The sequence below is a fragment of the Enterobacter sp. UPMP701 genome (assembly GCF_053709515.1).
The window spans coordinates 57,672-115,342 of record NZ_JBSKJN010000007.1 but is presented as its reverse complement, the minus strand read 5'-3'; the positions used below and the strand labels follow the sequence as shown (position 1 = coordinate 115,342).

The window sequence follows — 57,671 nt, the reverse complement described above, 5'->3', positions numbered from 1 at the left end:
TATCTCTTCGAAACGCAACGTCTCTTCTTTTAATATATTGCGTCCTTTATTGGAAAATTTTCTTATTTTCGCATGTAATATGGCTGCTTTGCTACGAAAGTCTTTCTCAGCAATTGAATAATCATCTTTAACAGTAAAATGATCAAGCGCTGAGTATACAGAGTTATTAATCTGCTTTAAAAGACTTTTAGCATCAATCTCTAAATCGCGATACTGACGGTAGTCTTTCTCTATACTCCCTAAATTTCTTGGTACTGAACCTAAAGATAGGTTTTTTAGGGTACCATCCAATACGTCGATGTTTTCTTTGAGCTGTAATAGCTCCTCTAGTTCTTTAAAATTATTCTTGTCGCTTAGAAGCTTTGATATTTCATAAAATTCATTTCTTAAATGTTCTAAAGAAATACGATCTCTTTGAATCGATGTTTTGATTCTTCTTTGCTCTTTACGTAATAATTTTTTTCTATCTTCGTCTGCTTTCAAAGCAGCATGTTTAGCATTTATTTCCTCTAGCTTTTCATCTCGTATATTTGATGCGCGGCCAATAAACCTTTTTGCAATTTCTATTAAAATGTTTTCGACTATCTCTCTAAATAACTTAGATGCTTTATTGTCAATTATACCTTCTCTACCTGCTTTATCTCGTAGGTTGGGGTTATGTTCTTTCGTTATACATACACCACCAAAACATGCCCTATTACTGAACATATATAAACCAGCATTTTTTGAACGTCTTTTCTCGATTTCAAAAAAGTCATTATCTTCACGTCCGTATGGCATAACACGTAAATCATCACGAAAAACCATTACTCCACCAAACTGATCACGGATACGGTCGAAGGTTGCATGCTGTTCATCTGATAATGTACTATTTTTTCTTATAACTTCAAATGTGCCTAATCTTAAAAAGAAAGGGCCAAAGCGAGTATCTTTTCTGGTCTTATATGCAGATTTAGGTTTGACTGTAATATTATCAAACCATTCTCCGAAGGCTTTCACTTTCCCGGAAAATAATCCACTTTCATCAATACTTCCTTCAACTATATGTTCTAGCTGGTCAAAATTTGAAATATCAAAGTTTCTAACTTCATCGATAATAAATCGTTGCAGATTACCATTCCATGCGACAACACTTGTATTGAAATCAGTAATCTGTTCTTCGCCTTCTCTTTTAAATGGATTAACAAAGCTATTTAATGTTTGAAGAAAGCGTTCTTTAGCCCGAACCTCTGCACCTTGAGCTTCTGAACCAGCATCTGTTGATAGCTGAGCTATTAAATCGTCATGAATTCCAGCTATAAACATGGCTGTGCCGTGAGTGGTTTTATTATTCCACACAGGCCAAGATTGAAAATGCCTTTCCTCAAAAAAAGCATTAATTACAGTATTCTCGATAGCTTCTTTTGTAATATAATTATTTTCATTTCTTTCTAATTCAGAATAATTTTCCCAAGCTTGTTCAATACGGTTATCTCGTAATATATCATCACCATCACCCCATAGATTTCCCATCAAAGCATCAAACATTTCCGGTATAACAGTGATTAATTCATTGTTATCACTGCATTCCATAATGGGTATCTTTATATCATTAAGCATCAAATATGGGTTTTCAAATATACGCCAATCGAGCAGGCAAGCTACAAGAGGGCTATCTTTCTTTTTGGAAACTAAAAGCATTAATGAGCCCAAGGCCGCACAAGAAAGACGACCGATGCCTTTCTGACCTTGCTTTGCTCGAATATGATCTATTCCGTTTCTATCTTCATATGGAATATCTTTTTTTGTAGCCTTGGATTCGGTTCCTACTGTAAGCCACTTATTGATAATGTCATCTAACGACATACCATGCCCATCATCAACTAAAGTTGCCACAGGTGTATTGCCGTCAAATATATTTAGAGAAACATTACGAGCATAAGCATCATATGCATTTTTCCAAAGCTCGGAAATTGCGGTTGGACAATCAGCTATTTGCTCACGCCCTAGATGATCAATTGTCCTTGCTCTTGTTTGAAAAGCTGCTGAAATTACCATTTTTCACCTTCTATTATTATAAGGTAAGTAATCATCAAATGATTTTTTGGTCCATTTAAGTTTCTAATTTTGATATTTTTCATACATTACACCTTATCTATTGGGTGCAATTATGTTAAGTAATGCATTTATTAATATTGTGCCTAACATAGGGGGAACTGCATTACCAATCTGTCTTGCTTGCTCTGTCGCATTACCCCAAAAAATATAGTCATCAGGGAACGTTTGCAATCTTGCCGCATGCCTTAAAGTGATGCCGTGATTTTCCCATGGATGAATGAATCTTCCCTTAGATGGATTGTTACACCCAGTTGTAATTGTATTGGCTGGGAGGTGAATCATTATGCGGCCATAAACATCTTTATGGCCTGCGTATCCATTGGAATGACATTTTAGCTCAAATTCTTTTCCTGCATCGCTTCTACTGCCATTGAGTTTTGTGGCTCTGAAACGCTCTTCCATACGCTCAGTTGGTATCATATGTATGTTGCATGGATCTTTTTCGCTTATGGGTGCGTCTTGATATTCTAGGTTTTCAAGTAGCTCTTGTGCTTCATCAATTGAGTAAGAAGTATGTTTAAGAAAGTATTCAGATATATATCTTTGAATTAAGTTATCATTCATCTTCTCAAAAACAGAGGATGCGGTTCTCCACGTATTTTTTGAATTGTTTTTTACTTCATTAGAATTAGGGTTGAAATGAGTAGCTTGAGGTGGAAACTCAATATTATTTCTTTTTTTTAAAATGTCATTTCTGACACCTGCAATGAAAACTCGTTTGCGATTTTGCGGAACACCATAATCACGAGCATTTAATACATCGCAATGAATTAAAGTATAACCATTTTTGGAAGCCAAAAACTTAAAACGTTTCAAATGGGCTTCATGTCTCTTCCATAACAAACCGGAGACATTTTCTACCAAAAAAGCTTTTGGTTTAAATTCACAAACAAAATCGAAATACCTTAAAAGTAATTTATTTCTAGGATCATCAACACCAGCATCATTAATTCGATGACTGGAAAAACCTTGGCACGGAGGTCCACCAAGTATCATATCAAGCTCGCCTTTCTTGAGCTTTATTTTTTTTCTTAACTTTTTTGGGCCTACGAGTAAAATATCTTCCTGTAAAAGTTCGGTCTTATGCTCAAGCCTTTCTAACATATTTTTTCTGTAGGTGTTTGCAGCCGCGCTATCGAATTCTATAGCAGCAACAACATCTATAGCGCCTGTATTGTGGGCGGATAAACTAAACCCTCCAGCCCCCGCAAATAAGTCAATTGCCTTCATATAAGTCCAAAAGTAACTCCTAAATCTTGATATTTTACTCTTTTTTTTTAGAAATGCAACAAGCAAATATTATATATGACGAAAATAGACGTTATTATTATCTTTAGCGTAGTCCTAACAAGGGGTATCTTTCATGTCTTTATAGTATGCAAGTGTAAAAAATAAACGGTTTATTGGTTGTGATAATGAATATAATATTTAATTTTTATTAAAACAATTAATTTTAAAATACCCTCCTTTAAGAGGGTATTTTAAAAAATGGAGTATTAGATTTATCTTTCCTGCTCTAAACTGAAAGTTAAATTTTTTATCATCCATTTCGATGTAGGCTCATGAAGATATTCAATGTTAGCTTCCTGATTTAAAGTTTTTAATTTGAGGATTAAAGATGAAATACTATCTTTTCTTTTCCCCTTATCATCGTCGATAAGTTGAATGGCATAAATAAACTGCGCCCAGTTACAATACGCTGTATCTTCATCTGATAGCTCTTTGAGTGGATAGGCATAATGTTTTGTTATGAATAATTTATATATTGTTAATTTTGGTACATGTTTTGTTATTTGCAACGATTTTCTTAGTTCTATTTCGGTTATGCTGTTTAACCAATTGTTCATCGAAGTAAGCCAATCCGACGCTTGTTTTTTTAATCTAGTGGTTCGAACATGTTTTGCATGTAGATCAGCACCATAAAGTTCTTGATGTTTTAATTGACAAAGAAAAACTATTCCTGTGCTTTTTTCGACAACAACTAAGTCTATATCAGTTAATGTTTTACCATTCTCTTTTATCTTTATATTTTCTTGGTATTGTAAATTACTGAAACTTTCGTTCAAAACACCTTTTATTGCTCTTTGTAATACTTGTTCTCGTGATTGTTGCTGCTTAGCATAATCCTTACTAAAATGAAACCTTAAGGAGTCATGAAGATATTGTAATGGTGAGCTATATCTTGCTGTAATACAGAAGAAGAAACTTTCATCAGAGCTTTGAATCAGCATCGGTAGCTCTGCTCCAGGGTTGTCTAATAACTTTATGTTTCTTCTGCCATAAGAAATTACTTCAAAAATTTTACGTGCATCGTTTAATTCAAGCTGAGTATATCCTTTTAGCGACGATCCAAAGTAATTAATTGCATCACACATGCTTTCTATAAATTCGTCTGTATTTGTTGAAACTGTTAGAATATTCTCTAATTTTATTGTGGTATGTTTTATTGTGAGTTTTTCTGAAAATCTTAAATGTTTTTCAATTACCGACATTATAAATCCGATAGCTAATTTATATTTTTGAAACTCTATCCCTCCAAATTTTACGGAGTAGTGAAAAGTGTCAAATCCATCTTGATTGAAAAGCTCTGAATAGGTGAGCCCAAAAAAGAATTCATCTAGAATAGGTGCGGATTCGTACCCTATAAAATAAGTGTCATATGGATAAACTAAATCAAACAACTTATTGTCAACATCTACTTTGAATTCTTCCATGAATTTTGATTTATAAATTCTGATGAGATTTTCTCTGTATTGATCTTTATAATGATTAGATATGTGCTTTTCATGGCTTTCTTCATCAACAAGTATTGATGGTATGGTTATTTTAAACTCATTTCCCCCTATTTTTTCTATTTTAGTGTGGCCGGAATAAACTGACTGCGAAATTCTCCTTCCATGTTCGATCATTCCTAAGCCTCTTACAATATTATGTGTCTCAGCGCTTATTTCAGAGCTTTGTAGAAACATTATAGCAGGGGCTTCAAACGAGGTTCGTGCTTCAAGGGCTAATTTAATTAATCGAGAGACGCCCAGTTTAAATATATAATAATATTCTTCCTGACTAAATGTCGCGTTGTATTCACTATGATTTTTATAATGCATTAAATTTAGTTCGTTTACAGCTGAACGTAATATCATACCTAGCCGATCATCTTTTAAAAGCTGAGTAAATGGCTTTTCTTGTTCATTTAGAGACTTGAAAAATTCTTTCAATATATTATTATCTGACATTGTAAAACCTCTAAAAATATAATGTGCAGTTCATTATAATTAATTTATTGTCGTTTTAACAATGTCTTTTTATATGTTGAGTCTGAATGTTTTCTGTTTTGATATAGTGAAGCTGTATTTTTTGAAATTATAATTATGTATAGGCTTGAAATGTGTCATTGTATGCGAACTGTAAACCATATTAATACTTTTGGCTGAGGACTGCTTTATGTTATTTTCCCCCATACCTTCCCCCCACTATCCTGCGCCACCTTAACCCCACCCGCCAGTGCCCCATTCACCGCCACGCCAACCCTCACTCCTGCCCAGGTCATAGCGCCTAGCCAGAACGTGGGCAGCACCAGAAACATCGACCCCATCACCAGATTGATAATCACGTCATCCTGCGTATTCTGTATCCCGGCCAGATTCCAGCTACTGTGGGTATCGCTGTTGTAGAGCAAATCCAGAAGCCAGCTATCGAGCCACCGCGCCAGCTCCCACCAGAACGTCAGGAAAAACAGCGCAAACTGCACAAACGTCAGCGTCATCACCGCCTTCACGTCCCACGCCGAACACAACGTTATCAGCGGAATACAAATCACCAGCGCCATTTGCAGCAACGCCTGTACCATTGGTAGAGCCTGACGCACACTGTCAAATGCCGGGAAGGCCACCGCACTACCGATGATGTTCCCAGCAGTGGAGGCTAACCGCGTGGCGGCGTTGGTGAGCGTACCATCGACATTGCCGCCGTAGCCGGGGTAAACGCGTCCATCCTGCGATACCTGCATATTGCGTTCGCTGACCAGTGAGCGCAGTACAGCCTCTTCATACACTGCCTGTGGCTGGCCGATTTTCTTGAATGCTGTCCAGATATCCGGAGCCGGGAGTTGTAGTAGACGGGCTTTCAGCCCAACAGTATCGTCGGCCCACCACTGTTTGCAGGTAGGGTAGCCGCCCGCGCCCGTATCGGCCAGCCCGGCATCGCGTGATGCACCGTACGGCCAGGCACTGTGTGGTGAAAGCGCATGGTCGGTATCGTAGTAACCAGCCGTGTTGAGAAAATACGATGATCCCAGCCAGGCGGTATCATCACTGGTGTCATCGTCCAGCTCTCCGGCGCGGAATTTCAGACGGGCGCGGGAAGGGGCATAACACTCCTCGACGAAATCTCGCAATTCCTGAGCCAGAGACGGATCCTTAATCCGGGTATGCTGCACCTTAAAGCGGATCTGACGCAGGTCAGGCTGGCAGGGCAGGGTAGCAACCGTTGCGCTAGTGATGCCTTTGCTGATCACATGAATAAAGTACCACCAGACCGGGACAGCGGCGGTTTTACCGCCCAGCGAGTTTATAATCGGCTGATAGCCGGTGTCGGCGGGCTGCGGCACCGACATACCGCACTGCTTTGAGCGCGTGGTGTCATATTTGATGGTATCGAGGTCGATGTTCAACATTGGCACGCAGGTGAACATAATCACCAGCAGCGAGGTGTACATCAGGTGCTCGGTCCATACCAGGGACAGCGCGGCTTTGTTGCCCTCATCCGCTCCCTGACTTCTGGCCTGTAGCCACAGCGCCAGCAGCTTAATCAGTAGCGGCAGGGCGAATAATCCGGTGGCGCTAATCGCATTCCACAACCCGTTATTGACCATCCAGCCGAGCAGCGTCAGAAAGTATTCCAGGTAGCTGTTGGTCGTCACCGGAACACCTCCGGCACGATTTCGTTGAGTACAATCAGTACGATAAATATCAGCGCGATACGGCGGATTGCCGGACGATGTGGTGGCAAGCGGTCATACAGATGCCAGCCCACACCACAAATCACACTGTACAGTATTATGCGCCAGGGCAGCAGGTCGCTGCGGTTAATCTGCGGTGTATTGTCAGCAGCCAGATAAAACATCACTGCTATGCAGACCAGAAGCAGGGTGCCGGAGAGCATCAGCCGTTTCATTGCGTCTCTCCACCTGTAGGCTTACTGAGACCGTCCACCCGTTTATCGGTGTCGTCCTCTACGCCGACGGCCTGGCCTTTGGTCTTCACCCGCATGGTCTTGCGTTCAAGGATGGTCAGTGCGGCGTTATCCGCCAGCGCCTGGCGCATGTCCAGTTCCAGTTTAAGCTGCGACAGTTCCTGGTCGAGCTGGGCGGTGGTCTGGGTCAGCGCGGTTTGCGCCTCTTTCTCACCGGAGATATTGGGTTCGCGCATTCCTGCAAGCAGCGTGCGCCGTGCCATCAGTGCCTGTTCCATCACGCGGGAGAGCGCCAGTTCGCCGGAGAGCCGCTGGATAAGTACCGCTGCATCAGGATCGTCGCGTAGCGCCTCGATAACGCCGCGCGTCAGATGCAGTTCGCCACCGCTGGCCTGCGCCAGCGTGTCATCGTTAATGGGCTGGCTGCGGTTCACCATATCGATAATCAGCGGCTGGATCTTATCCTGTTCTTCCTGAATCAGTGGCGTCAGCCCGACGCCGGATTGTGCGCCGCTTTGCTGGCTCGTATCGCCGGATTGATCGTTATCCGGGGCGACGTTAATGGTCTGCTCCCCAACCACCCGCGTCAGCCATTGCGCTGCGTCGTCGGGTTTGCTCCATACCTGGCAAAGTTCACCCTGACAGTCGTTGCTGGATACCGAACTGGTGTTGGTCGCGCTGCGATTGTTGAGGATGTTGTAGCCTGCGACCGTTGTATCGCGTACCAGTTTGATGGGCGGTTGGCCTTTACCGCCGCGATGTTCGCCACCAACCCAGCGTTTGCCTTTCTCTGCCGCTTCGTCGGCAGCTCTCTGGTCGGCGCGAACGGCGTCTTTTTCGCTGGCCGCAATGCCCTGATAGTTCTCCGCCTGGGCGCTCTGCGTCCAAGCCGGACCGAGCGCATAATCGGTCATCTTGCCTGCCATTTTCTGACAGCTTAGCAGTGATTTATCGAAGTCGAGCCGTCCCTGAAGTACGCCGTTGGTTAGCAGATCGTAGAGCTGAGGATTGGCTCGCTGGATCACCATCGCAGGCAAGCTGGCGACCGCACTGGTCGCGCTTTCGATAACCTCGCCCATCAGTTGCTGGAAGCCGTCCGTCACGCCGTTGAGTTGGTTACGCACCGTGGTATCGATATCGAAATTGCCGCACATCATATCGCTGTTCCAGCTTACGCCTGCCGTTAGCGGGAAGGTGTTACGCCGGGTTGGCGGTGGAGAGATGGCCGCACCGCCGCCGATGCGATAATACATCCAGTCGCTGATCGCCCCCTGTTGCTTATATTGATATTTGTCGGCTGCCGGAGCGAGAAAGGCGACGAACAGAAGACACCAGGCTGAGCGCATCGTTAACCTCCGCTGCTGCCGAGAAAGGTCTGCCCACGGCGTGGGCAGCATTTATAGGGCCGCCACAGCGTCCAGACATACGCGCCATCTTCCGCTAGTTTATCGGCGTAAGAATCGGTGGAGGAGCCATCCGGGAAGATGGCGCAGGCGGCGGATTTTTTTGGAACCAGCATCTGCCAATGATGGTTACTGCTGTCGCCTTCCGTAACAGGGTCTGGAGGCCAGTAGCCGTCATGTGAACTGGCAGCCAGCGGAATATAAACATGCGGCTGACCATTGCGCGTTACCAGATCGGCAGTGCGTTGGGCTATGACCGCTCCGGCCTTATAGTCATGCGTCTGGCTGAGCGCCCCGGCTCGCGGGTAGATGTTGCCCCACATATCGCCGTCTTTACTCACCTCACGGAGTCCTGGCGTTAACGCCTCCGGGTAAAACATTTCCGGTACGCCGCTGCGCCAGGCGAGTGCATCCAGGGTGCTGAGAAAGTAGGGGAGAAAAGGTTGTGACGACGGGGCGCAGACGTAGCCGAAATGAGTGAAGAAGTTCGCCAAAGCATCACTGGCAGGGAAGCCAATCGCATCAGCGTTTTTAAACCGGACTTTGCTGTGCTGCCCAACAGAGCGGGGATTAGTATCGCCACCGGCTTCGGCGATACCGGGAAGCGGCGGGCTAAGTAGCGACATCTCGGCCCACGGGTTTTGCCCGGTCTCGCTGTAGGCTGATACCACCAGGTCCGGGCGAAAATGGCGTACTTTCACCGATGTACGTACCGAGCAACCAAATGGCGAACAGAACAACCAGTAGCAGACGCCCACGATCTGGTACTGCACGCATTCCGGTGACAGCACGGAGGCGGCGATTTCTGGTGTGGTGATGGTCTGAGCAGGGCTGTTTCCACACAGCAATAGCAAGAATAAAAATGAACGTCGCCTGAACATACTTCCTCCACCGTACGCTGAATATGTCGTTGTACCGTAGGGAAAGCACCGCATTCAGTAGTTAATTCAATATGCAGAGAAAAAATTTAATATGACCGTCCATATATGGAAAGGGCATGATTCACTGGGTGAATGATTTGTTTTTTGTTTCAACTGTAATAGACGTTAACTGATCGCGTAATAATAGGTATTCATTTGACAGAGTGACATTAGCTGACACGGATGCATACAAATACTGTAGTGATATTATATTGTTTGAGATATTCGTCTCAGATATTCCTGTGTTTTGTATCTACAAGTACCATTGCAAAGTTGTAGAAATTATCTCCTTTTAGTAGCTGCCTCAGGAGGGCACAGCTATGAAAATTTCTACCCTGTTTTTATCAGTATTATTTTCTTTTTACCCGCCGTTGATATGGTGTTCCTATCCGATTAAATATGATCCACCGCATGTGATTGCGACGATGAGAGATGTAACACAATCAACTCCTGTGGTATCTGTTCATCGGGGAAGTTGGGAGCCGTGGTTTCCGGAAAATTCAGAGGTCGCTTTTATTCGGGCTAACATTGATGGAACGGCAGTTATTGAAACCGATGTCCGGTTGACCAAAGATAATATTCCGGTTTTATTTCATGATGCAGGGCTGGGACGCTTAACCAATATCTATGCTTATGCACCATCAGGGCAAAAACGTTTTAACCCATTTACAGGGGAGGGTTACAACCCAAAGATCACTGAAGTCAATTATGATGTTGTCAAAAAATTATATCTTTTAAGTGTTCCCGGAGGTCGATGGACAAGATATCGGATGCTCAGTGTAAAAGATTTCTACGACTTTTATTACAATAATTATCTTAATCTCACCGTTTTTCTGGAGATAAAAGATCCAAAGTCAGTACCGTTACTGATTAAAGCACTCAATGAAGATACCAGAGATTACTATCATGGACAAGGCAATGGCGTACAGCTCCATGCCCGGGATTTTACGATTTTTAAATTTAATGTAAATTATTTCCCGTTCTACAGTGACTGGCAGAAAATATTTCAGGAACAGCAGGTTCCTTGCTGTTACAATTCAATGCCATCTTACAAATCGAATACCTATAAGGATTTCGCTCAGAAAGGTATCGATATGACCCAGTCTGTAAATAGCTGGATGGCGCCGGAAAACACAACCCTGTCAGGTATTGAAATTGGATTGAAAACCAGTGGGGGGATATTGCAGGACCTCTATGAACAGGTATCTGGAAAAGCTGTCACCGGTATCTTTAATGCTGTTCCAGATTTACTTCTGGCAAATCCTTCCATTAAGCCGAAAACAGCGGTAGAAGACATTTATGATGATTCTATCTATGTAAAAGCAAATTACGCGTTTTATGACGGGACAACAGGCCGCTGTTGCTATCGCCTCGGAGATTTACTTTCTACATGGGAAGATAAGAAGGACGGTAAGGATGAACGGGGTAATCCTGCGTATGTGGTTGGCGATAATCCGGCTATGCCGAAATTCCGGATTGTTACGTCGGATAAACCCGATGACATGATTAATGAGTTCAATGCTAAAGGATTTAAAACTGATTCTGAGGATTTCGGTTCGGTTAACTGAATAAATGTTTTGCCTGTCTATCTTAATACATTGTTTGAATGACATGGAGAATGATATGAATAAGTTGAAAATGCTCATGATTATTTCATTGTTTCCTTTTACTGCGTTAGCAAATGTTGGCGCCAGTGATTTATCATCACAATGCAGTGCCACCGGAAAGAAAACAACGATGATTTCTGATGCCGCAATAGATAAGTATGTTTCCAGTGTAATATACAAAGGTAATGTTAAAGCAGAAAATGTTAGTATGAGAATTAATGGGACCTATTATCAGGTTATCATACACGAGCACAGTGATTGGGCAGAATATCCCGGCGATGGGACCGATATCGCGAAAGTTGCCTTCACTGCTTATACTTTAGGTAAGAAAGTCAGTGCCTGTGTCGAAACCAGCACTGGTTTCTTATTTGGCCTGTCTTTTTAGCGTATTAAACCCCGATGCCTGCAACATCGGGGTTTAATCGGCGAATCAGAGATGCGTCAATTGAAGTCGAACTACTAGCGGCAGATGGTCGGATAATTGTCCCCAAAGTATGTTTCCCCTGTTTCCTGCAACACTGCTTTCCACAGTCCACTGCTGAGCAGTAGAGGTTAATATATAATCTATCCGGCGATTTGGGTTCCATGAGGGATAAGTGAAATCACCTTCGGTTGGTAAGGTATCATTCATCTGGTAGCGCAGTTCCCGGTATTCTGGAGATGCCGGGACAAGATTTAAATCGCCCATCAGAACCGGAATGGCATTTTTTCCGGTCTTGTCTACCAGCGCCATCAGCTCACGGATCTGTTTAAGACGCAGCGTGTTATCCCGCTCCTGATCCGGGTGCGTGATGATGACCGCCAGCGGCGCAGGCATACCGGGTACCGTGATGTAATTTACGCAGGCGGTTCGCTGTTCCCTGCCCTCAATGTTGCTGAGTTTAACCTGTTCCGTTTTGTCTATTTTCCAGCGCGAGAGCAGCGCCGTGCCGTACTTGCCGCCGTCGAAGTCAATGGAAGGACATTCGGCGTAATGCATTTTTCCTGCTTTAGCGAGCATTTCCGCCTGGTTTACGGGTTTCACCGTCCCGGCATTTCTGGCGGAACGTTGCGTATTAAAATCCACTTCCTGCAAGGCGATGATATCGCTTTGCAGAGCAGGAATGGCATCCGCCAGACGGGAAGTTTGATTGAGTCGAGACGCCATAATATTCCAGGTGGCAAAGGTCATCTCAGGCGCTGATGCGACCGGTTTTTCAGCCAGATAGTTGTGTGCTCTGGCAGGTACAGACAGGATGGTAAGAAGTGTTAGGAACAGCAGATATATCGGATTTCTTTTTATCATAATCAAGATCCCCTGTGTCAGATACGACAGAATATTAATGCGGCATCGGTATACCTCGGTCATTAAGTGATGCCGCTGTTTTTACCGCATTCGTGTTTCCTGCATTCAAGGTGTTACCATCTCTGATGGTTCTGATTTCATGACTTAACCCGACGATGAGAAATCAGTTCCCGGACAGCAAGGCGTTAATATTTATCCCCCGTCAGAAATACAGAGGCGCAACTGGACATTCCGGGTATGGGTTGTCTTGGCAGACGGAAATCCTCCTGCCCGGCATAACGGGTCGGCCAGATCGTAGCCGGATGAACGTGGAGCGCCTGAGCAATCAGCCACTCGCCTTTCGGCCAGGGACGTGAAAGCGCATTCGCTAGGGTGGAGGACGCCAGCCCCGCTTCCCGCGAGACCGCTGCCATACTGGTGCCGCGCTTATGCAGGGCGGCGATGATGTCGGCTGGGTGCCAGTCTTGTTTAGTCACTCCTGTTACCTCGTATGTGGATTATGAGTCACATCCGTGTATGCTAGCACGCTTTTTATGTGACTTATAGTCCGTGGAATAATAGGCAACAAAGATTGATGCTGGTCCTATGGAAAAGACCGGATCAATCAAAAAAATGCTGGGCAACCGAATCAGGGAACTTCGTCGAGAGACGGGGCTGTCTCAGGAGGACTTTGCCGATAAATGCGGTATTGATCGTTCATACATGAGTGGAATTGAGCGCGGAGTACGAAATCCTACACTTGAAATTTTGTGGGCAATATCGGGTGGTCTGGATTTAGATCTTAGCGATCTGTTTATGTTTGGAACAAGTACCAAAGAAGATATAGAAACCACTACTTGTGACTCATAGTCCGTGGTCTGATAGGCATCTACACGTCATCTTTTCTGGATGAAAAATTCATCCAGTATTCAAGCTCTTTTTGGAGCGCACCTTAAAAAGCTCAGGTTACAATCAGGCTTATCTCAGGAAGCATTTGCTGACAAGTGTGGCCTCGATCGTACGTATGTAAGTGGGATTGAAAGAGGGGTCAGAAATCCTACTCTTGAAGTGATCAGTGTCCTTGCGGCAGGGCTAGAGATTGAAATTAGTAAGCTTTTTGAGTTTAGCTAATTAATATTATAGGTCATTTAATGATTCCTTTTCTTAGGAAACATACTGCCAAAAAGTGACTTAACTCAATCAATTGCCAGTTAGATTCTTTGATAATGTCTCCCGCGAAGGGAGAATGTCATGTCAGAAAGTCTGCAAACTAATGCCACTCAAACGTTACCTGATGACAGGGAAGAGCTGTATCTCCTTGTCTGGCGCGAGCCAGCGGAGAAAATCACATCTCTCTATAGCATCAGCAAAGAGCAATTGGCAAAACGATGCGCTGAATTACGGATACCGAGACCGCTTACTGGTTACTGGAAAGCACTGGCGAAAGGAATAGCACCGGCGGTACCAGCATTGCCTGATTTGAAAAAAGGCAAAACAACAAAAATTCCGAAGGAAGCTGGCGTAACTGCACCGTCACCCACCGTCGCATCACTAAAGCCAGTACCTTCAGCAGCGAGAAAGCAAGCCACTATTACAGGTAACGGCTATGCGTTAATCAATGACCTCAAAACGTATCTCCCGAAATCCAGTGTGACTGAAGATGGTTACTACAAGCCTGCGAAAAAGAAGCTCCTGGATCTCAATGTTTCGGATACGGGGTTTGATAGCGCAATAGATTTCTTGAGCCGGTTCTTTGACGCTCTGGGGAAACAGGGCTATCGAGTAACACTGGATGTTCCTGGAGAACGGTTTCATCGTGCGGATATTGATATCAAGGAAGATCCAAAGGGAGAAGGGTATCGCTGGGACAATTTATGGCGACCTTATACGCCGAGTATCATTTGCATGGGTGGCATGTATTTTGCGTTCAACTTAGCCGAAATGACGGAATATGTTCCGGCGAAGAAAGTCAAAAATCGCTATGTGCGTGACGAGCAAATGGGGCGGTGGATGCGCGGAAAAAACAGTATTCCTTTTCATCATATTTCGAAGCATACGTTGCCTACCGGACGCTTCCTTTTGCAGCTCTATTCGCCTTATGAGTCAGCTGACTGGCGAGTGCAGTTCCGGCAGACAAAACAATGTGGCCTGATTAGCCAGATCCCAAAGATGATTGCAGTGATGCAGGAAACAATACCTGTCATTACCAGACAGCTAGAAGAAGCTCGAATCAAAGCCGAGGAACGGCGAATTAAATACGAGCGGGAACATGCTATCTGGCTCGAAAAGGAGCGTATCCGTCGAGAAGAAGAAGCACACAAAGCCAGTATTAATGAGCTGAAAGCGATTATGACCCAGTGGGCTGAAGACAAACGTATGGAACAGTTCTTCCGCGAAGCAGAACTAGATGCAGCTGGTCTTGATGAGCAGCAGAGGGTACAGATTATGGAACGCCTACGACTGGCCCGCCAGTTCTTGTCAGAGGATACAGCGGTTGAGCGATTGCTGAAGTGGGAAACGCCACAGGAGCTGTTGAGTATAAGGTAGCAACATTTGGTTGTTGGGGATGTTCTTCTCGATATTTACGGAGGTTATAGGTGGAGCTAAGTAAAGAGGGCTATCCGAAAAGACTATTGGTAAGGGCTGTTTGGGATTGTTGACATGAGTTAGCTGAGCAGCTTGGAAGAGCTCCTGCTCGATAGGAGTTTATGGTGGAGATTTGCGCCGCGAGCCGAACAGAAAAGGTATTAGCAAGCACTCGCACCAGTGGGGGGAATGGATGCGCCACCATGGTTTTAATAATGATGCATCTTTGAATAGTAACAACATACCTGATGAATATCTGGAGCCACAGCGCCTTCGGGTGGTATATGCTGTAGAAGTCCTCGGGGAGTCTCCCGTTGCTGAAATAGTCAAAGGGATAATGGCGAGCAATGCCCCACTTAAAAATCCGAAATAGAATAACAACTCCAGGCATTGACCGTAAATCATAATCAGCGGTGGTTTCATCGTGGTGTGAGAAAAACATGCTGAGCAATAGAAACCATCCGATGGACAGACTCTACCGCTCAGGTTTTGGTAGGAATACGCGCTATGTTATATACATACCTGAAATATACGGTGTCAGGGATATATCTGAAGATGGAAAAACGCCGGTTCTAATTTCTGAGCCTAGGTCCGCTGACCTGTTGATATTGAAACTGAGAAATGAATACGAGCTTGCAAATAATATTCCTAATGATGAAACTTATCGTGATGCTAGAGTTAGGATGATGTGTAAAACTATTGTACGCGAGGGACAACCTGCTTTCAGACGGCATCTTTTACGTGTATATGAAGGTCAATATGCTGTCACAGAGTGTGCTATTCCTGAATTGTTGGAAGCTGCGTACCTTCGACCTTATGCAGGTTCCTGGCATTCCCGGGCGTGCTATGATTGTTACTGAGAACTGAAATCCATACTCTGTTCGACAAAGGCCTATTATGTATAGATAATAATTATGGAGTATGCCTTGCTCCAGTAATTATGCATTCGGAATATAATGCTTTGCAAGACAAGTCTCTTCGTCTACCAGTTTCGTTTACAGATTGACTGCTGAGGGAAAATATTATTTGGCATTGAAAGCTCTATATGGAAAGGATTGAATCTCTCAACCGAGATAATATATTTTGAATGTAACATTGTCCACCTTTGAACGATCTGGTAGGTGGTTTTATAAATGTTAACCATAGTGCTTTGCATTATATATTAATAGGTTCTATCCTTAGTGTTTATGGATGATATCATAACTGTTTCTCATGGGGCATTTTTGTTGCGATGAATAATATAATCCTGCAACGCATTACCTTGTAATTTCTTTTTACAACCATTTAAACGAACCCAAGTATCTCCTGAAGTGTTAAAATATAGTTTTCGGGAGTTGGATTTAGGTATGCTAACCTCTAATACAAAGCCCTCCTTGACATTTGATACTGTATGGAAAAATACACCTATTTGCGTTGGGTCTATCGGTGGTTCGATTGTGTTTATTTTTGAATTAATGGTTTTTCTAATTTTGTCTTTTAACTCAAGTGATAATGATAAACTTTTCACAATTCCATTGTCGCAAATACCCCAGAATATGCTACCTCCTTCGCTGTTTAAAAATGCCAGAATATATTCGTCTACATGTCTTTGAATTGAATTAAGGGGGTTTTTTTCTTTTATTTCTTTAAATTCAGTGTGTAAGTCTTCTTCAAGGGAACATTTTTCGTCGTTAACAAAGTTATATTCTCTATGAGGTGAGTGGATAAGAAGTGATTTATCCTTTAGCAAGGTGTTGTTGGCAGTTTTATGTGCGCTAGAGAAATCATCTATACATTGTGAAATTTTTTCCGTGATGTCTCCAGAGCTTATAAAAAAATCCAAACTAAAAACAGTAAGGGTATTAGCGTCAGAATAGCTGGGTTTGTAAAATTTTTTTATGGGAGGAATCAAACCATAGATGGATGATTCTAATAGTTGTATATATTCGTCGAAAGAAAAAGGATTATTCCAAGAATTGAGGTCAACATAGTCACTCATCAGTCGGATATTTATTCCATTTTTTGAATTATCTAACGAAATGGCTGATAAAGAAGGATAGACACATTGGAGATTACCAATATAAAAACTTATATCAGTAGGGATATCTTCCACTTTTGTGCCAGTAAACATAGGTATGAAATCTTTACCTGTAAATTGCAATTTCCGCCCTCTCGGGCTTTCTTCTATCTTATTACCATCATAGAAAAGAGTAACTTTTTCTTTAGAGCATTCAAAAACTATAGTCAATCTCAGCTCCTTGTGAATCCATCGACTGATAAATATTAAAGTCAGTAAAATAATACTAAAATTGCAATACTTCAATGTGAATTTGGGGTTGTGAATTGTGCTAGACAAATATCTAGTACTGCTTATCCATTGACAAAACACCTTTCCGCCACCCTCATCGCCGCCTCCAGCTCACTACACCCAAACTCCCGCACAATCCGCATGCGCTCTGCCTTTTCATGCTTCTCCGTCATCCCTAGCGCCAGCCACAATGCTGGGGATACTACGCGGAACAGCGCCTCAAGACGCGGCGAAAGCACTACGCCTTCGGTATATTTCCCCGGCGCTTTAGTCGCGCTGAGCAGGAGCTGGCGCTGTTCCGGCGTCAGGGATTTAAAGCGGCTGACCTGTTCCACCTCCTCAGGCGGCATCACCAGTAGCTCCCACCACTCGATCATATTGAGCAGTTTTTTCGCATCGTCCGGAAAGTCGCTCAAGTTCTGTGTTGCCAGCCAAAGCCAGATCCCCAGCTTGCGCCACATCTTCGAGCCTTTGGTCAGAAACCGCGCCAGCAGCGGGTTGACGGTGATGATATGCGCCTCGTCGGTAATATTGACGATGGGCCGTGCCAGGTGCTGGTCGCGCTCGCCGAGATTGTTGATATGGTTAATCAGCGAGATATAGGCAATCGCCAGTTGTGCTTCGTACCCTTCGCGGGCAAACATCGCCAGATCCACCAGGGTGATATCCGCCTCCGGCCACGCTTCGCCTTCGCGGTTGAACAGTTCGCCTTCAAACCCGGAACAGAACAGATTCATCGCTTCGCCCATCTCCCACAGCCGGTTACGGCGGGATTCCGGTAGCGCTGCATCCTGTGCCAGCGCAAACAGCGCGTCGCGGATATCCTGCGTCAGCGTCTGTCTTTGCTCACGGGCGGTGAGCCGGGCGGCATGGAGAATAGCTTCGCGAATTAATGCCCGATCGGAGCGGGTGAGGCGGGCATCCTCTTTTAGTTCGCCACCGGTGATCATCAGTCGGGCCGTGATTTCCATTTCGCCCAGCAGATCGCGCTGTTCGTTGTCGGCATCCTCGTGATCGTCGTCATCTGGTTCTGCTGAAGGTGCATCGCTTTCTGCAAGCTTCCACGCATCGGCAAACAGCGGCAGCGTGATGCCGGAGCCGGGTTTCAGGCTGATTTTATTCACCGTCAGGCCATGTTCGCGGGCATAGTCAGCCATCAGCCCGAACGAGTTACCCGCCTCAACGATAAACAGTCGTGGGCGGTGCAGTGCCATCAATTGCGCGATTTTGGCGTTCAGGGTCGCGGATTTGCCCGCGCCGGTCGGGCCGAGTAGCAGCAGGTGGCCGTTCTGGGCGCGGTCCTCGCGGTTGAGCGGGTCCCAGCACAGCATCCCGCCTCCCCGGTTGAAGTAGCTGACGCCAGGATGCCCGGTGCCGCTCTCGCGGCCAAACAGCGGCAACAGGTTGGCGAGGTGTTGCACGAAGCTGAAGCGGGTGTAGAGCTGACGCTTATCCCGCGCCGGGTCGAAGCACATCGGCAGCCAGCGCAGCCACGAACTGAGCGGGGCGAGTTCGTCGTTCTCCTGTACCGGAACCATACCCGCGTTCAGTAGCAAGCTGTTCAGGCTGCGCACGCGCCGGGTCAGTTCGCCGTTATCCGGAGCGGAAAGATAAAACGCCAGCGCGCTGCGGTAGAGTTTGTGGCCGTCCTTCAGCCAGTGGCGCACCTCCTGACAGTCTTTTTTGGTGTACTCCGATTCGACGTTCTCGCCGATGGCGCGGTCGCTGAGGCGGCTTAAATGTTCCTCCAGCCGATCCTGCGGCCAGACGACGATGGTCAGCGCCATAATCACCCCTTCCGGCAGCAGGTCGAACAGCGCGTTAATACCGTCGCCGCGTGCGGATTCTCCGGTCATATGGCCGACGGTGGGCGGTTTGCGCAGCCTGTCCAGCACGATGACCTTATGTGGGCGCTGGTCGAACAGCCATGTGCCCTGCGCGGCCTGCGAGCGGGGTTCACTGCACAGCAGGCTCTCGGCAAAGTCGTGCAGATCCGGCTTGTCATCCTGCTGCGCCATCTGTTGCCAGAACTGCCGGGGTGAGTCGGCCATCTGCGGGGCGGGATTAAACCAGCGCAGCAGCCAGTGGCGAATGGCTTCGCATTCCAGCCTGCGGGCGTGAATACCCGCGCCCGCCAGTGCGGAGACCATTCGCTCACAAATGGTGTTCAGCGCCTCTTCCGGGGAATCTTCCAGCGGATCGCGGGATTTATTGGGTAACCAGCGGTAGACCACCATTCGGGTGTGACGCTGCTGAGCACGCCAGCGGGTATGGCTGACGGCATCATCCAGGAAGTAGCCTTCCGGGCGGGAAACCGCGTGCAGATGGCGCTCCATCTCGTTCAGCCAGGCTCGGGTAAAGTCGGAATCCTTCGCCTCTGGTACGGCGTAGTCATGCAGCGCGGCCAGCCAGCTTGCGGTGTCGTCCTCATCCTGACAGTAAAACTGCACCACCCACGGATGGCGGTCGTATTCCGTGAAACTGTCCTGAAGCGCGTCTTTCAGGATATCGCGCAGTTCTTCCAGCCTTGCCGGAGAGCGGCCCTCGGTGCCGAACGGCGTGATGTCATACACCGCGCCGACCGAGCGCCCGTCATCCAGCAGCAGCGTTTTGCTTTCCGGCTGATACTCAACCCACGGCAGAAAATCGACGAACGACGCGCCTTTCTGGTACAGGCTGTCCACCGTCCGTTCGGTTAGCGTGCCGCTACGCATCATCACAGTGGATCGGTCCGCTCGCCGGGTAGGGCGTACTGCACCCGGTTATAGAAGGGGAAGACGGTGGTGTAGCCCGGCACCGGAACGCCTTCACTGCCTGCCAGATGGGGAAAGATATACATCTCCAGATCCGGGTTCGGCAGTCGCCGGAACAACGCCTGTGTGGCATTGCCATCGCTGCGTGCGACCTGCTGCTGTTGCGCGGCCAGCGTGGCGTCATCCAGCGGGTGGCGCAGAACCGATCGTGCGTCGTACAGCGCCTGCGCATCGTTATTCTGTTTGCCCCAGATGTTCAGCATGGTGGTGTTTTCTTCCACCGGCAGCAGTGTTTTCTGGTCGGTGCTACAGGCGCTCAGAAGCAGCGATAACAGCAAAATCAGAATACGCATCAGTCCAGATCTCCAGTACGTTCGCCCGCCGTGCGGTAGTACACCCGCCGTCCGTCAGGCTCGTAGTCGATGGCGAGCTGGCGGGTGATATGGATGGCAACTGCCTGGCCGGGCGGTACGTAGATGGCGTCGAACATCTGGCCGTAGCGCTGCTTAAACCAGTCGGCGCTCTCCTTCAGGCCGCCGCCCAGCGCCTGACCGAGTACGTACTGCCCGCTGTCGCCCGTCAGCGCGGTAGTGATGGAACCATCCTCCACAGTGGAGGTGGTCTGGTTGTTCGCCAGCGCCTGCGCGGCGGCGGACGAGCCGGCCAGCAGGAACTGCGAGCCGATATATTCGGCGGCGTTGGATTTGCGTTCGCCGGGGATGCAGGGCAGGCCGTGAGGGTCGGACAGCCAGCCGATATTGCTTTCCGTGCCGCTTCCGGTTTTGTCGCCTTCGGCGGGGAGCGTGCGTACCGTACCGTCGCGAAAGACAAAGGTGATTGACGTTAAGCTGCCGCGCACGCACGAGAGCGTCCAGTCGCCAGTGGCACTGCCGGAGATCACTGCGCCTTCAATATCGGGCAGTTCGATGCCGTTGGCGGTGAGGTTATCGCGGCCAATCAGCACTTTGAACGGGTAAGGGTCAGTGACGCTGCCGTTAAGCGGAATGCGCCCCAGCAGCGCGGTCATCGCCACTGAGCCGATTAATGTGCTGTTCTGCGGCAGGGTATAGACCGGTTTGACGGCGGCGGGCGGTGGTGTTTCAGGCTGTGGTGAGGTGTTCTGCATCGTGGAAGGAAAGGCCAGCGCTGGTTGCAGCGGACGACCGTTTTTATCCGTTGGCAGGGTATCGGCGGGCGCTATCCAGCGCAGTGGTTCGCCGGAAGCCGTTTCCGGTTCATCAATGCCCAGCCCGGCCAGCGAGTCGTCCGCTGTTCTGTTGCCTTTAAGCTGCTGGATCTGTGTCTGTAATGAACTGAGCAATTCGTTTTGCTGCTGCGAGGTGTTGGTCTGCTGGCGGTTAATAGCCTCGTTGATGCGGCTGTCGGTGTTCTGCTCGCGTTCACGCAGGCGCTGATTTTCCTGCAACAGCGCGGCATTGCTGGCCTTTACCGTTTCCAGTTCCTTGCGCCAGAGTTTCATCTGCCCGACCAGCGTGGCGACGGTATCGGCGGGCGTGTCGCCCTCAATCCCCAGCGCTTTCAACTCGTCGTGACTGAGGGACGTTGCAGGCGCAGAGGATTTTGACGGGGTGGTTTTGCGATCCTGACAGGCATGAAACAGCAGGACGCTGCCCGCCAGCAAGATGAGCGGCGTCAGAACCCGCAGCAGGATATTGGCCTGGAGCTTCATTTCTTCTTCTCCGGCACAGGCTCCGGCAGGATCGCCTGTTCAGGGCGCTGATTGCGGGTGATGAGATAGAGTACGGTGGTGTCTTCGGCGCTGCCCGCAGGCCCTAGCCAGCGATGCTGGAAGGAGGCGGCGTAAAACTGCCCCTGAAGCTGGCGCGGATCGAGTTCCAGTCGGGTGGCACTTTTATTCTGCAGCCGGATCGCCGCCAGGTGGTAAGGATCCAGTTGCCAGCCGCCGATCGGTATGGTGCTGACGGGAAGGGCAGGCAGCAGAGTGGTGATGGTTTTTGCCAGCCGCACGCCTTCGGGCTGAACGCCGGGCAAAGGCTCTACGGTGCGTAACGGGGCATATAGCATCTGCGCGGCATAGCGGGTGAGTGCCACCGGAAGCGGCGTAGACGATGAGGGGCCCGGAGCTGCATTGGGTTTCGCGTCAGTCGTCTTTTTCTCTTCGCGGACAATGCGTATCGGCTCCCGGATGTGCTCACCCTTGCTGGCTGAGACGTCCAGCAAAATCAGCTCGCCGTTCCCTGTGTCCTGAAGCTGTAGCCGGGTGGCGGCAAATGGCTGACTGGCAAGCAGGTACAGCGTGCCGTTGCTGCTCTGAATGCGCAGCTTGCCTTCCAGTGCGGCGGGATAGCCCACGCGGACATTACGATCGACAAAGACGACCCGCTCCTGCCCGATGTTCAGCGCCACTGGCAGTGGGATACGCTCCCACTTCACCAGTTCGACAGCGTGCAGGGGCAGGGCAACCAGCAGGATCAGCAGCGGGCGGACATTCATGGTTTAGCCGCCTCCAGCTTCTGCGGTGGCGATGAGAAGCAGTCCAGCGCCAGCCCCCACGGATTTTTCTGCTGATCGATGTTATAACGCAGTACTTTGATGGGATAACGGACCATCGCCCTTTTGACGGGTTCGGAGTGGAAATACTCATCGACGGTCAGATCCAGCGTCACAATCCAGTTGTCACGGTCGAGGATCTGCACCCGCTTGTCGTTGAACCCCCGACCAGGGATTTCATAAACGCCGCGCACCCGGTCACGTAGTTCGCTGTTTTGCAGGCGCTGGTGAAATTCCCGGTCAATCTGGCTGTAGCAGCCGGGGGTAAGATAGGCCCGTAGGGCGCTGAGGTTGCGGGGATAATCGACCTCGCCGTTGGTCGGCCAGCGGTTGATCTGCTGAAACACCGAAAACGCGAAGGCGTACACCGTGGCAGGCGGCACTTCCCACCACGGACGCTGGCTGGCGGCACGGAGATCCGGTGGCAGGTAAACCGTGAGCTGTCGTGGGGCGCTGTACCAGCCGAATCCCATGCCTGATGCCAGCAGGAATAACGCAAACAGCGCAATATGCAGAGTGCGGATATGCGCATCCCGCGCGGCCAGCGCGTGCTTAAAGGCGCTCATCGTTGGCTCCGGCGAATGGCCCAGACGCCATCGTGCAGGACAAAACGCTGAGTGCCGATACCGAAACGGGCCAGTTTTAGCTCCAGCGCCCGGTACAGCCAGCTCTCCGGGCGTCCGCGCTTCAGCCGCGCCAGCCAGCGTCCGCCGCAGAGGATCGCCAGTGCACCGCCGGGCAGGGCGCTACCGGGGATAAGACTCCAGTTTCGCCATAGTACTGCTGGAATGACTCCAGCAATTGCGCTAGTAGCCAGCCCGACCAGCAGCGCTATCAGCAGCTCACTGACCGTCAGACCGCGAAACACCGCAGGCTCTCGGTTCAGCCGTTCCGGAAGAAAGGGAATGGTGCTCATGGCTTACAGGATGTCCGAAGCTTGGTTGAGCAACCAGATGGTGATCACCAGTAGAACCGCTCCGACGCCTGCCATTGCACCTAAATCCTTCCACTGCTTACGCCCACCCTGGATTTCGGAGTAGGTGGCGATGCAGTTGTTGGCGACCACCAGAAAACCCACGGCGCAGATGCCCAGCGTCATCAGGATCACAATGTCATAGCCGTAGTTCTGCAACGTCTCCATGATGCCATCGCCCTGACCGCGCGAAGGATCTTCCATCTCTGGCAGATCGGCATATGCAGACAGGGCCGGGAACCATAGCAGCCATCTGAAGATGCGTTTATTCATTTTGCCTCCTGAAATCCGCTAGCTCAGTACCAGCCAGAAGCTGACCAGTAGCAGTAAGATGGTTCGCCCACCGATGCTGCCCAGCGCTCGCCAGCTTACCCGCGCAGTTGCTACACCCCGGTAAGCATCATTTAACACCCAGACCACCCACAGCAGTAGAAAGGCGCTGAACAGGCTGAGCATCACCAGGCTGACGGCATCGGGTTTCACCAGACTGGCAGACTGGAAGGCGCTGATTTGTTCGGGGGTCATGGCGTGGTTTTCTCCTCCCGGTATTGTCCGACGAGCGTTGCTGTATCTCGCGGCTGGGCGCGGGCGGGGGTGAGGTAATGTTCAATCCCGCTACGCAGAGTGGTGATATCGCCGTGGATGCGCGGATAGTCGAAGTAGTAGCGCTCGTTGATGCCGGTTCTGGCGCTCTGCTGGGCGCGGTGGAGCGAGGCTTCGATTTGGCTAAGCTGGTTGAGGGACAGGGTTAGCTCTTCGCGCTCGGTGAGAGGGACTGCGAAAACACTTGTCATAGAGCATAGTGCTATGGTGAGAATGAAAAACTTGTGATGGGATTTCATAGCAAAGCTCCTGTGGATTTATTTCTGAGGTAGGATAAGAGCGGATTGGTGGAAAAATCCTCCATGAATTGTTTATTGGGTGTGTAAAAAATACTTTTAGTTAATTTTTTAGGTAAATAGAAAATTTACCATGTGTCATAACTACTTTTGGAAATTTGGTTGTTTTTTCAATCTCAATGTAAATTTTAATTGCTGCATTGTCTTCTTTATTATTTTTTTTGAATTAATCCTGCGATAAGGTTTATTGATTGTGCTGTACTCTGGATGTTTTTCAATGATGGTGCAAGTCGTAATGAATGAAGACAGGCTATGCTATGTTACAGCGCTTCTCTTTACTAATAATCTCGGAGTGCATTTTCAATATTGGTTGATAATGTTTTTGTCATAGCCTTTTTTATGTCGACCTGTTTTTGCAGTAATGATATGCATACTTCTCCAGGTTGTTTGTTCATTGAAAACAAAGAGTCTGTAAAATAGTTAAGTATGATTTAAGATTAAAAAATAGAAGTTCCATAAGTATGTTTTCTAAAATTATAGGGGCGGCTTGTTATATTTGTACATTATATATCCCTAGACTTGTATCATTTAAGTTAAAAATTAAAATTCTCTTAAGTGCTAAGGTTTGTTCGGGGTCTTAAAAAATGCTTGGAACTAAAACGGGTCTATTTACACACCGATATGCAGTTGGACTGACAAAGCAAATCGTTCAGGAAATATTACTGAAGTTGTTGCTTAGTGTGGCCCCATCATGGCAGTCTTGGTACTCATTGCTGGTTATATGTATCGTTTTCTACATCATGTGGTGTTCGGTACGGGTATTTCTTGGTGCCCTGATTAGCACATTCCTTAGTCAGGAAGTGGTTTGCAATGACATCACTTGGACTGAGTTTTCTTCGCATGATTAGCTATCTAAGACATAAATTGTCGATAAGTATAATAGTTATTTGATTGAAACATTGATCATAAAGTACACAAGGTCATATGATGGCATCTCGACAATTTTGCGGAAGGGATGTATCTAGAACAGTAGGTTTTGTAGATGTGTACAATATGCTTTTATCTACACTGATGGTATGAATCCTACTAAGATATGTTGAAAACGCAGTGTCTGCCAAAAATTTAAGTAGTCAATATCAATTAGTAGGACTGAAATTTTAAATGACTAGATCTTTATTAGTTTCTAAGAAATATATAAATGATTATTTAAACTTTGTTTGGCTATCTTTAAAAGAAAAGCATGGAAAATTTGGAACTATGCAATTTATTTATGATGATAGCATAAATTCAGATCTTTATTATTATGATGTAAATTTTTCGTTCCATAGATATGAGTTGGAATTAAGTGTAGTATTTCATATATCAAAAACAAAAGGTGTCTTTGGGATTGATTTTACGCCGAAAAATAGCCAGGTGATTAGTGTCTCAAATAACATTCTTGATATCTTTATGTCAGCTCCAAAAGATGATGGATTAAATCAATATATAAAAGTTGGGCAGTTTAAAGTAATGGTAAGTACAAGGATCACAATCGGTGGTAATTATACATTTCCTAAAAGCGGATTTTCAATAGAAGATCACTCAATCGATGGTTTCTTTTACCTTGTTTTTAATTTGAGTTATATACAACCTGAGGAAATTAGTAAGAAGGCAGCTAAAAAAGCTGATGAAATTCTATCAGCATTATCTATTTTTATTTATGATTATTTTTCAATAAAGCAGGATTGCCCAGTCATTAATGACGCAGTGCAATTATCGACATATGAAGGGTTGTATATAGATAAAAAAAATTTTATGGGATTAGACGAAATTTCCATTGGAAATAAAATTTGCATGCTCTCTAATTCAGATGAGCTACTTTCTACAGTTTTGAATTCACCTGCAAGGTTAAAATCTGCTAGATTATTTAGAGAAGGGCTTTATTTTAGAAGGAAATATACAGAATCAATTCCTAAGTTGGAAATTATAAAGGTGGGGTCTCTTGAGGAGATAATCAAAGAGCCAATAGATTCTGCATATCCAAATATAGCTTATGATGAAATAAATGACTTTGCTAAAAAGTATGAGATAATATCATATGTAGGTTCCATTGAATCACTTCTTTCCAATAAAAGTATTACTACAATAACAAAATGTAAGGCATGTAATGCAGATATTGTTAATAAAATCAGCGGAATAACAAAGAAATTTAATGCATTTGTTGATAGAAACGCAAATGAGAATCACGGATTACGTGATTTATTCAAGAGAATATATAAAGAAAGAAGTCAGTTTCTACATGCTGGATATAATATAACCCCTCCTCCTAATTATAATATAGGATTGCCATTGGATCTTTCTAATAGAGAGCTTGAATTTGGATATCCACAGTATTATCATAATCTGATATATTGGGTGGGGTACTTGTTAAGAAGTGATATAATCAACGAAATTAAATGAGGTAGATGTTTTTTGATTTCAATGTATTTATAAGGATTTTATATGAGTTTACATCCAGAGATATTGTTTCATTTCACTAATATGGAGGGGCTTTTTTCAATATTAGAGCATACATTCACTATTTCTTATGCTAGAGAAAAAATAGTAGGAAAAGGGGTCACAAGAGAGTTTGGAATACCTATGGTTTCTTTTTGTGACATAAAGTTATCTGATTTAAAAGATCATATTGATAAGTACGGAAATTATGGTATTGGTTTGAATAAATCGTGGGCGAATTCTCAAGGATTAAATCCTGTTTGGTATGTAAATAAAGATAGTGACTTTCCAGATAGGTTTAACTCAGCACTAAATGGCTTGTATAAACATCTAAATTCGATAACAGATCCTAGTAAACATAAAAACTTCAATGATAATTATATGAATTTCTTCGAAATCTATAGGTACATTAAGAATTACGAAGGGGAATTGAAAACCGCTAAACTCAATCTGGATAACTATCGTTTTGCCGATGAAAAGGAATGGCGGTATGTTCCGGATATTAAAACCACGAATGTATTACCATTCGTACCTATATCCAGAATTAGGACCAAAAGTGATAAGGCGCGTTATAATAACTCTATCAGTCATCTTCGATTAAATTTCAAGCCAAACGATATAAAGTACATTATTATTAAAGATGATTCTGAAATTTTAACTATCGTCAATCATCTTAAAAATGTTAAAGGGAGATTTTCTCCTGATGAAATTACACAATTGCAAACTAGAATTTTAACTGTTGACCAAATAAAGAAGGATATGTAACTGTATTCAATTATAATTAATCTGGGGCTGTTTTTTTATGTCAGCTCCTAACACTACTATATCCCTACCAAATCATGCTTCTGCAATTGGTAATGGTTTGATATTTTTCATAAAATATCAAACCATTTTGTAAGCTGCAACCGCATTGGGCGATATTGGTGTTTACTAATTATCATATATATGTCCACCTTCTATTGGTATTCAATATAACTAATGCTGATGAGCGCGCCAAGTTGTATGGAATATTGAAGCTCAGGTTCGATTTCAGCTGGTCGCTTTTTAATTCTTAATTTTCCTTAATGGATTTATCTTTTAAGTACTGTAAGTATATCCTTTTAAATGTCATTGGATTGGAATGCATATTACAATTTTTTGTTCAGGCCAAAGGCGGTATTATGATGTTTTTTGGTGGTCCAGTGAATGCAACAATAGTGTAAACGTATCCATGTAAATGATACTCACAAATATTTTTTAAAAGTCCCAATAGCCACTGATACAGTCACACCAATTATCAAAGATCCCAGCATCAATACATACTCCGGTACAAGAAAAATAGGCACCGCCAGCCACATTAGTCCCGTTGCTATCAAGCAGGATGAAATCATACGCCTGGCATGATGATAAACAAACCCGGACTCATGGCCTGTGCCGAATCGCCGTAAGTCGCGTCTTACCAGCCCGTCAATAAGCCCGACGACGATAATCAGCGCAAATAGCGGCAGTGCCTGCAACAGAATCGCCAGCCGCAGCAGAAAGGTGAGAGTGACGTTACCCGCAGATAGTAACGCGCAGCGGATCACTGTAGTGACCGTCTCTGTCCAGAACAACCCGCTTTGCCCGTTGAGCGAATGAACCAGTGCCGCAATCCCTTGCTGCAATGTATCGCTGACAATCGCCAGATCTTCTACTAACCACGCTGGTACGCCAGCGGAACCTCGCCACCACTGCCATGTCGCCTGCAATACCTGTCCACTGTGGCTGGCGCAGGCGTTCTGCCAGAAAAACGCATCGCCCAGCCACTCCAGCGCTATCGCCAGCATCCATGCACCGAGGCAAAAGCCAGCCAGCACGCCGGGCAGCAATGCGAGCCAGCCGAGCAGTCCGGGACGGCGCATGGGGGGGCGCATGTTCGGGCATCAGTGCAGCGGTAGTGTGACGTAGCGGCAGAGGAATCGTGCCTCGTGCGCCTCATCCAGTCGTATCTGAAAAACGTCGTGTTCGCCCTGCGGCGACGTTGCTTCGCGCCATGCCTGAAAGCCCTGCAAATTCATGCGAGCGATGATCTGGTCGGGCGTTTCTCCCTGCGTCAGCGCTTCCACCGCCTGTTGTAGGGGAAGAGGCAGCGTTTGCGCAGGCCACATCACTTCAACGCTCACGAGCTGGCGGTGTGTCCGGGGTATCATCGATAAGTTTCTCCGTGGTTTCGCTGTCGTTCAGCCATAAAATAGGGTCGTTTTTCGCCGTTACAACTGCCTCCAGGCGGTTCCACCATACGGGCGCACTGTTGTACTGTTTTTCCATATAGCGGGCGATTTGCGCGATGTTCTCCGGCATCAGCGGATTGTGCGTGGTATCCGGTAACGGGATGCGTAGCTTCCAGAGCTGGCCGCCTTCCAGCAGGGCGAACGCCTGACCTTTGGGGAGTTGGACCAGCGAGGCGGGTTCCAGTAACGGCACCTGTATGCTGTTCACCCGATCCTGGGTATTGCTGGAAAATCCGATGTTGCCCTGCGCGTCGGCGCTGTCGGTGACGCCAGAACTGACGCTGTTGCTGAGCACATCCACCTGCGGCAGTTGCTTCGTCAACAATTCGGCTGTGGCGGTCTCCCGCACCCGCATCATGATCAGGCTGTTGAAGTTGCCGACTACCTGGCCCGCTTTGGCGCGGTCGCCGATGCGGGCTTCGATATCGGAGAGCGTCTGGGTGTAGGCCGTGACCTGCACGCCCGCGCCGCCGCCTTTGTTGATCAGTGGAATAAATTCATCGCCCATCAGCTCACTGAACTCATCGCAATGCAGGTTGATGGCCGCTTTCTCTTCCGCCTGCGGAAGACCATCCATCACGCCGTGCTTGTAGATATACCCGGCGACGCTGACCAGATCGGCAAACATCGAGTTGCCGACGGCAGCGGCAATCTCCGCATCGGACAGCGCATCCAGCCCGACATAGACAATCGCCCGCTGACGAATCGCCTGCTGCCAGTCGAATACCGGGCGTGGATCGTTGAGGTCGCCGTAGTCCGGGGCCAGCAGTTGGGCGATTTTCCCGGTGGTCAGTTTTTCCAGTAGCGGCAGCAGCGAGGCGACAATCTTGTCGAAATAGGTTTTGTCGTAGCGAACGGCAGAACGCAGGCCGTCGAGGATCGGGTCATGCAGTCGGGTGGTGGAAAGGTACTGCTCCAGTGCGACGACGTAGCTGTCCCGTCCCTGAAGGTTACGGGGCGTATTCTTTTCGGTAATGCCACCGGCAATCCGCACCACGTTGTCCCATGCCTGGCGGTCATGGCCGGGCAGAAAGACGCGGGCGTAGTCGATAAACAGTTCGTCGATGTTGATAACGTGGCGGGCGATACGGGCATAGTCCGGGCGCTGGCCCAGCGCTACCAGGGCACGGGTGATGATGTTGACGAAGCGCCAGGCAAACTCGCGGAAGGCGGCGGAGTTGCCTTCGGTGGAAAGCTGTCCGGCGATACGGCTGGCCACTTCCGAGATGCGACCAAAGCGTCCGACGGCGTTATAGCGGGCGGAAATCTCCGGCCAGCCGAGATGGAACAGCCAGAAGACGCTTTCCCGCCCGGCTCGGTGCGCCTCCACCCACACGCGGCGCAGCAGGTCGGCATCACCCTTGGGGTCAAAAACAATCACCGTGTCGCCACGGCGAATATCCTGGGCAATCAACAGCTCTGCCAGCCGCGTTTTGCCGACGCGGGTGGTGCCGAGTACCAGCGTATGCCCCGGTCGATCGCGCAAGGGTAACGTGACGTGGCCTTCGAGCAGCTCCACGCCGTGCAGCAACGGATCGCCGCCGATGGCGGAAGGGCGGTCTGTCCGCAGCCAGTGCTCACACTGTGGCAGGCGACACAGATACAGCCGCTGGGTATGCGTGGGCAGCCAGCGAAAGCCGCGCCCGAGAAACAATGCGTCGGGTAGTAATGGGATGCGGCTGGCGGAGAGCGTCCAGAGTGGCAGATGGCGCACGCGGCGACGAAAGCGCAGGATGCGCACTCCTTGCTTTAGCCGCAGGGCAGACAGCGCAAGCAAGGCCAGCGCCAGGAGCCATCCGGAATAGGGCGTCAGCAGCAGCGTTTGTGGTGCAGCTACGCACCATACTGCCGCCAGCAGGGCCGCGCTGGCGCTGTAAAGCTCCACCGCCGGGCGCAGGATGAAATCGAGCCTCACTGTTCCAGCCCCTTGTCGGTGATCAGCACCGGATAGGCGGTGATGGGCAGGTGTTTTGCCATATCGTCGGCGCTGACAGGCAGCAGCGTTAACGATGGAGCGATGGTCCGCAGGGCATTCAACCGCGCCAGCGTAACGACGTTCACGACCAGCCCGGTGGCGTGCAGGGTTTTCAATGTATCCCGGTGCTGGCGCAGCCATTCTGTGGACAGCGGATCGTCGCCGATTAAAAACAGCGACGTCATCCCCGGCAGGCTGAGTGCTAGATGGGGTTGCTGACCCGGATGCAGATTGTGGGTAACGACCGGCAATAACCGGGCCTCATCCAGCGCCTGCATGGGAACGGCTGGACCGGCAATCGCGGCGACAGTAAACAGTAGCATGGATGGAATGAGGTGTTTCATGGCGACGTTCCTGATACAGAGAGTAACCGGATTTGCTGGTCGATTTTCTGGCGATAAACGGCGGCGGGTTTGCCTCCGGCAGGATGGTGGTAGCGGGCGGCAGCGTCCAGCCAGCTTCCGGGGGAGGCATTGTAGTGCTGACGCAGCAGCAGGGCGGTGACGGTGAGATTGTCCGCTGGATCGAAGCTGGCGCACAGCGAGGGAAACCAGTGCCCGTTCCAGCCGAGATTAATCTGTCCCAGACCTGCATCGATGTGTTTCAGGCTGCGGGTACGGGCGAAGGCGAGCAATGCCCGGCAGGCTGAAGAACGGCTGGGGTAACGGTAGCCGGTTCCGGCGATATTCAGCGTCCACGGCCACGGATGCAGCCCCTGCGCCAGTTGGGCGCCGCTTTCCGCGCGGGCCACCGCGTAGAGCAGTTCAGCCGGAACCTGCTGTTGATGAGCGATTTGCGCATACAGCGGCGGCACGGCACAGGCGTGAGCGCTGATAAGCAGGCCGACTGTCAGGGCGCAGAGACGGGACGCCATTGCTCCCCCTGTTGCTCCAGCAATAACGGTAGCTTTCCGCCGCCGAGGCGTTGCCAGCGCCCATTATCGTGATTAAGCGTTATCTGCCCGCGCTCGACTTTGCGCATATCAATATGCTGGCGCTGCGCCCAGCGTTGCAGGCTGGCATCGTCGTTACGGCTGTTGACCAGCCAGATATCCAGCGGTCGGTCGTCGTTGATGAGCTTCTGCGCCAGCATCTCGCAGGCCGGGCATTTCTCGCTGACGAACAGCGCCAGACGTGGCTGGACGACGCTGCGGATAGGCGTCAGCGTCGGGTAAAGCCGCTTCCACGCCAGGTCGTAGGCACGCTGGAAAGCCAGCTCTTTCTCCACCCGCTGATGCTCTTTACGGGCCAGCAGTTCGGCATAGCGCTGGCGTTCGGCGTCGCTGTTGGCTTCCACGCCGAGGGTGGTGAGGGGATCGAGTCCCGGCGACCAGATACCGCGCTCGCCCTGCCGCAGTTGCTGGTAGCGCTGCCATTCGCTGTCGGTCAGCCCCCACTGCTGCGCCTGCGTGTGAGTGATGGCCTGTTCTTCAATACGGGTTTGTTGCGGGCTGGCAAACAGCGGCAGTAACAGAAGGCACAGCAACAGATATCTGCGCATTGCGGTTTATCCTCCGGCGTTCAGCGTCAGCCGCTGCCCGCCTTTACGGAAAGTGGCGTGACTGCCGTCCAGTTGCAGCAGTTGCCAGCCCTGCACGCTGTCGCCGGGGGCAACAAGCTGAAGCTGTGAGAGCGAACGATAGCCGGATGGCGCGATGACGGCGAACTGCCGCCCGGCGCGGAACTCGCTGCTGATAAGGGAAAAAGGGGCCTTTGCGGCCCAAAGCGGAGAGGGGACGGGGCTTTTTGCCGTTGCGCGGCTGCGCGTGGCGGTCTGTTGTTGCAGGTGTTGATAACTGGTGTTCAGGGTCTGGATTTTTCCCTCCAGTGCCCTGAGCTGTTCGTTGATGGGGGGTAGTTGTTCGGCCTGAGCGCTGGCGGTATCGTCAAGCCGTCTGGCAAGGGCTTCCGTGCGATCGGTGATGTTTTTTACGGCAACCTCCAGCTCGCGATAATCGCTGTCTGGCTGCTGTTGGTTATGCCATTGCACCATCTGGCGTTGTGCCTGCTGTTGCGCCAGCGTCAGGGCATTCAGGCGGTTGACGCACCAGAGCATCGCAGCCGACAGCAGAATGAGAACACTGCCGGTAATCGGATAAGCCAGACGTTTAAGCATGATGGTCTCCCGTTCCTGGCGTGTTCAGGTGAAAACAGACTTCGCGATTCAGTATATCGGTCTGCATCAGCCAGCCCGGCCCGGCCAGCGTTTTCAGTGCCTCTTCCAGTCTCATCGGGCCGAGCCTGTATTGCGAAAGCGGCAGTGGTTTACCCGCCAGAAACTGTGTTGGATGGTCATCGGCGCACAGGCTGTAGCCGCTCTGTTTCAGCAGCCAGGTGAAGGCGTCGCCAACGGTGAGCTTCAGGTTCAGCGGCAGGTTGATGTTGACGATTTGATGCAGCGGGTTGCGCTGGGCTTCGTCGGGACTGATGTTAATCAGCAGGTAGCGATCATAGCGCACCACTTCAGGCGCGGGCGGCGTTGCTGGGTCTGGTGCAGGCGCAATTGGCTGTCGGGGCGCAGTGCAGCCGCCCAGCATCAGCAATGTGATAACCCATCCTGTTATTCGCGCCATTGTCTCTCTGAATCTTATGAGGAATAGCCAGAGGGTGCGCAATGGTGAGAAGGCAGACAACGCGAAATTGTTTTTCGGTGATGAAAAAAAGACGCCCGGAGTGGGCGTCACGATAAAGATTCAGGCTGCATCAACTTCCGCCTCTGCTTCCTGATTTCCGGCCTGCCAGACGACTTCGCCGTCGATTTTGATAAGGCCAATATAGAGTAGTCGGGCTTTCAGGCTGACGCCCGTTTCGCCTTTACGCTCGCCTTTGCTGTAGGTGAACATATCGACGTATAAGTCGCCCAGGCGGAAGTGGATCAGCACTTTGCGCTTTTCATTGACCGCCTGCTCGCAGCGGGCAATCAGCTTGCGCGCTTCGCTACCAGTGACTTTGCAGTCAAAGCGGACATAGTCCACGTCATCGGCGGACCCGCTTAATGCGGCAATGTCACAGCATAAAAACGGCTCGCCGCGTTTTGGGGTGACGGTGCGGACACGGTTAACGTAACCCAGACCGCTGGTGTACAGATTGAAGTAAGTTTTCTCGTTCATAGGATCCTCCCGCGTGGTTGAACGCGGCGATTAGTGATATGCAGAGTGCATCGGGTGAAAGGGGATGCGCGGGGATGATGCTGCGCATTTAAAAGGCGATGGAACCACGCCTTACGGCGGGTAGCGTGCAGGTTCCGGCTACCAGATAAGCAAGGGGATTTAAACGAGGGGGAAGGGGAATTGCGAGGCGATATTCTGTTTTGCTGCACCTTAAATATCGTGTTCCGCACGGAAGCTGTTAAGGTGCAGCGGGCTGAAGGGGGTCACTGTTCGCGTAGGGTTACGCGCGATTTCTGTCAGCAGTGTAAATCGTCATAGCTGGCGCTTGCGCACAAACGGATCCCGTGGTTATCCGGTGGGCGCCGGAAAAATGCAGGAGGTCCGGGCGGATAGCGAGACGGCTGTCGCCTGGCTATCCGCCCGGAATGATACTGAACAGGAGCGTAAAGGGTGTTTTGCGTGACGGGAGCGTCACGAGCGCGAACCAGCAAAACATGCCGCGCTGTTGGGAGTGCATCGAGAGTAATCGCGCAGCCGCTTAGTGTCGTGCTGCAATTCATGTCCTGCGTCAGCTATTTTGCCGCCCCTGATACAGCATTTCTGCCTGGTTCATCTTTTCCTGACATTCCCGCGCCTGGCGGATGATGAAGGTCAGCACCGACATCTGCATATTGAACACGATGCGATCCCGCTCGATTTCCAGTAAGGCATCTCTGGCGCGTTCCGGGATTTTGGGATCGCCAATCAGGTTGCAGAATGCCGGGGTGCCGGATTTGTTGTTTTGCTGGTTCCGCCAGCGCAGGAAGTTTGCGCCGGACGGGGCTGGTCCGATGGTGAATATCAGTGGAAGCTGGCGCACGGGGTAGCGTCTGGCGCTCTGGATTAGACGTTGCATCAATGGTTCCATCATCTCGCGCACGCTTCGGGCGTTGCTCTCCAGCAGCTCCAGCTCCCCCTTACTCTTAAAAGGCTTTAAAAGGCCTTTTAGCGAGGAGACGTAAACCAGCATTTTATAGTCTTCATCAGCCAGCGACTGGTATCCGGTTATGGGGTTATTCATCATCGGCAACTCCGGGATTTTTTGCCTTGCCAGGCTGTGGTGATGAAAACGATGAGCGCAGCTTGCCGCTCAATATCGCTTCCGGTAGCGGGCCTAAACGCTCAATAGCAGCTCTGGCCTGTGGCGTATCGTCGATAAAATCCTGACGGGTCAGGCCGGAACCGTGATATTTCTGCGCCAGACCGAAGGTACTGCGGATAACGGTTGCGCCGTTATTTAACCGGTTGTGCATTTCCCTACGGGAGATGACGGCGATATGGGAGGCCAGTAACAGCTGGCGTGCGAGCTGGTCAAAGTCGGTCAGCAGATAAACGCCCTGATAGGCCAGTGGAGCGTTGATAAAAAGCGGAAAGCGGGCAGGTTGAACATTGAAGCAGTTTTCAATATCGATGCCTTCTGGCAATTCGCTGAACATGCCTTTCGCCTGATCCAGCATCACTTGCATCAACTTACGCGACTGCACCAGTTTCTCTTCCATACGCAGCATCCACAGATCGGCATAAGGATCGTTATGTTCTGCGGCAATGCGCATCTGGTTGAGGATTTCGATAAAGCGCGGCATTCCGATGATTGGCGCAGGGCCGTTCTCGGTCGCCCGTCGCCCGGTCCACAGCCGGGTGGCGTTATGAGTATGAAGCTGAATATGGATCGCACTACGCAGGGGACCCATGTTGAAGGTGTAGTCCGACATATCTGTTTCCTGTTGCAGATGGGGGTCAGCGCAGAGTGATGGCGTGAGGGGTTGTGAGCAATTGGAAAACAAAAACGCAGGCGGGAAGATTGTTTGGTGGAAATTTTGATGCCACTGGCATCACCCTTTTGCCTATCGGTTGGTTGAGATTGATAGTTCTTTTACTTAATAATTAAGTAATGCAATAAAAAATATAATGTTTCTCACAATGTATAATTTTTTCTCCCGACATAATGGTTTATGGATGTTGTGCCCAACAAAGAGTGTTGTTTTTAAAGGAGAGATTTGAATGATTACAAAGCCAATAACCACGGGGTATTCGGGATGGCAGAAAAATCCAGATGGAACTATCGTTTGTGGTGGTGCGTATACTGGTTGGCAGAAAAATCCTAACGGAACAGTAGTTTGTGGTGGAGCCTATACAGGATGGCAGAAAAACCCGAACGGAACTATCGTTTGTGGTGGAGCCTATACGGGATGGCAGAAAAATCCGAACGGAACGGTAGTTTGTGGTGGTGCTTATACAGGATGGCAGCGAAACCCTGACGGAACTGTGGTTTGTGGTGGTGCTTATACGGGTTGGCAGCGAAATCCAGACGGAACGGTAGTTTGTGGTGGCGCTTACACGGGATGGCAGCGAAACCCTGACGGAACTGTGGTTTGTGGTGGTGCTTATACGGGTTGGCAGCGAAATCCAGACGGAACGGTAGTTTGTGGTGGCGCTTACACGGGATGGCAGCGAAACCCTGACGGAACAGTAGTCTGTGGCGGCGCTTACACGGGATGGCAACGAAATCCGGATGGCATGGTTGTATGTGGTGGCGCATACACAGGTTGGCAAAAAAATCCTAATGGATACATCGTTTGTGGCGACGCCTACAATGGATGGCAGAAAAACCCCAATGGTACGATAGTTTGCGGTGGAGGTAACAAGCTGTGGTGTTTCAGGTAGTTGTATTAGCACAATAATTTATTGCGTTGGGCCGGTTTTTTTCCGGCCTGAATATTAAATTCATTATTTGAATGATAATTTCGCGGGTTAATTAAAAACTATAACTAATTCCCGCATTCCCGGTCCACGGCGATTCCATCCCATCACCTTTCTCGTAATTGATACTGGCGTAAATATGCGTGTGTTGTGTGAGCGTTGCGCTGATGCCAGCCTAGTAGCTTCCTCTTGTTCCAGCGCTATCATTATTGAAATTATCCTCATTAACCCTGACCGGGTTGTTATGCACAAACTCCTGCTCCAGCGCGACTTTCAGCCATGGAATGAGCTGCACGCCATGACGAGTCGTCATATTCTGGCGCAGCCGGAACCCGACTTGCCCCAGCGCGGATTTAGCCGTGCCGGGATGTGCCTGCATACCGTTCGATAGCCAGTAATTATCACTTTGTGAAATGAAGCCGGTGAAACCGATAAAGGAGGAGAGGGTGGCCCCGGCGAATCTGGCGTCATACCCGGCAACCAGGCTGCCACCGATACCGGGGGTAGTGTAACTGCCGTCGGCATGACCGCTGGAACTCATGCGAGCATTAAGATGTTGGTTAAACAGATTGCCTTTCAGCATTCCGTCCAGCCAGAAACGACGTTGATCATAATAGCTGGCGTATAACGCGGCGCTGTAGCTGTCCACTGATCCATCGCTGTTGTTGGCGAGATCGAGATCAGAGCGACTGTAGCCGCCAGCAATGCCGAATGTCAGCAAACCTGTCTGATGAGAAAGGCTTTTGTCATAGCCCATCATCAGTCCGCCGAGCCGCTGGCGATACGCTGCGCTGCCTGTGCGGTTAACGTCAACGCGATTACTCAGCGCCTGCACCCATAGCTCTCCCTGATGCGGGCGGGTACGAGTGACATCCAGACGGGTTTGCAGCACACTGCCTTCGGCCTGAAAAATGGTGGGAGTGACGTTTGCCATCGCCAGAACGGCTTCAGTCGATGGCGTAGGGGTTGCCTGCGGCGTCAGCGACCAGTTGCCCTGACCGTCGGGTGTCAGGCCATATTCCCAGGTGCCAATATCTACCTGCTGGTTTGGGTTCAACAGCGTAAACTGCGCGTCTCCGCCGCCGGTCTGTACGACCTGTAGCGACTGCGGATCTGAGGGGGATTCGCCGGTGTCGTTTATCCGGATCCCAAAATCGCCGTTGGCTTCCCCGGAGACGTTAATCATATCGCCCTGTTGTGCAGCGATATCGGTATTCATCCAGAAATTACCGCTGCCAGAGAGCGTTTCCATACTCAGCGTGGCGAAGGAGGTTGGGTCAAACAGCACCGTACCGCCATTCATCTTCAGATCTGCAATCTGATAATGATGTGGGCCAGCATCACTGCCGTTTTGCAGGGAAAGTACGCCATTCAACACTAAGGTCAGGCCGGAAGTTTTTACACCCTCGTTAAGTACCAGTTCGCCGCTGCTACCCACTGAACCTGTGCCTGTCAGGGTAGCCTGGCTGCTGACGTCCATTAGTCCATAGAGCCAGAAGCTATCCAGAGCACCATCATTGATTTGAGCACTGCCGCCCTGTGCTACGGTGAGCTGGTGGGAGAGGCCATAGCCGCCCAGCGTGTATTGTCCACCGGACTGTACCGTGGTGTTTTCATCGAGTCCGCCCTGATTTTGCATCACGCCGTAAACCGCAGTGTCATCAGCGGTGCCGCGATACCAGGCCGAAGGCTGAGTGTCGGTGACGACATCGTAGTGCCATGTGCCGGTGACGGTTAATGTGCCGCCATCGTCTACCTGGCTGCCTTCGCTTGTCCCGCCGTTGCTGACCTGCTGAATGCCGCCATTTTGTATAACGGCATTGCGGGAAATCGCGCTGTTGCGGGTTTCATAAGCGTAATTCCAGCCGGTATCCAGCTCACCGCCGGCTTTAACGACCGTATTCGTGTCGATGCCGTAACGGTTAATCATCAGGCCGCCAGCGCCAATGGTGGTGTTAACAACCTGGCCGCCTTGTTCTGGGTCTGCGACACCATTATTTCCGGCGTTAATGTAAACCTGTCCGCCACTATCCACATAGGTGTTTTCAGCATAACCGTTCACCTGTAGTTCGCCATCGGCGGTTATCTGTGTGTCATAAGCGCTGCCGCCCGGTTCCAGAAACAACTCACCGTGATCGGTAACGGTAATGTGATTGGTTTGTCCGCCATCGCCAACGTCGCTCCAGGCATGTGAGCCCGTAATTGTTGAGTCGGTCAGTATGCCGTAGACATGCTGATTACCTTTTGAGCCATCCACGACATCGCCAGAGACGGTATTTCCGGCGTTAATCTGGGTATGGTAATCCGCTCGGGCAGATAACGAGATAAACGGTAGCGTCAGTGTTATCAGGTAAGGGGCGAGTTTCATTGGGATCTCCCTGTAGCGATTGTGCTGAAGTCTGGGGAAATCCTGGAGGGGCGAACAGGTTGTTTTGTATATGGGGCTGGGAAGTTTTAGTTGAATGTGGTGGGGCTTTGATGCCAGTGTCATCACCCTTTTGTCTATTGATTGTTGGTGGATTGATAGGCGTTTATGTGATGCCAGTGGCATCACCATTTAGCCTATTGATCGGTGGTGAATTGATAGATATTTATCTGATTCCACTGGAATCGAAGCGGGTTTTGCCGTTTATCTCTACAAAAAAGACACTTTTACGTGTCCTTTGTGTAGAGATAAACAAATTCCCTCATTTGTCGCTTTTAGCCTAAGCGTCTGACGTTAGAATTCATTCACACCTTTTTTTCAGGTTTTTCGCGCGAAAAACTTGAATTAGGGAGAGATCTAACGATTTCGCGTCGCAGCTCGGCGAGTAAGCGGAGTTCACTGGATAAAGAAGTCTTTTTACAGCCTGTAGGGTGTATTGCTTTAAAATAGCTTTTAGGTTGTTAAACTCTCTAAAAATGGCGCATACCTTATGAATACTCTTTATCCGTTGAAGACCATAAATCAGCTACGCCCTCTTCTGATTGGCTTTCGTAAAGTGAATGGGCTGACCCAAAAGGATGTTGCAGAGAGGCTTGGCGTAACACAGCAAACCTATGCTCGATTGGAAGCGAACCCAGGCAGCGCCAGTATTGAGCGGTTGTTCAAAGTGTTTACTGTGTTGGGCGTTGAAATAGAACTCTCTTCTCCGTTGGCTTCATCAACCATAAATTCAGATAAGTTAGCTGATAAATATAGAGATTCTCCTGCCAGACGAGAAAAGTGGTGATGATGTCTATGTGATAGCCTACGGTGAATATCTTAGGATATGTCGATAAAACACATTTCTTTAAACATGTTGCCGGGATATGCTTATGGCATCGACATGTTCCGGCTATGTGTCGATAAAATGCGTTTTTTTAAATATATCGTCTGGGTATGTTTACCGCATCGACACGTTCCAGCTATATGTCGATAAAACGTGATTTTTTAAACATGTTGCCGGGATATGCTTATGGCATCGACACGTTCTGGCTATGTGTCGATGAAATTGGTTTTTTTAAACATGTCGTCTGGATATGTTTACCGCATCGACACGTTCCAGCTATATGTCGATAAAACGTGATTTTTTAAACATGATGACGTGACATGTCGATGGCAACGACATATTATGGCTATATGTCGATTAAAACGGTTTTTATAAACATATGAGCTGGAATCCAGAAACCCCTTACAACGAGTTGCCGATACTGCCGCCTGACCTGGAGCGCATTGAAACGCGCAGCGTACTCAAAGCGTGCATAAGTGCGCGCGCAGCAATCGCTGAGTTGAAAACTGCCGGTGAGTTGATCCCCGACCAAGGGTTGCTGATAAATATCCTTCCGATGCTGGAAGCGAAGGACTCATCGCGCATAGAGAATATCGTAACTACCAGCGATCAACTCTTTCAGTATGCTGACCGCGCAGATGGCGCAGATCCGGCTACTAAAGAAGCGCTGCGCTATCGTACAGCGCTTTATGATGGCTATACCCACCTTGAGGACTATCCACTCTGTACAAACACAGCGGTAGCTATCTGCACCAAATTACGCGCAGTTCAAACTGATATCAGGAAAACGCCGGGCACGGTATTGCGTGATCAGAATAATAACGTGGTATATACGCCGCCGGTGGGTGAAGACGCCATTCGTAATTTACTGGCGAATTGGGAGCGATTTATACACGGTGATGATGATTTAGATCCATTGGTAAAAATGGCTATTGCGCACTATCAATTTGAGTGCATTCACCCATTCCCGGATGGAAACGGGAGAACGGGTCGTATCTTGAATATTCTGTATCTGATCCAGAGCGAATTGCTTTCGCTACCAATCCTGTATTTATCCCGCTTCATCCTGGAGAGACGCGATGATTACTACACGCTCCTGCGTAAGGTGACGGAAGATGGTGATTGGGAATCGTGGATATTATTTATGCTGGAGGCTGTGGAGAGTACGTCCCGATGGACTACTGATAAGATATCGATTGTGCGGGCATTAATGGCAGAAACCACAGAGTATGTACGCGAGAAGCTACCGAAAATCTACACTCATGAACTTGTCCAGGCGCTTTTTGCACAACCGTATTGTCGGATCGATAACCTTGTCGAACGTGGTGTGGCCAAGCGCCAGACGGCATCGACGTACCTCAAGCAGTTGGTCGAAATTGGCGTGTTGGAGGAAATGAGCGTTGGCCGTGAAAAGCTGTATATCAACACCAGGCTGCTACAGGAGTTGAATCAGTAGCGAATGGGCCCAGAAAACAAAAACGTGAACAAATGGTGATGCCACTGGCATCACTTTTTCCCCAGACACTGCGCCCGAATCTCCGCAACCAACTTACTGATATCCCGCTTTTGACGCGGCTCTGCCGGTATTTCCGGCGCTGAAACCACAGGCGGCACAAACTCCGGCACTGTCGCTTTACCGCGTCGATACTGATTAAACTCACCGTCCTGCGCCTTACGCAGCGTCGCCAGCAGATAGGCGAGCGGGTTTTGTATGCCGCCACGGGCAACGCGTCGGGCTGCGTCATCAAGCACTTCCTGACGCAGCGGGGGCGGCAGGTTCTGCATGGCCTGCAAGACAAGCTGTTTTTCAGGTTGGGTTAACGGAATTTCCGGCGGCCAAATCGGCGGCGAGCTGTTCGCGCGCGCGGTAGTACTATTACAAAGATCTGTAGGTACAGTACGTACAGAGGCCTGGTCCTGATTCGAGACTACGCCGTCAGGCCCCAGTTTCCGGCTTAGTCCCGATTCGGTACCCGGTGAAATTTTGCCTGGTACCGTATTGAGACCGGACGTTTCTGGCTTAGTCTCCTCAGGAGACTGGCGCTGCTGCCAACGGGCGCGTTCTTCCAGCAGTTCTATACGCGAGGATAAATAGCGCAGGCTGGTGTCCTGGTGTATGTCGTACAGAATGCCTTGCGCGGTGGCGCGGATGGCTTTGTTTTCATGTCGCGAGCATTGCTCCAGCAGATGAAGATAGCTGGCATCAAAGCGCACGGCGTCCAGCACGCTCAGCGGTTCATCGTGCAGCGCATAGACATTCCCGAGGATGCGCCCGGACACCCGATCCCGCGCCTTATGGCACAGGCTGAGCCAGCGCGTCAGGCGCAGCATCAGCAATGCCCGGCTGACGGTACTGCGCGAGGCTTTTTCATCCTGCGGACGGTTCGAGAGCTGCACCTGCAATTCGCTGTAGGAGGGGAACACCGCGCCGCCGTTGTCCTGCGCCTGCATCCGGATCACCTGCCAGGCGAATTTGTCTCTGGGCGATAGCAGCGGATCCTGCAACAGGCGACGGGGTACCGTGTCATGCTGATTGCCCATAAACAGCAGGCTATCGGAAGCGGTTGTCGGATCCTTCTGCATCCGTTGCTGGAGTTTGTCGCCGGTCATAGCGATCAGCGCCTGAATATACGGTGTCATGATCTTCCCCTCGGTCACTCAGCTTTTTTCCCACTGCCGGATCAGATTCCAGACTACGGTCAGTGGAAGCGAACGTTCCTGCGCCAGCAGCATCATGGCTTCCAGCGCGGGTATGGAGTCGATGTTATCGACTTTGATCTCCTGCCAGCGGTTCCAGAGTGCGGCCTCTTCCTCTTCACCGGGAACCTGGTTGCGCCCCTGACGAACGTGGATCCCCATCAGCCGGCGGCGGGCGCTGATTTCAGCGGTCGAGATACCGAAGTAGTGGCTGATTAACGCGATTGAGCCGCCAAGCTTCACCGCCTGGCCGACCAGTTGCTGGAATTTCTGCTCCTGGCGCACCTGAACCAGCATTTTGCGCAGTACATCGTGATTGATGGTGATTTTCAGGAACTGCGCTGAGGTGTTACCCAGATGCATCAGCTCTTCAAAGGTCAGGGCGTTAAGTTCGTTCAGCTCCTCGCGGTCAAAGCCCAGCGCTTCGCAATAGCGCACATTGCCGTCCTTCAAGGCTTGTATCACCTGTGACAAAACGGCCTGATTAATCGTCGGCAGCATGTTGTGCCTCCTGCTGTAATTCTTTGATCCGGCGGACAATACGGATCAGCCGGAATGCTTTAATAAGAAATTCATTGCTGAAAAAGAAGCCGTCTGCATCGTGTTGAAAAAAGAGCCCAGGCGTCAGTGCAGAGGCCAGATCTTCCGTTAGCGGGATCTCGTTGAGTGCCGCCAGCAGCGCCCAACAGGCGCGTGACTGTGGCCGGGTGAACATGGGGTGATCTGATGCGAATGGCATCACATGAAAGCCAATGCCATTTACATCGGCATCTGAAATTATCCGGTCGTCGATGGCGTAATGCTCAGCCAGATCCCACGCCAGGCGATCGCTGACCGATCGTAAGGACTCCGTGGTATCCCACAGTTGTGGGATGCGCCAGATATCCATAACGGGTTCGGTCCCTTCACACAATAGTGATGGTGCTTCCTCTGGTTCAGGCAGAGGAGCAGGAGCTCCAACGTCCTCTTCCTCTGTTTCAGGTTTACGCCTGCGCGTTACCGGGCGTGGTTCGGGTTCTTCCGGTGGAACATAAGGCGGTGGTTCCGGCGTGGGGCCGAGCACGGCCTGGCGTTTTTGCTCAGAAGGATCAACGTCCAGCAACAGCAGGTTGTAATCAACGTTCAGCTCCTGACTCATCAGCCCCAGCAGCTCATCCTGCACTTGCTCGATGGCGAAGTCTTCAGGCTGGTCGTTGAACAGCGACAGCGCGGAAGAGAAGAGGTTATCAAAGGAACCATCGTTTTCGGCGGCGTGACGCTGCCAGAGGTGTAATGATGCCGCCCGCAATGACAGCAGCTTTTCCACCTGCGAGCGGCCCATCCCGGCGTATAGCACTTCGGGGATGCAGGGCAGCAGGTATTCCAGCGCCTGTTCCATCCGGCTGATATGCGACTGATTAATGGGGTAACCGTCGTTCTTCAGATGCTCCGCCAGTTCTCGTTGCGAAAGCTGGCACTTTTCCACCTGCTGGTACAGCTCCCGCGCCTTGTTGATCCCTAGCGCTCGCTCGATAAAGCTGAGTTTGCCATGCATATCATTTTCCGCCAGATGGCCGATCAGACAGCGCAGTTCGCCCAGCATGGGTTGATCGGACGTACCCGCCCATGGCTTGTACAGACACTGAATGCGACAGAAACGTTCGTCATGCGTTTCACGCCATAGTTCGTTGAGGATCGACAGGCGGGTATTGCCGCCGTTGGCTATGATGAACCACTCCTGATCGGGGCGGCGGGTGATTGGCGGCGGCGTGTCCAGCCCGCGGCGACGGATCGATTCCTTGATGTCGTCATAGTTGGGGTTACGCATTAACCGTGGGTTGAGATCGTAAGGGCGAAGCTGCTCCAGCGTGACGATCATCGAGGTTTCCATCAGCGGATCGGCAAATCGTTCATCAGGCGATCTTCCCCGATCAAAATTGCCCTGTAGCAGGCGTGACTGGAGTTCCGTCGAAGTCAGCTTGTTGTTCATGACCCGACTCCCTGTTGGCTGAGCGATTCGAAGCGGGTTTGATCGCTGATAAAGCGGGTACGTACCGTGCCTATCGGGCCGTTGCGCTGTTTGCTGACAATAACTTCAGCGATGCCCCGATCTAGGGTGTTGGGATCGTACAGCTCGTCGCGGTAAAGGAATAAGATGACATCCGCATCCTGCTCGATAGAGCCGGAATCTCGCAGATCGGCATTACAGGGGCGCTTGTTAAGGCGTGATTCCAGCGCCCGATTAAGCTGCGACAGCGCCAGCACCGGGCAATTTAGTTCCTTCGCCAGCGCTTTCAGCGAGCGGGAGATCGTTGAGATCTCCTGATTACGGTTCTCCGCGCCGCCGCTGTGCATCAGTTGTAGATAATCCACCACGATCAGCGAAGGAGACCCGTACTGGCGCAGCGAGCGTCTGGCCCGGCTGCGTAACAGGGATGGGGTGAGGATCCCGGAGTCGTCGAGCAGCAGACGATCTTTCCATTCGTTCATCAGGATACTGGCACTGATGCCAATCTGCTGCCAGTCGTCATCACTCAGATCGCCACTGCGTAGCCGGGTTTGCGAGACGCGGCCAATCAGAGAAACCAGCCGCAGCAGTAGCTGTTCCGCCGACATTTCCATGCTGTAGATTTGCACTGGCTGAGCAGAGCGCAGCATTAGCGCGTTCACGCATAGCGTCAGGGCGAAAGCGGTTTTGCCGACTGAGGGACGAGCGGCGGCGATAATCAGGTCGGCAGGCTGGAATCCACAGGTCAGGGCATCGAGCTGTTCCAGCCCAGATGGCGTGCCGCTGAGGCTGCCACGTTCAGCCTCGTAGCGCTGAGCGATGCCTGCCAGTACGTTGTCAAAGCAGGTACTGATATCGGTCAGGCCGCCCTCCTGATGTGACTGCGCAATGGCAAACAGCTTTTGTTCGGCAAAGTTCAGTACGTCGGCAACATTGCTGCGCGGCTGGCCTGCCATATCGCTCAGTTCATTGCCTAATAACAGAAGCTGGCGCAGTTCACCGTAGCTGGCGATGTATTGCGCATAGGGAATGATATTGGCGGCGCTGGGCGTGTTTTTGGAAAGCTCCGCCAGGTAGGCGAAGCCGCCCACCTGTTCGAGCTGTTCCTGCTGTTCCAGCGATTCGCTCAGGGTGATCAGGTCGATGGGATTTCCCTGTTCGACCAGGGTTTGCATATGGGAATAAATCGTCCGGTGCGCGGAGATAAAGAAATCCTGCGCGGAAATCTGTGTGGCAACGTCATCCCAGCGATCGTTATCCAGCATCAGCCCGCCGAGCACCGATTGTTCCGCTTCGACGGAGTGGGGCGGTTGTGGGCGTTTACGCTTACTCATCCCGATTACCCTCCTGACAGGCCACAAAGGCTTCCCACAGCCGGGTTTGTTGATGTGGCGGCAGAAGTAATAGCGGTAAATCGCTGGAGTAGAGCGGCTTATTGTTGGTCCAGCCGATTTCAAAAAGCGCCCAGTCTCTGGGAGCGGTCAGCGAACCGGAGTTATCACGCAGTTCGTTCTCATCTTCCAGGTTGTAGCAGTCCACCTTTTCCGGCGGAATATGCCAGAGCAGGGACATTAACATCGGCAGGGTCTCCCGCGCTTCTTCACGATCGGTGGCTTCAAAGAACACAATCACTTCATCGTCTTTCTCGAAGGGATGCTGGGCGTAATAAGAGCAAAATGCCCGCCAGATTTTCCGTTTCATGCGATGCCCTCTATCCGCTGATGGGGCAGGGCGAGAAACTGCGGGAACAGTTCGTTAGCCAGCATCTGCATGGTTTCAGCCGCGCAGGGCGTTGCCCGGCCTTTGGCGCGGGAAGTATCCAGCCGATGAACCGGCATTCCCAGCGATGCAGCCCGGCGATAGGCGACGCTGGCATAAACCGGCGTCATCAGGATTTCGGTGGGCACCAGTAGCTCCTGCTCTTTCTGTTTATGCTGGAGAACCTGGAGCAGGTTGTGATGAATTTCTCGGGCATCGTTAGTGTGGTCGAGCTTGTTGATCACCGCTTTCAACGGCGGCAGCGGGATACCGTAGCGGGTGAAAGGCTGGAGATCCCGGTACATTTGCAGCGTGCCGCGCAGGAACTCGCGTGCGGAGAGCATTTCCGGCAGTACCGGGGAGATAATAAGGTCGCTGGCTAACAGCACCATTTCCAGCGCGATGGTGCGTGCGCCAATGGTGTCGATCAGGATGACGTCATAGCCGGTTATCTGGCGTACCAGATGGCGCAAACGGATCACACCGTCAGGCGCAGCCTGAAGCAGGCTCATCAGTTCACCGCGCGGATCGTTGGAAATAATGATATCCAGTCCGGGAATGGAGGTGTGCGAGATGATGATGGCTGGATCCAGTTCGTTCTGCGCGATAAGCTCGTAGATCCCACCGGGGGCTTCGTTATCAAGAGGGTAATAGCTGCTGAGCGTCGGCTGGCGAATATCGGCGTCAATCATCAGGACTTTCAGCCCCTGATCGGCCAGGTAGCCGCCAAGATTCAAAATCAACCGTAGAAATACGTGCCGGTTCGAGTCCGGCCTTCGCACCAAAAGAGCAAATCAAAGTCGCTTACGGGCGGCTTTTTTTGTGTCTGAAATCCGCGCCACACAAGGCGTTACTCATTTTTTCACTAACCTGATTCAATCTACATCAACTTACTGTTGCGGGTACAACTGCGGGTATATTTCGGTTCGATAATGTTTGTACCCACACAGAACCCTTGAAAGGATACTCATCATGGCTCTGAGTGATGTGAAGATTCGTTCGGCTAAGCCTGAAGCAAAAGCCTATAAACTGACTGATGGTGAAGGCATTGTTTTGCTGGTTCACCCTAACGGTTCAAAATACTGGCGACTGCGTTATCGTTTAGGCGTTAAGGAGAAGAGGCTGGCGCTGGGGAAATACCCCGAAGTATCGTTGGCGGATGCCCGGGCTCGCCGGGATGAAGCCCGTAAGCTATTAGCTAACGGTGTCGATCCTAGTGAAAAAAGAAAGCCGTTAAGGTAGAACAAGAGCAGGAAGCGATAACGTTTGAAGTGGTCGCCAGAGACTGGCACGCCAGCAATCAGAAATGGTCTGAGTCTCATAGTACTCGTGTATTGAAAAGCCTCGAAGATAATCTCTTTGCTGCCATCGGTAAGCGGAACATTGCTGACCTGAAGACTCGGGACCTGCTTGTCCCCATCAAAGCGGTGGAGTCGTCCGGGCGTCTCGAAGTCGCTGCTCGTTTGCAGCAGCGTACTACCGCGATTATGCGCTTTGCCGTTCAGAGCGGCTTAATCGACTACAATCCCGCGCAAAAGATTGCCGGTGCGGTTGCTACGGCGAAAAGACAGCATCGTGCTGCTTTTGAACTGAACCGTATTCAAGAATTACTTCATCGCATAGATCACTATTCTGGCAGACCCTTAACTCGATTGGCTGTTGAACTCACTTTGTTGGTCTTCATCCGTTCAAGTGAGCTGCGTTTTGCCCGTTGGTCAGAAGTAGACTTTGAAATGGCCATGTGGACGATCCCCGGTGAGCGTGAGCCACTGGAAGGAGTCAAGCATTCTCAGCGTGGTTCGAAGATGCGTACTCCACATCTTGTTCCCTTGTCGCGGCAGGTCTTAGCTATTTTGGAAAAGATCAAAAGCATTAATGGGAATCGAGAACTGCTTTTCGTTGGGGATCACGACCCTCATAAGCCTATGAGTGAGAACACGGTGAACAAGGCTCTGAGAGTGATGGGCTATGACACGAAAACGGAAGTATGTGGGCATGGCTTCAGGACGATGGCATGTAGCTCGTTAAGTGAGTCGGGATTGTGGTCGAGGGATGTGGTAGAGAGGAAGATGAGCCATCAGGACCGAAACTCTGTACGTGCGGCTTATATCCATAAGGCGGAGCACCCGGGGGAGCGCAGGTTAATGCTGCAGTGGTGGGCTGATTATCTTGATGCGAATCGGGAGAAGCAGACCTCACCATTTGATTATTCTAAGATTTACAAACAGTCTTTTGACGATAGATAAATATGAATTATTAAGAGAACCCAAGTCAAAAATTTACAGAGATTAGTATAAATAATTAACTGCTGTTTTTTCAGACTTGGGTTATATAATTAGGAAATAACCCCAGACTGTATTTCTTTAACGAGTTCTCCCACGGAGAATACTTTCCAACCATCGACTTTTACCGGTGTTAAATTTACTGCAATTTTTGAAACCGGCCAGGCAGCTTCTACGGTGGCAATAATTTCCTGCTCCGAGTTTTGTAAGTCTAACCCCGGAACTGGTGGCGGGTAACCTTTGTGTTGCATAATATTTATATCACCATGAATCGATGGATCTGTCAGATCATAAATATCCTTCCAGGATTCAACCTCCAAAAGCCCTTGTTGGGAACGTAAGCGTTGAATGATAGCCATGTCAGCCTGAGTGACAAATATTCCTTCGTGCAAAGGTTGCTTTCGATGGCAATCTTTGCACAAGACAAGTAGATTTTCAGCTGAGTTATCATATTTAATACCATTTTTATGGTGAACATCGCATAGACTTTTCATGGACATTAAATTCACACCACAATCACTACATTTGTAGTTAGCTTGTTCTCGTGTAATTCTGGATATATCCTTCCAATTTTCTACATAGCCACTATTTGATTTATCATAGATTCCTTTAGGCATATGGCGAAAGCAAGTACTATAATCTGAAAAAAATTCATTCAAAGAAAATGATTTAAATATCACTCTTTTCTGTTGCTTATCTATGCTTCCTTTGTAATTAAGGCGTTCAAGACAGTTCATACAAACTTTAAGAGCGACATCTTGGCTCCGACCGAGCCCATCATCAATTTCAAATAAGCCATCAACACGATTTGTTGCATGATACCGTTCAAATCGATTTTTTTGGCGCATGTCATCTAATGTTCTACACCAGGCAATATGAAACCGCTTCCCTTTCTCTCCATCTTCAATAGCAGCATCATAACGTCCGGTATGGTCTCTAATATATAAAAGAACCTGTCTCCCTCGGTAGGAAATAAGACCACTGCCGGGATCAAGATCTTCAATTCTAACTTCTTTACCTGCAGAAAGTTCGATATCAATTGGATCAAAAACTACAGGTGTTTCGTCAAGAAAAAAATCTACGCCTTCCGGCAACATTTTTCTTCCTAACTGAATAAGTTCAGAAATGTCGATAGATAATTTCATCTCTTACTCCTGAATTATTTTTCGAATCTGCAACTCGGCATTTGTTACAACTTTAAATGTTACTCGACGAGAGCGATTGGGATCTTCTTTACCAGATTTATCAAGAATAGGGTGTGCGGAAGAATATCCAACGGCAGCAAATTTACTTTTTACCCACTTTTGGTGTGCTGCGCTATCTTTTAAACCATAGACATATTGCAGTACTGCTCGTGTTCGCCCTTGCGAGAGTTCCATGTTATTAAAATAGGCCATGTCAGAATTGGATGCTCCAGTCCAGTCAGTACTTGTATGTCCCTCAATACGTACTTCAGTAATATGTTCCTGGTAGTTATCAAGAACTTTAAGGTAGCGAGGGAAGAAATTATCAAGGATCTGTTTAAATTTTGGCTTAAGCTCTGTGCTACCTAAACCAAATAAGACATCGGGTGATTTAAAACGGACCTCAAGAGTTTGTTTGTCAATTTCAGCATCCCAAGCTGGTAAATCCTTTGTAAATTCAGTTTCTAGTGCATTATAGAGTTGAAGTTGCGCATTTTCATAGGCGACAGCCACTTCTTTAATTTTTTCTTTTTCAATACGCACATAGTGCATATAGGCGATAGAAATAAACATAAATACCATCATCAGACCTGCCATTAAATCTGACATTGAAACCCAGTGTTCATTATCTTGATCTTTCTTAGGGGCTTGCTTGCCAAGGATTTTATCCATTAGCAATTATCCTCGTTTTTGATTAGCAGAAATTAATGTTTGCAGTTGTCCCATGACAGCTTGATATTCTTTGAGTAGCCGCTCGTAGTTACCGACAAAACCTTTGCTTATTGAGAGCAGAGCATTCCCTAGTGATTGCATCTCACGATTCATTTCGCGCTCTGTTGCTTGCTCAAAGGCATGTAACTGTTCGTTAATTGAACTACCAAATTTCTCAATTGACTCTTTCACCTGAGATGTCAGTCCCGCGCTTGCTTTATCAAACGAAGATTGCATTGAACCAAACATGTTATCGGCATTACTGGATAATTGTTGATTAAATTTCTCGCCTGTTTTATTGAACATATCAATAACATTAGTCGTGTTTTGTTCCATATTTCGATGCAATTCTCTTGAGTGTGTTTCCAGAGATTTCAGGAACTCATCACCACTTTGTTTCATCTCCGTAATAGTGTCTCCTAGCGCGCTTGTAAGAGTTTCAGAGGAATTGCTTACATCATGCGCCATTGATGCAAAAGCTTGCTGTGTCTGAGTCACTGATTGTCTGAAACCTTCGGTACCTTCATCAAGGGCAACTCGCATCGAATCAGCATTGATAAGTATCTGCTGACTGGTTTGTTCAAGAGACGCGCTGACATTCGCGGCACCTAACTTTAAGAGTTCGCCTACTTCAGACATTTTTGTTTGAATTTCAGGTAAAACATCAGTTGCCTTATCGCGTATGGCGACAAAGATTTCCAGATGACGGGAGAGTTCACCAATTTGGTGCTGATTCACTTGCAGCACGTCACGAAGCTCAGCCATTGCAAGAGGAATCTCTTTGCATTCTTCCCAGATCCCTGCGACAGCTTTTCTGGTTTCGACTAAAGATTCAACACTTTGTTGGTATTGCTCACCCATCTGCTCAACTTGGTTTTTATAGTTTTCCTGCCAGTCGACAAGTTTTTTTACAGAAGTATCAAGCGCTTTGAAATTCTCACCGAATTGTTCAGTTAAATTATTGTTGAAATCAATAATAACTTGCCTAAGGGCATCGATAATTTGTTCGGTTGCTCCTTTTGCCATCAGGTCTGCAAATTGCTGTAATTGTTCCCAGAGCTTATTACTGAAATTAGAATGGTTAGATATTTGTGCCCGGGAGGTATCACTGATTTCATTACGCAGTAGTTTTATTTGGGCAACTATGGAACCCTCTTCGCTACCACTCATGCCAGCGATTAATTTCACTAAATGCTTATTTTGTTCTTTTAATTCATGATGGATATGCTCAGGAGTAACTGACGCTGGAATATCCGCCTCCAATTGACGACGTTTATTGGCAAAAAAGAAAGCATCTAATCCATTAAACAAAATTGCGAAAAACATTCCAACAATACTGGTAATGAATGCTGTTTTAAGACCTCCTAATAATACCGGGATGCTGGTATCAATGCTTTCAGTATTAAAATTAAGCAATCCAATAATGATACCGATAAAAGTACCCAGTATGCCTAATGCTCCCATTAATGTTGGAGCATACTCTCGGAATTTGTTATGAATGTTTTTATGATCACACCACCATGCAGCACAAAATACAAAGATAACAGCCCAAATAAAAATGTTTGTGACGAGTGTGGAATCAATTGATTGAAACAAATGTTCAAAAAGCTGAGCTAACATTGTTATTCCTGTAATAATCACAATTAGTAATGCTGGTGTAAAAATTGTATGTACACCTTGTAAAGTATAAGGTCTTTATGCTAGTGAAACTTCGTTGATTCTATCAACTTTCGCCAAGATATACATGATTTCTGTCATATTTGGTGGGTCTGAGGCGTTGAGCTTTCATAAAATCATAGTAATCTGTTACGAATTGTATCAATCGAAGGCTGGTTGCTTGTGAAAACTCCAGTTAACCCACTTTTGCGATGGCTCAATGCATTTTTTAGCAGTCGCTCATTACCCGGAGCTGATGGTAGGGCGCTGTATGCTTACCGTTGTCATGATGCAGAGTATGAAAGTTTGACTGCTCTTCTTCGTGCCCATGTTCCACGTAACTACCCTAAAACCATATTCATTTCTTACAGTGATGTTTTGTTCAGCATATACGCCGCTGAGTTTATCCGCCGTAACCATACTGCAGGACATCCAAGATGGGACGTTATTTTAGAATCGATTGGCTGGAAGGTACCTTACGCACATCGGCAAAAGCTGGTAAATGATGGGATTCGTTACTGGAAAAGAAAGGTGAGAAGTCTGGGTCAAGCATCGGGTTATCTGCATACTCTGGCTTGCGAAGGCGGTTTGCCCATCCGGATGATTGAAAATGAAAGTGGCTATTTAATAACCTATTTCAGACGAATTTATCAGGCACTACGCGGGCAATCGTCAAGGCGTCCTGCGGAGATAATCGCACAAGAACTGGGCGACACTATTCCTGTGACAATGCAAAATGAACTCGTCTACGAAATAGCTGGTGAATTTTGCGAGACACTTCATACGTTACTCAATGAGCATACCACTCATGGTCAGGACCCCGTATCCTCACTACGCAAACAATATCCTGACTGGCATCTTCAACTTCCGTTGGTTCTCCCGGAAGAGAATGCCTCAGAGATTGTAAGACGACTACTTTCTCAATCTTCAGAGCCCCGTATATCAAGCAATGTGTTAGTTGAAAGGATATGGATTGATGTTGATGACAGTTGGTATTGCGATGCTCGGTTTCGATTTCCGGCCACAATGCGTACTGAACAGTTAATATCCCTGTTTGAATGCAATATTCAGCCGGAACAGACACGACTCATCATTTCTGCAAAATGGAGAAATGGTGGTGCCCGGTTAGCAATGCTAAGCCGTTATGAACAGCAAGATTGGCGAGTAGAGTTATTACCCTTCGCTATGCAAAAACTCTCTGGGGCAGATGCGATGACCGAAATCTCGTTGTCGCTCCATGAAGGACCGATTCTGCTAGGTCACGTAATTCCCAAAGGGGGGTATGAGCTTACTGAAGATTTACCATGGGTTTTTGAAGCGATGAATGAGAGCGAGTCACAGTTAAAACTTGTCGGCATGGGCTCTGTTAGTTCCAGGCAAAACTCTCTTTTTATTTCGCTACCGACAAATAGTCATTTGGATATTAGTGGAGAAGGTGAGTTTGATATCCCGAGGTTGCTGAAAAATAGTGAGCGCAGCTTAACTAAAATAAGCGGAGTATTCAGCGTTGTTTTACATGATGGCGCAGTTTGTACGATTCGCACGCAGCAGCTTTATGATTCTGCGATTGAGTATTATATAAAACCGACAGAGATCGATCTGGTAAAATCTGATTATCCTGTCCATCGTGCCTGGCCAAAGTTCGGCTGGAAAAAGGATATGCAGCATGGCATTGTCCCAGAGAACGAACTTTTTTGGCGATCCATTCGTTCCGGTAACAACTCCTGGTTTTCTGTCGCATCAGTAATGCCGAAAGGGCAGATAGAAGTCAGGCGAATAGTCAATGGTGAAGTTTTATTTAGCGGTAAAGTTGTGATTTTGCCAGCAGATTTCGATATTCAAATTATTCCCGAGACTGCTCAGCGAGGCGTTATTGTACTCTCTGGTATAACGGATGCAAGAGTTGATAAATATTCAAACAATGAAAAGGTAACACTTAAATCAGATTGTTTGCAAAACGAGTGTGTTATTGATTGTAATTCATCACCGATGCTAGAGAGCACCATCAATTTACGAGTATCCTGGAAAGATGGTTCTAATCTTAAATTATTATTACCTAAGCCCGTTAGCGGTGGACGGTTTGTAAGTAATGATGGTTCTGTTCATTTTGGCGGTGTTGCATCTATAGCACATTTGCATGGCGTGGACGCTGAGTTGTTAACAATATCTTGTGCCGGGAAAGGATATCTTAATATCGAGTTGTTGGATGAAAACCCGATGTCTGAAAAATTTCATTATTTACATGCGGATATTCCATTGTTATCTGGCCGTAATGAAAAGTTGCAACAAATTTCACTTTATGAGAATTATAATCTGCTGAGCGCCATGCTTGCATGTGCATGGAAAAATGATAGTACATTACGTATTGATTTTTACTCTGACAGATTTGGTAAGGACAAAACAACACTCAATATTAAACGCTACGATGGCCGTTTTATTGAGAGTGATGAAAGATTACTGGTTGACATAAAAGATTCTATTGTTTTTCCTTACCATAAAATAGACGACATGGTTGTTGAAGCCATTTCTCTTAATGCTCCTGACTTATGCACAGTCCTGCTGAACAAAGATGAGTCTGGTTATGACTTCTCGACGTTGAATATTCAAGGTGGCCCATGGCTAATTGTGGGTAAAATTGATGATGCAATTCGTATTGCACCAGTGATTAAATGGATGTTACCTACATTACAGACAGATGATTTATTTCTAAATGCTATATGCAACGCAGAGCCAGAACAACGTAAGGAATATTATAATGCTCTGTTTTTGGAAGTGAAGAATAATCCTTTGCAAAACTCTTGTTCTTTGTTGGTTGAATACATTAAAAAATACAAGTTGAATAATAACTTGCCTTTACTTGAACTGGATTTATTTAGAGAGATTCCGAGTAATTATTGCGTGGTTGTTCAGTTGCTAATATCTTCATGTCTTTCTGGGGATAGTGATACTATTTATGATATACAGGAGGAATTGCCCTTCTCATGGGGGTGGATTCCTGTTTCAATATGGAAAGACGTCTTTGAACAGTGTTGGTATTCTCTGGGAAATCAGATTAATGATAAAGCGTTTGCATTAAATATACTACAACCATTTATTGCATTTATAAATCATCGAGCGCATATAGATCGCCGATTAGTTCCCATCGCTAATATGTTGCTTACACATAGTGAAATATTACCTGTAGGTTGCACTGTATTGCCATCGGTAAGCCGTGAGCAGTTTAATGATGCCAAACAGATGCTATTAAGAAACCCAGATAGTTTTGGACGTGTCAGTATTTTTTCTAAAGAGCTTTGGGATAGTGCTATTGCTCCAGATCTTAAATCTTTTTTTAATAAATTTTGGATCGAAAACACTTATCACACTCGTTTTGAAAAACGGTTTAATTTGATGTTAGTCGCGGCGCTGCTCTCCCAAAGAAACAATAAACTTATGCATCAGCTAACTGCGCTTTTTGAATTTCACTATCAGCAAGCCCCGCAGCAATTGGGGGTTATCTATCAGTATTATTTTGAGCAAGCAGGAGTATATCATTGATGAACGTTCAGCAACTGCATTATGCGCCACTTCTAAATCAGCTTCATCAGCGAGCGGTGAGGTCGGTGGTAAGTCAGCTGGCATTGCGGAGCAAGTCGTTGAGTCAATATCTGGAATCTCAATATTTCCAGCCCCCAGGTCAGGGGGGATCACTGCTTGCAGATCCGGTATTTGAAAGCACGTTTGGCTGGATGCCTGCGGATGAAAAAATGGAGGATTTGCGTGACAAACTGATATCCAGCCCGCTGGTTGATGCATTGAGCAATGCGCCAGTGCCGTTTCGTCATCAGCTAACTGCGTGGCGAACGATTCTTGAAGACAAGAAGTCCCTATTAGTGAGCAGTGGTACAGGGTCAGGAAAAACAGAATGTTTTATGGTGCCAGTGCTGGAAGATCTTATTCGTCAGCAAAATTTGACCCGACAGTCACTAACAGGGACGCAGGCTATTTTCTTGTATCCGTTGAATGCGTTAATAAATAGCCAGCAGGAGCGGCTTCGCGAGTGGACTCGCGGGTTTAAAGGAAAAATACGTTTCGCACTATATAATGGCGAAACCCGGCATACCAAATTTGAAGTTCAGGAAGACCAGCTTAAAGCACCTGAACAGGCATTGAGTCGGGAAGCCATTTATGAAGCCCCACCATCCATCATGGTGACGAATACCACGATGCTAGAATATATGCTGATTCGTCGCAAAGATGCCCCTATCATTGAAAAGTCCCAGGGAATGCTGAAGTATATCGTCCTTGATGAGGCTCACAGTTATATTGGCTCTCAGGCAGCTGAGTTGGCGCTGCTTTTACGTCGCGTCATGCAGGCCTTCAATGTTGGACCTGGTACAGATAAACCTGTGCAAATCATTGCAACTTCGGCCACCATTGGTGAAGATTCTCCTGAAGGTAATAAAGAACTTGCTAAATTTGTTGCCGATCTCGCGGGCGTCACAGAACGTGATGTAAAAGTAGTTCGCGGCTATCGACAAATACCGTCGATATCGGAATCGCTTATTGGTCATGAATATCCCACTTCTTTAGCATCGCTTAACTCACTGAGTTCTCAGGAACTTTACCAACAGCTTTGTCATTATCGGGTGGCCCAGCAATTGCGTCAGGCGTTAACTCGCCCCGGATGCCAGGCGATACGTTTGAGTGAACTGCTCAATGTTGCCAGAAGAACCTGGCCAGACATTAATCATCGTGAGCTGTTGCAGCTTCTCGATCTGATGGCGAAATCGCGAGAGGGTGAATCTAAATTTTCACTAGCTTTTATACCATTACGTATGCATGGGTTTATCCGAACACTCGCGGGCCTATGGGCATGTTCAAATAAACAATGCGCACATAAAGCGAGTGAATTAGGTGGGGGTGACTGGCCATTTGGTCAGGTATGGTTTGAACAACGCCAATATTGCGACTGCGGTGCGCCGGTGTTTGAAGTTTTACGTTGCTCAGGGTGCGGTTCAGCTTATTTGTCTGCCAAAGAGGAAGTGCGCGGTGATGGAACGAACTGGTTGGTAGCGCAACCTGCTGCTGCCGAAGAGGATGAATTTGCGCTTGATCTCGATGTTTATTCTGAAGATGAAGATAACAACGAATTAGAAAATAACTCC

The 57,671-nt window shown here is 48.4% G+C and carries 50 protein-coding genes and 3 pseudogenes (2 of these 53 cut by a window edge); 13 read left to right on the top strand and 40 right to left on the bottom strand.

Annotation, left to right across the window (positions count from 1 at the left end; translation table 11 throughout):
• From ACWKXT_RS16055 to ACWKXT_RS16025, 7 genes are all read right to left on the bottom strand, one after another.
• Window positions 1-2,037, bottom strand: the 5' portion of a protein-coding gene (locus ACWKXT_RS16055; RefSeq protein WP_454532887.1) for an ATP-binding protein. 933 nt of this gene lie to the left of the window's left edge; only the first 2,037 of its 2,970 coding nucleotides appear in the window; the start codon lies at window positions 2,035-2,037; its stop codon lies off the left edge, out of view.
• Window positions 2,038-2,130: 93 nt separating this feature from the next.
• Window positions 2,131-3,327, bottom strand: a complete 1,197-nt coding sequence (locus tag ACWKXT_RS16050) for a DNA cytosine methyltransferase (protein WP_000643690.1) — start codon at window positions 3,325-3,327, stop codon at window positions 2,131-2,133.
• A 272-nt stretch (window positions 3,328-3,599) separates the two neighbouring features.
• Window positions 3,600-5,330, bottom strand: a complete 1,731-nt coding sequence (locus ACWKXT_RS16045) for a hypothetical protein (protein ID WP_454532886.1) — start codon at window positions 5,328-5,330, stop codon at window positions 3,600-3,602.
• 206 nt (window positions 5,331-5,536) lie between these two features.
• On the bottom strand, window positions 5,537-7,015 hold the full coding sequence (locus ACWKXT_RS16040; protein WP_454532885.1) for a conjugal transfer protein TraG N-terminal domain-containing protein: 1,479 nt from the start codon (window positions 7,013-7,015) through the stop codon (window positions 5,537-5,539).
• Window positions 7,012-7,269, bottom strand: a complete 258-nt coding sequence (locus tag ACWKXT_RS16035) for a hypothetical protein (RefSeq protein WP_454532884.1) — start codon at window positions 7,267-7,269, stop codon at window positions 7,012-7,014. Before ACWKXT_RS16035 ends, ACWKXT_RS16040 begins: the two co-directional genes overlap by 4 nt.
• Window positions 7,266-8,633 (bottom strand): integrating conjugative element protein, encoded by a 1,368-nt coding sequence (locus ACWKXT_RS16030; protein ID WP_454532883.1) that lies wholly within the window; start codon window positions 8,631-8,633, stop codon window positions 7,266-7,268. Before ACWKXT_RS16030 ends, ACWKXT_RS16035 begins: the two co-directional genes overlap by 4 nt.
• A 2-nt stretch (window positions 8,634-8,635) precedes the next feature.
• Entirely contained in the window at window positions 8,636-9,571 is a 936-nt protein-coding gene (locus ACWKXT_RS16025; protein WP_454532882.1) for a TIGR03756 family integrating conjugative element protein, read from the bottom strand.
• A 359-nt stretch (window positions 9,572-9,930) separates the two neighbouring features.
• Between ACWKXT_RS16025 and ACWKXT_RS16020 the strand changes: the two genes are divergently transcribed.
• Complete coding sequence (locus ACWKXT_RS16020; protein ID WP_454532881.1) at window positions 9,931-11,178, top strand: glycerophosphodiester phosphodiesterase family protein; 1,248 nt, start codon at window positions 9,931-9,933, stop codon at window positions 11,176-11,178.
• A 55-nt stretch (window positions 11,179-11,233) separates the two neighbouring features.
• Window positions 11,234-11,602 carry a hypothetical protein gene (locus ACWKXT_RS16015; RefSeq protein ID WP_454532880.1) on the top strand — a complete coding sequence of 123 codons (369 nt, stop codon included), beginning with the start codon at window positions 11,234-11,236 and terminating at the stop codon, window positions 11,600-11,602.
• Between the two features lie 45 nt (window positions 11,603-11,647).
• Here ACWKXT_RS16015 and ACWKXT_RS16010 read toward each other — a convergent pair whose 3' ends face one another.
• A complete protein-coding gene (locus ACWKXT_RS16010; RefSeq protein ID WP_454532879.1) occupies window positions 11,648-12,502 on the bottom strand; it encodes an endonuclease/exonuclease/phosphatase family protein in 855 nt (284 codons plus the stop codon).
• Window positions 12,503-12,687: 185 nt separating this feature from the next.
• The gene (locus ACWKXT_RS16005; RefSeq protein WP_454532878.1) at window positions 12,688-12,978 is read right to left on the bottom strand and encodes a helix-turn-helix domain-containing protein; all 291 of its coding nucleotides are present in this window, start codon (window positions 12,976-12,978) and stop codon (window positions 12,688-12,690) included.
• Window positions 12,979-13,087: 109 nt separating this feature from the next.
• Here ACWKXT_RS16005 and ACWKXT_RS16000 point away from each other — a divergent pair, with 109 nt between their 5' ends.
• From ACWKXT_RS16000 to ACWKXT_RS15990, 3 genes are all read left to right on the top strand, one after another.
• A complete protein-coding gene (locus tag ACWKXT_RS16000; protein ID WP_454532877.1) occupies window positions 13,088-13,351 on the top strand; it encodes a helix-turn-helix domain-containing protein in 264 nt (87 codons plus the stop codon).
• A 39-nt stretch (window positions 13,352-13,390) separates the two neighbouring features.
• Entirely contained in the window at window positions 13,391-13,612 is a 222-nt protein-coding gene (locus ACWKXT_RS15995) for a helix-turn-helix domain-containing protein (RefSeq protein ID WP_001805387.1), read from the top strand.
• Between the two features lie 120 nt (window positions 13,613-13,732).
• Window positions 13,733-15,028: a hypothetical protein gene (locus ACWKXT_RS15990; RefSeq protein WP_454532876.1), complete on the top strand. Its 1,296-nt coding sequence runs from the start codon at window positions 13,733-13,735 to the stop codon at window positions 15,026-15,028.
• A gap of 1,249 nt (window positions 15,029-16,277) precedes the next feature.
• Here the strand turns inward: ACWKXT_RS15990 and ACWKXT_RS15985 are convergent.
• From ACWKXT_RS15985 to ACWKXT_RS15940, 10 genes are all read right to left on the bottom strand, one after another.
• Window positions 16,278-17,294, bottom strand: coding sequence for an ATP-binding protein (locus tag ACWKXT_RS15985; RefSeq protein WP_454532875.1), 1,017 nt, complete (start codon window positions 17,292-17,294; stop codon window positions 16,278-16,280).
• Window positions 17,295-17,416: 122 nt separating this feature from the next.
• Window positions 17,417-20,071, bottom strand: a complete 2,655-nt coding sequence (locus tag ACWKXT_RS15980; RefSeq protein ID WP_454532930.1) for a conjugative transfer ATPase — start codon at window positions 20,069-20,071, stop codon at window positions 17,417-17,419.
• Entirely contained in the window at window positions 20,071-20,460 is a 390-nt protein-coding gene (locus ACWKXT_RS15975) for a TIGR03751 family conjugal transfer lipoprotein (protein WP_454532874.1), read from the bottom strand. Before ACWKXT_RS15975 ends, ACWKXT_RS15980 begins: the two co-directional genes overlap by 1 nt.
• The gene (locus ACWKXT_RS15970; protein WP_454532873.1) at window positions 20,460-21,797 is read right to left on the bottom strand and encodes a TIGR03752 family integrating conjugative element protein; all 1,338 of its coding nucleotides are present in this window, start codon (window positions 21,795-21,797) and stop codon (window positions 20,460-20,462) included. Before ACWKXT_RS15970 ends, ACWKXT_RS15975 begins: the two co-directional genes overlap by 1 nt.
• On the bottom strand, window positions 21,794-22,582 hold the full coding sequence (locus ACWKXT_RS15965; protein WP_454532872.1) for a TIGR03749 family integrating conjugative element protein: 789 nt from the start codon (window positions 22,580-22,582) through the stop codon (window positions 21,794-21,796). Before ACWKXT_RS15965 ends, ACWKXT_RS15970 begins: the two co-directional genes overlap by 4 nt.
• Window positions 22,579-23,205, bottom strand: a complete 627-nt coding sequence (locus tag ACWKXT_RS15960) for a PFL_4703 family integrating conjugative element protein (protein ID WP_454532871.1) — start codon at window positions 23,203-23,205, stop codon at window positions 22,579-22,581. The genes ACWKXT_RS15965 and ACWKXT_RS15960 overlap by 4 nt, the downstream gene beginning before the upstream one ends.
• On the bottom strand, window positions 23,202-23,555 hold the full coding sequence (locus ACWKXT_RS15955) for a TIGR03750 family conjugal transfer protein (RefSeq protein WP_454532870.1): 354 nt from the start codon (window positions 23,553-23,555) through the stop codon (window positions 23,202-23,204). The genes ACWKXT_RS15960 and ACWKXT_RS15955 overlap by 4 nt, the downstream gene beginning before the upstream one ends.
• A 3-nt stretch (window positions 23,556-23,558) precedes the next feature.
• Window positions 23,559-23,885: a TIGR03745 family integrating conjugative element membrane protein gene (locus ACWKXT_RS15950; RefSeq protein ID WP_454532869.1), complete on the bottom strand. Its 327-nt coding sequence runs from the start codon at window positions 23,883-23,885 to the stop codon at window positions 23,559-23,561.
• Window positions 23,886-23,903: 18 nt separating this feature from the next.
• Window positions 23,904-24,137 (bottom strand): TIGR03758 family integrating conjugative element protein, encoded by a 234-nt coding sequence (locus ACWKXT_RS15945; protein ID WP_454532868.1) that lies wholly within the window; start codon window positions 24,135-24,137, stop codon window positions 23,904-23,906.
• Window positions 24,134-24,406 carry an integrative conjugative element protein, RAQPRD family gene (locus ACWKXT_RS15940; RefSeq protein ID WP_454532867.1) on the bottom strand — a complete coding sequence of 91 codons (273 nt, stop codon included), beginning with the start codon at window positions 24,404-24,406 and terminating at the stop codon, window positions 24,134-24,136. The genes ACWKXT_RS15945 and ACWKXT_RS15940 overlap by 4 nt, the downstream gene beginning before the upstream one ends.
• Window positions 24,407-25,612: 1,206 nt before the next feature.
• Between ACWKXT_RS15940 and ACWKXT_RS15935 the strand changes: the two genes are divergently transcribed.
• Window positions 25,613-26,890, top strand: coding sequence for a hypothetical protein (locus ACWKXT_RS15935; RefSeq protein WP_454532866.1), 1,278 nt, complete (start codon window positions 25,613-25,615; stop codon window positions 26,888-26,890).
• A 42-nt stretch (window positions 26,891-26,932) separates the two neighbouring features.
• Complete coding sequence (locus tag ACWKXT_RS15930) at window positions 26,933-27,691, top strand: abortive infection system antitoxin AbiGi family protein (RefSeq protein WP_454532865.1); 759 nt, start codon at window positions 26,933-26,935, stop codon at window positions 27,689-27,691.
• A 458-nt stretch (window positions 27,692-28,149) separates the two neighbouring features.
• Here the strand turns inward: ACWKXT_RS15930 and ACWKXT_RS15925 are convergent, their stop codons facing one another.
• The 11 genes from ACWKXT_RS15925 to ACWKXT_RS15875 form a co-directional block, all read right to left on the bottom strand.
• Window positions 28,150-28,818, bottom strand: coding sequence for a TIGR03747 family integrating conjugative element membrane protein (locus tag ACWKXT_RS15925; protein WP_454532864.1), 669 nt, complete (start codon window positions 28,816-28,818; stop codon window positions 28,150-28,152).
• Between the two features lie 9 nt (window positions 28,819-28,827).
• A complete protein-coding gene (locus ACWKXT_RS15920) occupies window positions 28,828-29,094 on the bottom strand; it encodes a hypothetical protein (protein WP_454532863.1) in 267 nt (88 codons plus the stop codon).
• Window positions 29,057-31,090, bottom strand: coding sequence for a type IV conjugative transfer system coupling protein TraD (gene traD / locus ACWKXT_RS15915; protein ID WP_454532862.1), 2,034 nt, complete (start codon window positions 31,088-31,090; stop codon window positions 29,057-29,059). The genes ACWKXT_RS15920 and traD overlap by 38 nt, the downstream gene beginning before the upstream one ends.
• Window positions 31,087-31,494: an integrating conjugative element protein gene (locus ACWKXT_RS15910; protein ID WP_454532861.1), complete on the bottom strand. Its 408-nt coding sequence runs from the start codon at window positions 31,492-31,494 to the stop codon at window positions 31,087-31,089. The genes traD and ACWKXT_RS15910 overlap by 4 nt, the downstream gene beginning before the upstream one ends.
• Window positions 31,491-32,024 (bottom strand): transglycosylase, encoded by a 534-nt coding sequence (locus tag ACWKXT_RS15905; protein WP_454532860.1) that lies wholly within the window; start codon window positions 32,022-32,024, stop codon window positions 31,491-31,493. Before ACWKXT_RS15905 ends, ACWKXT_RS15910 begins: the two co-directional genes overlap by 4 nt.
• Window positions 32,000-32,650 (bottom strand): TIGR03759 family integrating conjugative element protein, encoded by a 651-nt coding sequence (locus tag ACWKXT_RS15900; protein WP_454532859.1) that lies wholly within the window; start codon window positions 32,648-32,650, stop codon window positions 32,000-32,002. The genes ACWKXT_RS15905 and ACWKXT_RS15900 overlap by 25 nt, the downstream gene beginning before the upstream one ends.
• Window positions 32,651-32,656: 6 nt before the next feature.
• Window positions 32,657-33,265, bottom strand: a complete 609-nt coding sequence (locus ACWKXT_RS15895) for a hypothetical protein (protein ID WP_454532858.1) — start codon at window positions 33,263-33,265, stop codon at window positions 32,657-32,659.
• Window positions 33,258-33,722, bottom strand: coding sequence for a PFGI-1 class ICE element type IV pilus protein PilL2 (gene pilL2, locus ACWKXT_RS15890; protein ID WP_454532857.1), 465 nt, complete (start codon window positions 33,720-33,722; stop codon window positions 33,258-33,260). The genes ACWKXT_RS15895 and pilL2 overlap by 8 nt, the downstream gene beginning before the upstream one ends.
• A 120-nt stretch (window positions 33,723-33,842) precedes the next feature.
• Window positions 33,843-34,259 (bottom strand): STY4534 family ICE replication protein, encoded by a 417-nt coding sequence (locus ACWKXT_RS15885; protein ID WP_454532856.1) that lies wholly within the window; start codon window positions 34,257-34,259, stop codon window positions 33,843-33,845.
• Between the two features lie 568 nt (window positions 34,260-34,827).
• Window positions 34,828-35,322 carry a DUF3158 family protein gene (locus ACWKXT_RS15880; protein WP_454532855.1) on the bottom strand — a complete coding sequence of 165 codons (495 nt, stop codon included), beginning with the start codon at window positions 35,320-35,322 and terminating at the stop codon, window positions 34,828-34,830.
• Entirely contained in the window at window positions 35,312-36,010 is a 699-nt protein-coding gene (locus tag ACWKXT_RS15875) for a PFL_4669 family integrating conjugative element protein (RefSeq protein ID WP_454532854.1), read from the bottom strand. The genes ACWKXT_RS15880 and ACWKXT_RS15875 overlap by 11 nt, the downstream gene beginning before the upstream one ends.
• 289 nt (window positions 36,011-36,299) lie before the next feature.
• Here ACWKXT_RS15875 and ACWKXT_RS15870 point away from each other — a divergent pair, with 289 nt between their 5' ends.
• Window positions 36,300-36,962: a hypothetical protein gene (locus tag ACWKXT_RS15870; protein WP_454532853.1), complete on the top strand. Its 663-nt coding sequence runs from the start codon at window positions 36,300-36,302 to the stop codon at window positions 36,960-36,962.
• 91 nt (window positions 36,963-37,053) lie between these two features.
• On the opposite strand, the pseudogene ACWKXT_RS15865 reads toward ACWKXT_RS15870, so the two are convergent.
• Window positions 37,054-38,637, bottom strand: a pseudogene (locus ACWKXT_RS15865) (autotransporter outer membrane beta-barrel domain-containing protein).
• 1,276 nt (window positions 38,638-39,913) lie between these two features.
• Here ACWKXT_RS15865 and ACWKXT_RS15860 point away from each other — a divergent pair.
• Window positions 39,914-40,210, top strand: coding sequence for a helix-turn-helix transcriptional regulator (locus ACWKXT_RS15860; protein WP_454532852.1), 297 nt, complete (start codon window positions 39,914-39,916; stop codon window positions 40,208-40,210).
• A gap of 418 nt (window positions 40,211-40,628) precedes the next feature.
• On the top strand, window positions 40,629-41,705 hold the full coding sequence (gene fic, locus ACWKXT_RS15855) for a protein adenylyltransferase Fic (protein WP_454532851.1): 1,077 nt from the start codon (window positions 40,629-40,631) through the stop codon (window positions 41,703-41,705).
• Between the two features lie 50 nt (window positions 41,706-41,755).
• On the opposite strand, the gene ACWKXT_RS15850 is transcribed toward fic, so the two are convergent.
• The 6 genes and pseudogenes from ACWKXT_RS15850 to ACWKXT_RS15825 form a co-directional block, all read right to left on the bottom strand.
• Complete coding sequence (locus tag ACWKXT_RS15850; RefSeq protein ID WP_454532850.1) at window positions 41,756-42,889, bottom strand: STY4528 family pathogenicity island replication protein; 1,134 nt, start codon at window positions 42,887-42,889, stop codon at window positions 41,756-41,758.
• A gap of 18 nt (window positions 42,890-42,907) precedes the next feature.
• Window positions 42,908-43,447: a DUF2857 domain-containing protein gene (locus ACWKXT_RS15845; RefSeq protein WP_213731754.1), complete on the bottom strand. Its 540-nt coding sequence runs from the start codon at window positions 43,445-43,447 to the stop codon at window positions 42,908-42,910.
• Window positions 43,431-44,915 carry a ParB family protein gene (locus ACWKXT_RS15840; protein WP_454532849.1) on the bottom strand — a complete coding sequence of 495 codons (1,485 nt, stop codon included), beginning with the start codon at window positions 44,913-44,915 and terminating at the stop codon, window positions 43,431-43,433. Before ACWKXT_RS15840 ends, ACWKXT_RS15845 begins: the two co-directional genes overlap by 17 nt.
• The gene (gene dnaB, locus ACWKXT_RS15835; protein ID WP_454532848.1) at window positions 44,912-46,267 is read right to left on the bottom strand and encodes a replicative DNA helicase; all 1,356 of its coding nucleotides are present in this window, start codon (window positions 46,265-46,267) and stop codon (window positions 44,912-44,914) included. Before dnaB ends, ACWKXT_RS15840 begins: the two co-directional genes overlap by 4 nt.
• Window positions 46,260-46,634, bottom strand: a complete 375-nt coding sequence (locus ACWKXT_RS15830) for a hypothetical protein (protein ID WP_454532847.1) — start codon at window positions 46,632-46,634, stop codon at window positions 46,260-46,262. The genes dnaB and ACWKXT_RS15830 overlap by 8 nt, the downstream gene beginning before the upstream one ends.
• Window positions 46,631-47,425 (bottom strand): annotated as a pseudogene (locus ACWKXT_RS15825) (ParA family protein); the annotation flags it as partial. The pseudogene ACWKXT_RS15825 and the gene ACWKXT_RS15830, both read right to left, overlap by 4 nt.
• A gap of 238 nt (window positions 47,426-47,663) precedes the next feature.
• Here ACWKXT_RS15825 and ACWKXT_RS15820 point away from each other — a divergent pair.
• A pseudogene (locus ACWKXT_RS15820) lies at window positions 47,664-48,937 on the top strand (tyrosine-type recombinase/integrase).
• A gap of 89 nt (window positions 48,938-49,026) precedes the next feature.
• On the opposite strand, the gene zorE reads toward ACWKXT_RS15820, so the two are convergent.
• Genes zorE through zorA2 form a run of 3 tightly spaced genes read right to left on the bottom strand, consistent with a single transcriptional unit; the run spans window position 49,027 to window position 52,488 of the window.
• Window positions 49,027-50,118 (bottom strand): type II Zorya anti-phage system protein ZorE, encoded by a 1,092-nt coding sequence (gene zorE, locus ACWKXT_RS15815; RefSeq protein WP_454532846.1) that lies wholly within the window; start codon window positions 50,116-50,118, stop codon window positions 49,027-49,029.
• 3 nt (window positions 50,119-50,121) lie between these two features.
• On the bottom strand, window positions 50,122-50,829 hold the full coding sequence (gene zorB2, locus ACWKXT_RS15810; RefSeq protein ID WP_045134389.1) for a type II Zorya anti-phage system protein ZorB2: 708 nt from the start codon (window positions 50,827-50,829) through the stop codon (window positions 50,122-50,124).
• A 6-nt stretch (window positions 50,830-50,835) separates the two neighbouring features.
• Window positions 50,836-52,488, bottom strand: coding sequence for a type II Zorya anti-phage system protein ZorA2 (zorA2, locus tag ACWKXT_RS15805; RefSeq protein ID WP_454532845.1), 1,653 nt, complete (start codon window positions 52,486-52,488; stop codon window positions 50,836-50,838).
• A 213-nt stretch (window positions 52,489-52,701) separates the two neighbouring features.
• On the opposite strand from zorA2, the gene ACWKXT_RS15800 reads away from it, so the two are divergent.
• Complete coding sequence (locus ACWKXT_RS15800) at window positions 52,702-56,061, top strand: STY4851/ECs_5259 family protein (RefSeq protein WP_454532844.1); 3,360 nt, start codon at window positions 52,702-52,704, stop codon at window positions 56,059-56,061.
• Window positions 56,061-57,671: the 5' end (the start) of a DEAD/DEAH box helicase gene (locus ACWKXT_RS15795; RefSeq protein ID WP_454532843.1), read on the top strand. Its footprint extends 4,716 nt past the window's final position; only the first 1,611 of its 6,327 coding nucleotides appear in the window; its start codon is at window positions 56,061-56,063; its stop codon lies off the right edge, out of view. Before ACWKXT_RS15800 ends, ACWKXT_RS15795 begins: the two co-directional genes overlap by 1 nt.

Coding starts and splice junctions, on each gene's coding strand:
- ACWKXT_RS16050 (WP_000643690.1), bottom strand. CDS start 3,327: ATGAAGGCAATTGACTTATTTGCGGGGGCTGGAGGGTTTAGTTTATCC.
- ACWKXT_RS16045 (WP_454532886.1), bottom strand. CDS start 5,330: ATGTCAGATAATAATATATTGAAAGAATTTTTCAAGTCTCTAAATGAA.
- ACWKXT_RS16035 (WP_454532884.1), bottom strand. CDS start 7,269: ATGAAACGGCTGATGCTCTCCGGCACCCTGCTTCTGGTCTGCATAGCA.
- ACWKXT_RS16030 (WP_454532883.1), bottom strand. CDS start 8,633: ATGCGCTCAGCCTGGTGTCTTCTGTTCGTCGCCTTTCTCGCTCCGGCA.
- ACWKXT_RS16025 (WP_454532882.1), bottom strand. CDS start 9,571: ATGTTCAGGCGACGTTCATTTTTATTCTTGCTATTGCTGTGTGGAAAC.
- ACWKXT_RS16020 (WP_454532881.1), top strand. CDS start 9,931: ATGAAAATTTCTACCCTGTTTTTATCAGTATTATTTTCTTTTTACCCG.
- ACWKXT_RS16015 (WP_454532880.1), top strand. CDS start 11,234: ATGAATAAGTTGAAAATGCTCATGATTATTTCATTGTTTCCTTTTACT.
- ACWKXT_RS16010 (WP_454532879.1), bottom strand. CDS start 12,502: ATGATAAAAAGAAATCCGATATATCTGCTGTTCCTAACACTTCTTACC.
- ACWKXT_RS16000 (WP_454532877.1), top strand. CDS start 13,088: ATGGAAAAGACCGGATCAATCAAAAAAATGCTGGGCAACCGAATCAGG.
- ACWKXT_RS15995 (WP_001805387.1), top strand. CDS start 13,391: ATGAAAAATTCATCCAGTATTCAAGCTCTTTTTGGAGCGCACCTTAAA.
- ACWKXT_RS15990 (WP_454532876.1), top strand. CDS start 13,733: ATGTCAGAAAGTCTGCAAACTAATGCCACTCAAACGTTACCTGATGAC.
- ACWKXT_RS15980 (WP_454532930.1), bottom strand. CDS start 20,071: ATGATGCGTAGCGGCACGCTAACCGAACGGACGGTGGACAGCCTGTAC.
- ACWKXT_RS15975 (WP_454532874.1), bottom strand. CDS start 20,460: ATGCGTATTCTGATTTTGCTGTTATCGCTGCTTCTGAGCGCCTGTAGC.
- ACWKXT_RS15970 (WP_454532873.1), bottom strand. CDS start 21,797: ATGAAGCTCCAGGCCAATATCCTGCTGCGGGTTCTGACGCCGCTCATC.
- ACWKXT_RS15965 (WP_454532872.1), bottom strand. CDS start 22,582: ATGAATGTCCGCCCGCTGCTGATCCTGCTGGTTGCCCTGCCCCTGCAC.
- ACWKXT_RS15960 (WP_454532871.1), bottom strand. CDS start 23,205: ATGAGCGCCTTTAAGCACGCGCTGGCCGCGCGGGATGCGCATATCCGC.
- ACWKXT_RS15955 (WP_454532870.1), bottom strand. CDS start 23,555: ATGAGCACCATTCCCTTTCTTCCGGAACGGCTGAACCGAGAGCCTGCG.
- ACWKXT_RS15950 (WP_454532869.1), bottom strand. CDS start 23,885: ATGAATAAACGCATCTTCAGATGGCTGCTATGGTTCCCGGCCCTGTCT.
- ACWKXT_RS15945 (WP_454532868.1), bottom strand. CDS start 24,137: ATGACCCCCGAACAAATCAGCGCCTTCCAGTCTGCCAGTCTGGTGAAA.
- ACWKXT_RS15940 (WP_454532867.1), bottom strand. CDS start 24,406: ATGACAAGTGTTTTCGCAGTCCCTCTCACCGAGCGCGAAGAGCTAACC.
- ACWKXT_RS15935 (WP_454532866.1), top strand. CDS start 25,613: ATGACTAGATCTTTATTAGTTTCTAAGAAATATATAAATGATTATTTA.
- ACWKXT_RS15930 (WP_454532865.1), top strand. CDS start 26,933: ATGAGTTTACATCCAGAGATATTGTTTCATTTCACTAATATGGAGGGG.
- ACWKXT_RS15925 (WP_454532864.1), bottom strand. CDS start 28,818: ATGCGCCCCCCCATGCGCCGTCCCGGACTGCTCGGCTGGCTCGCATTG.
- ACWKXT_RS15920 (WP_454532863.1), bottom strand. CDS start 29,094: ATGATACCCCGGACACACCGCCAGCTCGTGAGCGTTGAAGTGATGTGG.
- ACWKXT_RS15910 (WP_454532861.1), bottom strand. CDS start 31,494: ATGAAACACCTCATTCCATCCATGCTACTGTTTACTGTCGCCGCGATT.
- ACWKXT_RS15905 (WP_454532860.1), bottom strand. CDS start 32,024: ATGGCGTCCCGTCTCTGCGCCCTGACAGTCGGCCTGCTTATCAGCGCT.
- ACWKXT_RS15900 (WP_454532859.1), bottom strand. CDS start 32,650: ATGCGCAGATATCTGTTGCTGTGCCTTCTGTTACTGCCGCTGTTTGCC.
- ACWKXT_RS15895 (WP_454532858.1), bottom strand. CDS start 33,265: ATGCTTAAACGTCTGGCTTATCCGATTACCGGCAGTGTTCTCATTCTG.
- pilL2 (WP_454532857.1), bottom strand. CDS start 33,722: ATGGCGCGAATAACAGGATGGGTTATCACATTGCTGATGCTGGGCGGC.
- ACWKXT_RS15885 (WP_454532856.1), bottom strand. CDS start 34,259: ATGAACGAGAAAACTTACTTCAATCTGTACACCAGCGGTCTGGGTTAC.
- ACWKXT_RS15880 (WP_454532855.1), bottom strand. CDS start 35,322: ATGATGAATAACCCCATAACCGGATACCAGTCGCTGGCTGATGAAGAC.
- ACWKXT_RS15875 (WP_454532854.1), bottom strand. CDS start 36,010: ATGTCGGACTACACCTTCAACATGGGTCCCCTGCGTAGTGCGATCCAT.
- ACWKXT_RS15870 (WP_454532853.1), top strand. CDS start 36,300: ATGATTACAAAGCCAATAACCACGGGGTATTCGGGATGGCAGAAAAAT.
- ACWKXT_RS15860 (WP_454532852.1), top strand. CDS start 39,914: ATGAATACTCTTTATCCGTTGAAGACCATAAATCAGCTACGCCCTCTT.
- fic (WP_454532851.1), top strand. CDS start 40,629: ATGAGCTGGAATCCAGAAACCCCTTACAACGAGTTGCCGATACTGCCG.
- ACWKXT_RS15850 (WP_454532850.1), bottom strand. CDS start 42,889: ATGACACCGTATATTCAGGCGCTGATCGCTATGACCGGCGACAAACTC.
- ACWKXT_RS15845 (WP_213731754.1), bottom strand. CDS start 43,447: ATGCTGCCGACGATTAATCAGGCCGTTTTGTCACAGGTGATACAAGCC.
- ACWKXT_RS15840 (WP_454532849.1), bottom strand. CDS start 44,915: ATGAACAACAAGCTGACTTCGACGGAACTCCAGTCACGCCTGCTACAG.
- dnaB (WP_454532848.1), bottom strand. CDS start 46,267: ATGAGTAAGCGTAAACGCCCACAACCGCCCCACTCCGTCGAAGCGGAA.
- ACWKXT_RS15830 (WP_454532847.1), bottom strand. CDS start 46,634: ATGAAACGGAAAATCTGGCGGGCATTTTGCTCTTATTACGCCCAGCAT.
- zorE (WP_454532846.1), bottom strand. CDS start 50,118: ATGAAATTATCTATCGACATTTCTGAACTTATTCAGTTAGGAAGAAAA.
- zorB2 (WP_045134389.1), bottom strand. CDS start 50,829: ATGGATAAAATCCTTGGCAAGCAAGCCCCTAAGAAAGATCAAGATAAT.
- zorA2 (WP_454532845.1), bottom strand. CDS start 52,488: ATGTTAGCTCAGCTTTTTGAACATTTGTTTCAATCAATTGATTCCACA.